Raw genomic sequence first — 57,274 nt, forward strand, 5'->3', positions numbered from 1 at the left:
GTGGCCCGCGGTGGGCGTCACTGCTTCGACTTGAAGACGTACCAGTGGTCGTTGATCGTCGGGACGTGGACGGTGAGGCTTTTCGGCCACTCGACGGGCAGGCCGAGGAGGTTGTACTCCTGCGGCTTCTGCGCGGACTCGGCGGAGGCGTCGGCGGCCGGCCGCTGCGCGTTCCCGGTGGCGGCGGGCGCCTGCGCGGTGCCGGCCGCGGGCGCCTGCTCCTTGCCGGCGGTGTTCGCCGAGCACAGGACCTTGCCGAGGTCCGGGCTGTTCGGCAGGAGCTTCAGTACCGACAGGACGCTGACGGCCTTGGCGCAGTCGCCGTTGTCCGCGGGCGTCGAGGTGGTCGTGTTGGCCGCGGGGTCGGGCGGCGGTGCCGCCTGGGCCGACGCGGGGGCCGCGACGGCCACGACCGAGGCCGCCGCCAGCGCGGTGGGCAGCAGCCTTCTTCCGGAGATCCGGCTTCGCATAGGTACAACCCTCATCTCGATCACATCGCCACTACGTGGCGTGTTCCCGCGTGATCGATGCGGCGAAGCGCGGCCCGGGGAAAGGTAGCCGCCGCCATGGCCAAGCCTTTGCGGAGGGGCGCCGACGCAGCGCCTCATTCCAAGAGAAGACCCCCTGGTGCCCGCATCCCTCCCAGCCATGGGTAGATCGCCGCGAACACCCCGCACTCCGGCATGTCAGGTCCAGCCGAGGCGGTCGCCGACCTCGTCCGGAGCGTAGCCGCGCTGTCCGGCCTCGCCGATCCAGACCATCCCGTCGGCCTCGGTCACGGCGCCGACGACGTGCTCCTGCGGCATCCGCGGCTGGATCGCCAGCCGCACCTCCAGCCGCGGATCGAACCGGCGCAGCTCGTCGATGAGGTCGGCCACGGTGACCTCGCGCTTCACTCCCCTGCGGTGTCTGCCCATACCCCGCATGAAACCACCCCCGCCCCACCACCCAGACCATTCGTCCCGCAATGTCCGTTTAACCTTTACCCCCCTCCGCAACCTCAAGGGGCAGGAGGCCGGAGCCGGCGGGGGGCAAGGGGCGAAGCCCCAAAAGGCGCGAAGCGCCGGGGGCGTGGGGGCGGAGCCCCCGCATCGGGGGTCCGGGGGTCGTCCCCCGGGGGAAATGACGAGGAGAGGCGGCCCCGCGCTTTCCGCGGGCACACCTCTCCCATCTCCGAGTGGAGCTATGGGGATTCGAACCCCAGACCTCCTCCATGCCATGGAGGCGCGCTACCAACTGCGCCATAGCCCCGTGCGACTGCGTGGACGTTCATCCCGCAGCGCTCCGCCAGTGTATAGGACGGCGGGGGTCGGTCTCGAATCGTTTGGGCGTCAGGCGCCGTTGTCGGTGCGGTCGTCGCCGAGGACGGGTTCGGGGAGGGTGCCGGCGTTGTGCTCGGCGAGGCGCCAGCCGCCGTCGCGCATCTCGGTGATGACGGACCAGCAGCAGTTGGACAGGCCGCCGAGGCGTTCCCAGACCTCTTCGGGGAGGCCGAGGAGGTGGGACATGCCGAGGCGGAGGGCGGCGCCGTGGGAGGCGACGACGAGCCTGCCGGTGGGGGCCAGTTCGTCGAGGGCGCGTTCGAGGGCGGCGCCGACGCGCTTGGCGACCTGGGCGCTGGTCTCGCCGCCGGGCGGCTGCCAGGCGGCGTGCTCGGCGGGGTAGCGCTCGCGGATCTCGCGGGCGGTGAGGCCCTCCCAGGCGCCGCCGTCGCGCTCGATCAGGTCCTTGTCGTACTGGACGGGGAGTCCGGTGATGTCGGCGAGGGCCTGGGCGGTGTCGGCGGCTCTGCGCAGCGGTGAGGCGAGCAGGGCGGTGGGGCGCAGCCCGGCGAGGAGCCGGGCCGCGCGCCGCGCCTGGGCCACGCCGGTGTCGTCCAGCGGGATGTCGGTCTTGCCCTGGAAGCGGCGTTCGACGTTCCAGGCGGTCTGCCCGTGCCGCCAGAGCAGGAGGGTGCGCTTGCCCGGCTCGCGGGCGGGGCGGGCGTCACTCACTCGTGCTCCCGACGACGCGGGCGCGCTGCCGCATGTGGGCGTTGACGCCGTCGGGCAGGGCGATGAGGGGGCAGTCCTTCCAGAGCCGCTCGAGGGCGTAGAAGAGCCGGTCCTCCTCGTGCTGGATGTGCACGATGACGTCGGCGTAGTCGAGCAGGACCCAGCGTCCCTCGCGCTCGCCCTCGCGGCGGACGGGCTTGGCGCCGGCCTCTTCGCGCAGGCGCTTTTCGACCTCGTCGACGATGGCGCGGACCTGCCGGTCGTTGGGCGCCGAGCAGAGCACGAACGCGTCGGTGATGACGAGCTGCTCGCTCACGTCGTAGGCAAGAATGTCGTCGGCCAGCTTGTCGCCCGCCGCCTCGGCGGCGATCCGGACGAGCTGCGCCGCCCTGTCGGATGCGGTCACGATGCGCTCGCGATCCTCCCTGTAGGGGTCGTCTCGGCTAACACCTTCTCACGGGTGGCGGCCGACGGCCCTGTTCGTCGGTGTGCGGGCTGGTACGGGCGTCCAGCCCCCTGTTCCAGGGTATGCGGCGCTCCAGGACGGTCCGTCCGGAGAAGGCGCCGGTCAGGCGGCGTCCGTCCGGTAGAGGTCGCGCTTGTTGATGTACTGGACGATGCCGTCCGGCACGAGGTACCAGATCGGTTCGCCGGAGTGGACGCGCTCGCGGCACTCGGTGGAGGAGATCGACAGGGCGGGGACCTCCATGAGGGAGACGCGCCCGTCGGGCAGGCCGGGGTCGGCGAGGCGGTGTCCGGGGCGGGTGACGCCGACGAAGTGCGCGAGCTCGAACAGCTCTTCGGTGTCGTGCCAGGTGAGCATCTTGTCCAGGGCGTCGGCGCCGGTGATGAAGAACAGCTCGGCGTCGGGGCCGTGGATCTCCCGCATGTCGCGGAGGGTGTCGACGGTGTAGGTGGGGCCGGGGCGGTCGACGTCGACGCGGCTGACCGAGAACCGCGGGTTGGACGCGGTGGCGATGACGGCCATGAGGTAGCGGTCCTCGGCGGCGGTGACCGTGCGGCCCTCCTTGTGGGAGGACAGGCCGGTCGGGACGAACACCACCTCGTCGAGGGAGTAGAAGTGGGCGACCTCGCTGGCGGCCACGAGGTGGCCGTGGTGGATCGGGTCGAACGTCCCGCCCATGATCCCCAACCGGCGCTTTTGCGTCATGGCGACGAGAATAGCCAGCCGGGCCGGGTCCGGAACGTCCGGCCCCCGCCCGGGTCTCAGGCCAGGCCGGGCAGCGGCGGGCGGCCGTCCTCCCAGGCCACCACGCGGACGGCCTTGCCGACCTCCACCCGGGGAACGGTGCCCTCGGGGAGGGTGAACACCTCGGCGCTGAGGCCGAGCGCCTCGCGCAGCCGGTGCGCGAGCCGCTCGCGGGGGTCGCCGGAGAGGGCCTCGCAGGCGACGAGGAGCCGGACGGCGGGACGGCGGCGGTCCACGACGAGCTGGTAGTGCGGGCGGACGAGCCCGGACCCGAGCAGCACCCGTTCGACCTCGCTCGGGTACACGTTGACGCCGCGGACCACGATCATGTCGTCGGCGCGCCCGATGACCTTGCTCATCCGGACGAGGGTCCGGCCGCAGGGGCACTCGCCGCGGGTGAGGGAGGCGATGTCGCCGGTCCGGTAGCGCAGCAGCGGCAGCGCCTGCTTGGTCGGGGTGGTGAAGACGAGCTCGCCCGGCGTGCCGTCCTCGACGGGGTCGCCGGTGGACGGGTCGACGGCCTCGACGACGAAGTGGTCCTCGTTGACGTGCAGGCCGTCCTGCTGGAGGCATTCGGTGGCGACGCCGGGGCCGATGACCTCGGAGAGCCCGTAGACGTCCATCGCCTTGATCGGCAGGACGGCCTCGATCGCGGCGCGCAGCTCCGCCGACCACGGTTCGGCGCCGAACAGCCCGGCCTTCAGCGCGGGCAGTTCGACACCGGCCTCGGCGACGGCCTCGCCGAGCCGCAGCGCGTAGGCGGGGGTGCAGGTCAGGACGTCGGGGCGGAGGTCGGCGAGCATCCGGACCTGCCGGTCGGTCATCCCGCCCGACATCGGCACGACGGTCGCGCCGAGCGCGACGGCGCCCTGGTGGATGCCGATTCCACCGGTGAACAGCCCGTACCCGTACGCGTTGTGCACGATGCTGCCCGGCACGGCGCCCGCGCACGCCAGCGACCGCGCGCACATCGCGGCCCACAGGTCGAGGTCGGCCCTGGTGTAGGCGACGAGGGTGGGCCGGCCGCGCGTCCCGCTGGACCCGTGCACGGCGGCGACCTGGTCGCGCGGCACGCTGAGCATCCCGAACGGGTAGTTGTCCCAGAGGTCCTGCTTGGTGGTGAACGGGAGCCGCCGGAGGTCGGCGAGCATGACGTCGGCCCCGCCGCCGACACCGGCCTCCTTCAGCCGCCGGCCCTGCACGCCGTCCGCCGCGATGAGCCGGTCGACCAGCCCCCACAACCGGTGCCGCTGCAGCGCGGCCCGCTCGTCGGTCGGCATCGCCTCGGCATGGGGATCGAACACGCGCGCCTCCCGGGCAGGCCACAGCCGGACGCGGGCTCCGCACCGGGGAACCCTGCGGCAAAGTGGTTCGTCGGAACTACCATGCCAGACTTGGCATCTCCCCCATCAGAAGGAGATTCCTGCTTCATCGCCGACCGCCCGCCCGGAAAGAATCTCCGTTGAGGTCTGACATCAGCTCCACAGGCGTTTCACCTCTCCGCCAGCCCGGCGGCGAGGACGTTGCGCGCTGCGTTGACGTCCCTGTCGTGGACCGTGCCGCACGAACACTCCCAGGTGCGCGCGCTCAACGGCAGGCTCTTTCGGACGACGCCGCAGGACGAGCACCGTTTGGACGAGGGGAACCAGCGGTCGATCACTACCAGCTCACGCCCGTACCAGGCACACTTGTACCGGAGCATCGATCGCAGCTCGTACCACGCCGCGTCCGATATCGCACGGGCGAGCCGGTGGTTGCGAGCCATGCCGCGGCAGTTGAGGTCCTCGATCACGACCGTTTGGTTATCGCGGACGAGACCGGTGGTGAGCTTGTGCAGAAAGTCGCGGCGCCGGTCGGCGATCCGGGTGTACAAGCGAGCCAGGCGCAGCCGTGCCTTCGCATGGTTGGCCGACCCCGGCCGCTTCCGCGACAACGCATGTTGGGCCGCCTTCAATCTGCGCCGGTCCACCGCCTCATGGCGGGGGTTGGAGACCTTCTCGCCGGTGGAGAGGGTGACGAGGGAAGCCAGCCCGGCGTCCAGGCCGACGGCCTTGCGCAACGGTGGCAAGGGTCGGCTCTCGGCTCGACACAGCAGGCACACGAACCACCTTCCGGCCGCATCACGGGTCAGCGTCACGGTGCTGGGGTGCGCTCCGTCCGGCAATGGCCGCGACCAGACGATGTTGAGCGGCTCATCCATCTTCGCAAGGGTGAGCGACCCCCCTGCGTATTTGAACGCCGAGCGGGTGTATTCAGCGCAGGCACGAGAACGTTTACGCGATTTGTATCGGGGATGCGCGGCGCGCTTGGCGAGGAAGTTGCCGAAGGCGGCGTCCAGATGGCGCAAGGCCTGCTGCAGCGGTACGCAGGAGACCTCGTTCAGAAACGTCAGATCAGCGGTGCGCTTCCATGCCGTCAAGGTGGCCGACGAGTCCTTGTAGGTCATCGACCGTCCATCCAGACGCGCCCGCGTGCGCTCCTCCAGTGCCTTGTTGTAGACGAGGCGGACGCATCCGAAGGTGCGGGTCAGGTGCTCAGCCTGCTTCCGGGTGGGATAGAAGCGATACTTGAACGATCGCTGCACACTCAGCGTCACGCCGAGAACACTAACCGAATGTGTGATCGAACGCCGGACAATCGTTCGCAACCATCTGTCCGAAGTCGCCGTGTCCCGTCCGGGAGCGCGGCGTCCCTTCGTCCCCTCACAGCTGCGGGGTCATGCATGCGCCAGGAGGTCTGACATGACGGAGAACACACCGGATCGGGCACGGACGCGCTTTCCCGGGATCAGTTCCCGGGCCTACGAACACCCGGCGGACCGTTCGGCGCTGGTCGCGCTGCGCTCGCTGTCCGGGTTCGACGTCGTCCTGCGCAAGCTGTCGGGGCTGGTCAACGAGCGGTCGCTGCGGCTGATGTTCCTCGGCGGGACGGTCCGCGTCGGCGACGACCAGTTCCACCACCTGAACGACATGGTGCGCGACGCCTGCTACATCCTGGACATGCCGGAGGTCCCGGAGGTCTACGTCCGGCAGGACCCGACGCCGAACGCGATGGCGCTCGGTTCCGACCACCCGTTCATCGTGGTGAACACCGGGCTGCTCGACCTGCTCGACGACGAGGAGCTGCGGTTCGTCATCGGGCACGAGGTCGGGCACATCCTGTCCGGGCACGCGGTGTACCAGACGATGATGCAGATCCTGCTGCAGCTCGGGTCGCGGCTGGCGTGGCTGCCGCTCGGCAACATCGGCATCGCGGCGATCATCATCGGGCTGCGCGAGTGGTTCCGGAAGGCGGAGCTGTCGTCGGACCGGGCGGGCCTGCTGGCGGGCCAGGACCTGGACGCGGCGAAGCGGGTCAACATGAAGCTGGCCGGCGGGACGCGGCTGCACGAGATGAGCAGCGAGGCGTTCCTGCAGCAGGCCCGCGAGTACGACGCGGCCGGCGACGTGCGGGACGGGCTGCTGAAGTTCCTGAACCTGCTCGGGCAGTCGCACCCGTTCGCCGTCATCCGGTTCGCGGAGATCGACCGGTGGGCGCGCAGCGGCGAGTACGAGCGGATCCTCGCGGGCGACTACCCGCGCCGCGACGACGACGGCGGCGCGTCGGTCACCGACGAGATGAAGAACGCCGCGAAGTCCTACCGCGAGTCGTGGGAGCGGACCGCGGACCCGTTCGTCGGCAAGGTCCGCGACATGGCGGACGCGGCGGCGAACGCGGCGGGCGGCCTGTTCGACCGGTTCAACCGCCGGGACAACTAGCCGTTCCCGGAAGAGCGGGGCCGCCGTGACACGGACACGGCGGCCCTTTTCCGTGCGTCAGAACGGCGCGGGGACGAGCAGTTCGACGTTGCGGTCGGCGGTCTCGCCGCGGCGGTTCTCGGCGCGGTCCTGCCAGTCGTTGCCCGCGAGCTCGCGCGACAGCGACGCCAGGTGGACGGGGTCGGCGAGGCGCCCGCCGTAGGAGGCGGGGCCGGCGGAGTCCAGGACGGTCGCGAAGACCGAGAGGGTGCCGTCGCGGTTGTCGGCGAGTTCGACGATGCGGCTCTGCTGCGGGAAGTCGATGTGCGCGGCCGTGTTGACCTCCCAGAACCCGCCGCCGGACGGGCGGGCGTGCGGGATCACCTGGTTGCGGTGCGTGTGCCCGTTCACCCACAGGACGACGTTCGGGTGGCGCAGCAGCAGGGCCTCCACGTCGTCGCCGAGGACGCGTCCGCCGCCGAGCGGGTTCGTCAGCGAGGCGATGGGGTGGTGGCTGAACAGGACGAACAGCCGGTCCTTCGCGGCGTGCCGGACGGTCGAGCCGTCCGCCGCCAGGTAGCGGCTGCTGCCCGCCTTGAGCTGGGCCTCCAGCCATGCGAACTGCGCCTTGTCCAGGGAGCCCTCGGAGTAGCCGTTCGGGTTGACGGTGTCGAGGACGAGCCCGCGGACGATGCCCCGGTCGAAGGCGTAGTAGGCGGTCCCGTCCCGGAGGTTGGCCTGGGTGAAGCCGTGGCCGCGCAGGGACGCCGACGTGCGGAAGTGCTCGGCGACGACCTCGGCGCGCGACAGCATCCGCCGGTTCGGGTCGGGGGTGACCTGGCGGAACAGGCCGCCCGCTCCCCCTTGCTCGCGGCTGAGCCGGACGAGTTCGGCGGCGTCGGCCCTCTCCATCATGCGGGCGAGGCGCTGCGCCTGCGCGCCGTCCGCCGGGGCGCCGATCTTGATGCCGCCGGTGGCGAGGCCGGAGACGATCGGGTTGACCGGCAGGTTGCCCTGGACGAGGCCGTCGTGGTTGCCGAACGCGGCGAGCCACGGCATGGTCAGACCGGTCGCGGCGAAGGGCCGGCGCGCGGCGTCGATCAGGCCCTTGACGTGCGGGAAGCCGTACCTGGCCATGGGGATGTCGGGCTGCCCGCCGGCGGGCGGGCCGTCCGGGTGCCAGAACGCGCGGTCGTAGGACGCGTGGTCCATGACGCCCTCGTACCGGTTCGGGTCGCCGGAGTCGGGGCGGATCCGGCCGCCGTCGAGCAGGTCGATGATCCAGCGCAGCTCGTTGTACTGGACGTTGTCGGCGGCGTCGCCGGTGTTGATGGTGAACGACAGGCCGAGCCCGGTGGCCGGGCCGCGCCCGACCGTGTTGACGGCGCGGACCATCGCCTCGGCGACCTGGGTGGTGAGGATCTCCTGCGGCCGGTAGGCGCCCTCGACGGGCAGCATGCCGACGGAGTCCTTGAGCCGGTCGGCGAACTCGACCCGCGCCGGGGACTGCGCGTCGACGATGTGCACGTCGGTGAGCTGCCCGAACGCCAGGACGCCGCGCCGCGTGGCGGCCCGCTTCGGGGAGGCGGTGCCGCCGAGGTCGCGGCGGAGCAGGTGCGGCTCGCCCGGCCCGACGGTCACGGGCCGGTAGCCGCCGGCGCCCGGCTTCCCGAGCACGTAGGTGCGGTCGAGGGTGGTGCCGGCGGCGGGGCCGCGCAGCGGGGGCGCCGCGGCGGCGGCCGGGCGCGCGGGGAACGCGGCGAGTCCGGTGGTGGCGATCCCCGCGCCGAGGGCGGCGCCCTTCAGGACGCGGCGCCGGCTGATCTCAGGATTCACACGCCGAATCAGACCATGCCCATGAACGTGACATCAAGGGTCACAGTGTCACAATCCGGCGCCCGTCCGGTCAGCCGCGGGTGTGGCCCTCGCCCGTGACGACGTACTTGGTCGAGGTCAGCTCCGGCAGCCCCATCGGGCCGCGCGCGTGCAGCTTCTGCGTCGAGATGCCGATCTCCGCGCCGAACCCGAACTCCTCGCCGTCGGTGAACCGCGTCGAGGCGTTCACCATCACCGCGGCCGAGTCGACCAGCGCGACGAACCGCTTCGCGGCCGGCTGCGACGCGGTCACGATCGCCTCGGTGTGGCCGGAACCGTACGTGCGGATGTGCGCGACGGCGTCCTCCAGGGAGTCGACGACGCGGCCCGCGATGTCCAGCGACAGGTACTCGGCGAACCAGTCGTCCTCGGTCGCCTCCACCACGTCGTCGCCGTACGAGCGGATCCGCTCGTCGCCGTGCACGGTGACACCGGCCTTCTTCAGTGCTTCAAGCGCGCGCGGGACGAACGTGTCGGCGATGTCGGCGTGCACCAGGAACGTCTCGGCGGCGTTGCACACCGACGGGCGCTGCGTCTTGGCGTTCAGCAGGATGTCGACCGCCATGTCCACGTCGGCGGCGGCGTCCACGTAGACGGCGCAGTTCCCGACGCCCGTCTCGATCACCGGGACGGTCGACTCCTCCACCACCGAGTTGATGAGCGACGCGCCGCCGCGCGGGATCAGCACGTCCACCAGCCCGCGCGCGCGCATCAGGTGCTTCACCGACTCGCGGGACGTGCCCGGAACGAGCTGCACCGCGTCCGACGGCACCTCGGTCCCGGCCAGCGCCCCCTGCATCACCTGGACCAGCACCGTGTTGGAGTCGTGCGCCGACGACGAGCCGCGCAGCATCGCCACGTTCCCGCTCTTCAGGCAGAGCGCGGCGGCGTCCACCGTCACGTTCGGGCGGCCCTCGTAGATGATCCCGACCACGCCGAGCGGCACCCGGATCTGCCGCAGCTCCAGCCCGTTCGGCAGCACGCCCCCGCGCACCGACTCCCCCACCGGGTCGGGCAGCACCGCCACCTTGCGCACCGCGTCGGCGATCTTTCCGATGCGGCCCTCGTCCAGGCTCAGCCGGTCGATCATGTACTCGGACGTGCCGTTCTCGCGGGCCCGCGCGACGTCCGCCTCGTTCGCCTTGACGATCTCGGGGACCGCCGCGACCAGCGCGTCCGCGATCGCGTGCAGCGCCGCGTCCTTGGCCGCCCGCGGCAGCGGCGCCAGCCCGGACGCCGCCTCCCGGGCGCGCCGCGCCACCATCAGGAACTGCTCGCGCTCGCTCATCGCGAACTCCTCACTGCTCGGTCAGGACCACCAGGTGGTCGCGGTGGATGATCTCCCGCTCGTACTCGGCGCCCAGCTCGCGCGCCAGCCAGCGGGTCGAGCGCCCCATCAGCTCGGGGATCTCGGACGCGTCGTAGTGCACCAGGCCGCGCGCGACGACCCGGCCGCCGGGGTCGCACAGGTCGACGGGGTCGCCCGCCGCGAAGTCGCCCTCGACGCCCGTCACGCCGGCGGGCAGCAGCGACTTGCGGCGCCGCACCACCGCGTCCACGGCGCCCGCGTCCAGCGTGAGGCGGCCCTGGCCGGTGGTGGCGTGCGCGAGCCACAGGTCGCGGGTGGACATCCGGCGGCCGTCCGCCGGGTGGAACAGCGTGCCGACCTCGTCGCCCGTCAGCGCGTGCGCGGCGGACGCGGCGTTCGTCAGCACGACCGGGATCCCCGCGATCCGGGCCGCCTCGACCTTGGTGACCATCCCCCCGGTGCCGACCCGCCCGGACCCGCCCAGCTCGACCTCCGCGAGGTCGTCCGGGCCGTGCACGTCGGTGATGCGGCGCACGCCGGGACGGCGCGGGTCGCCGGTGTAGAGCGCGTCCACGTCCGAGAGCAGGACGAGCGCGTCCGCGCGGATCAGGTGCGCGACCAGCGCGGCGAGCCGGTCGTTGTCGCCGAACCGGATCTCGTCGGTCGCGACGGTGTCGTTCTCGTTCACGATCGGCAGGATCCCGAGCGTGATCAGCTGCTCCAGCGTGCGCTGCGCGTTGCGGTGGTGGGTCCGGCGGATCATGTCGTCGGCGGTGAGCAGCACCTGCCCGACCGTCGCCCCGTACCGGGCGAACGAGGAGGTGTAGCGGGCGAACAGCAGCCCCTGCCCGACGCTCGCCGCGGCCTGCTGCGTCGCGAGGTCGCGGGGCCGGCGGGTCAGCCCGAGCGGGCCGAGGCCCGCCGCGATCGCGCCGGACGACACGAACACGATCTCCGCGCCCTCGGCGCGGCGCGCGGCGAGCACGTCCACCAGCGCGTCGATGCGGTTCGCGTCGATCGCGCCCTGCGGGGTGGTCAGCGACGACGACCCGGCCTTCACCACGACCCGGCGGGCCTTCGCGATCGCCTCGCGCGCGCTCATGGGCGCCTCCCTCCTTGGGGAATTCCGCGGTGCAGTGCTTCTCGAGGGGGGACGACCCCCCACTCCCCCCGGGCCGACTCCGTCGGCATCAGTAGTGGCCGTCCAAGCGGCGGTCGGTGCCGCGCGGGCCGAGCCCGGCCGCGCCGGCGGGGATCTCCGGCTCCCAGTCGAACACGATCGAGTCGTCGGGCGTGCCGATCAGCACGGTCGCGCCGGCGCTCGCCCCGGCCTCGGTCAGCGCGTCCTCCACGCCGAGCCGCGCCAGCCGGTCGGCGAGGTACCCGACGGCCTCCTCGTTGGCGAAGTCGGTCTGCCGCAGCCACCGCACCGGCTTCGCCCCGGTGATCAGGAAGGTGTTCTCGCCGAGGTCCTGCACCTCGAAGTCGACGTCCCCGCGGACCGGCTCCGGCCGGATCACGATCCGGGTCGGCTCCGCCGGCGGCAGCGACGCGCGGAACTCGGTGACCATCGCCGCCATCGCGAACGACAGCTCCCGCAGCCCCTCGTGCGAGGCCGCGGACACCTCGAACACCTTCAGCCCGCGCGCCTCGAACTCGGGACGGATCATCTCGGCGAGGTCGCGGGCGTCCGGCACGTCCACCTTGTTCAGCACCACGATGCGCGGGCGGTCCGACAGCGGCCGGTCGCCGAGGACCCGGTCGTAGGCCTGGAGCTCGCGCTCGATGACCTCGAAGTCGCTGACCGGGTCGCGCCCGGGCTCGGGCGTCGCGCAGTCCAGCACGTGCGCGAGCGTCGAGGACCGCTCGATGTGGCGGAGGAACTCCAGGCCCAGGCCGCGGCCCTCGCTGGCGCCCTCGATCAGCCCCGGCACGTCCGCGACGGTGAACGTGGTGTCCCCCGCCGAGACCACGCCGAGGTTCGGGACCAGGGTGGTGAACGGGTAGTCGGCGATCTTCGGCTTGGCCGCCGACAGCGCCGCGATCAGCGACGACTTGCCGGCGCTCGGGAAACCGACGAGCGCGACGTCCGCGACGCTCTTCAGCTCCAGCACCACGTCGCGCTCCTCGCCCGGCTCGCCGAGCAGCGCGAACCCGGGCGCCTTGCGCTTGGCCGAGGCCAGCGCCGCGTTGCCGAGGCCGCCCTGCCCGCCGCGCGCGATGACGAAGCGGGTGCCCTCGCCGACCAGGTCGGCGAGGATCGCGTCGCCCTCCTTCACCACGGTGCCGTCGGGGACGGGCAGCACCACGTCCGCGCCGTCCGCGCCCGTCCGGTGCCCGCCCTGGCCGGGACGCCCGTTCGCCGCCTTGCGGTGCGGCCGCCGGTGGTACTCCAGCAGGCTCGCCGCGTTGGAGTCGACGACCAGCACGACGCTGCCGCCGCGCCCCCCGTTCGCGCCGTCGGGGCCGCCCAGCGGCTTGAACTTCTCCCGGTGGATCGACGCGCAGCCGTTGCCGCCCGCGCCCGCGGCGACGTGCAGCACCACCCGGTCGACGAACTGCGCGCCCGAACCCGCTCCTGCGGCCACGGTGGATCCTCCTCGCTGTCGGCCCATGAACAGGGCATCGGCCCATGAACAGGGCAAAGGGGCGGACCACACCGGTCCGCCCCTCTGGAAAACGTCTACCGCAGGCGGACTACTCCGCCGGCGGGACGATGCTCACGGCGTTGCGGCCGCGGTACCGGCCGAACTGCACCGCGCCCGCGACCAGCGCGAACAGCGTGTCGTCGCCGCCGCGGCCGACGCCCGGGCCGGGGTGGAAGTGGGTGCCGCGCTGGCGGACGATGATCTCGCCGGCGTTGACGACCTGGCCGCCGAACCGCTTGACGCCGAGCCGCTGGGCGTTGGAGTCGCGACCGTTACGGCTGGACGATGCGCCCTTCTTGTGTGCCATCTGTCCGCTCTCCCTTACTTCCCGGAGCCGATGCCGGTGATCTTGACCTCGGTGTACGGCTGACGGTGCCCCATCCGCCGCTTGTACCCGGTCTTGTTCCGGTAGTGCATGATGTTGATCTTCGGGCCCTTGACCGCGCCGAGGATCTCGGCGGTCACCTCGTACCCGGCGAGGTCGGCCGCCTTGCTGACGACGTTGTCGCCGTCGACGACCAGCAGGGCCTGGAGCGTGACGGTCGAACCGACCTCGCCGGCCAGCTTGTCGACGGTCAGCACGTCGTCGACGGCGACCTTCTCCTGCCTGCCGCCTGCGCGGACAATCGCGTACACCGCGGAAACCTCTCGTCTGCGCGCGCTTCCGGACTGAACCGGTCCCGCACGTGGCTTACACCAGCCCCCGGATGAGGGCCTACCCCCGGCACCGGGCCGAGGGCGGCGCGCCGGGGCGGACCCCTGACGCTCTCTGCTCGACCTCACCGGATCGGCGAGGTGCGCACCGGACGGGCCCCGGACGGGGCTCGCGGCACTTGTATCGGGCGACGCGCCGCTAGGCGCGCCGACCTCCGAGTGTACTGGACTCCTCGACCCCAACGCGAACCTGCGCCGGCCCGGGGCCTCCCCCGGGCCGGCGCGGGATCACTCGCTGTCGGCCTGCGCCGCCGCGCGGCGGCGGGTGCGGCGCCGGCGCGGGGCCTCGTCGTCGGCGGACGCCGCCTCGGGACCGGCCCCGTCGGCCTCCGCGGCCACCGGGGCGGCGCCGTTCGACTCGGCCGGGACGTCGACGGGCTCGTCGTCGAGGATGCCGGGCGAGGTGCCGGCGACCTCCTCGGCGGCGTCGGCCGCCTCCACGGCGGCCTGCGCGGGCGGCTCCTCGCCGTCGACCTCGGGCGGCGGGCCGGCGGGACGCTTGGCGGGACGGGACCTCTTCGGCCGCGTCCGGGCCGGCTCGGGGCGCGCGGCCTCCGGCTCCGCGGCCGGGACCGGCTCGGCCTCCCCCTTCGGCTCGGCCGGCTCCCGCCGCGTCTCGCGCTGGGCCAGCTTCTCCTCGACGGCCTTCTCGACCTCGCCCTTGCGCTTGCGGCGGCGGGCGGGCTCCTTGCCGGCGGCCTTCTCGGGCTTCAGCTCGACCGGGTTGAGGTGGACGTGGATGCCGCGGCCGTTGCAGCACTCGCAGGTCTCGGAGAACGCGTCCAGCAGGCCCTGGCCGACCCGCTTGCGGGTCATCTGCACCAGGCCCAGCGAGGTGACCTCGGCGACCTGGTGCTTGGTACGGTCCCGCGACAGGCACTCGACGAGCCGGCGCAGCACCAGGTCCCGGTTGCTCTCCAGCACCATGTCGATGAAGTCGATCACGACGATGCCGCCGATGTCGCGCAGCCGGAGCTGGCGGACGATCTCCTCCGCCGCCTCCAGGTTGTTGCGGGTGACGGTCTCCTCGAGGTTGCCGCCCTGCCCGGTGAACTTGCCGGTGTTGACGTCGACGACCGTCATCGCCTCGGTCTTGTCGATCACCAGCGAGCCGCCGGACGGCAGCCACACCTTGCGGTCCAGGGCCTTGGCGATCTGCTCGTCGATCCGGAACGCGCCCAGCACGTCCTGGTCGCCCGTCCAGCGCTCGACGCGGTCGGCGAGGTGCGGCGCGACGTACTCGACGTACTCCGAGACGGTGTCCCAGGCCTCGTCGCCGGAGACGACGAGCTTGGCGAAGTCCTCGTTGAAGATGTCGCGGACCACCCGGATCGTCAGATCCGGCTCGCCGTACAGCAGCGACGGCGCCGAGGCGGTCTTGACCTTCTTCTGGATGCTCTCCCACTGGGCGGCCAGCCGCGAGACGTCGCGGCCGAGCTCCTCCTCGGTGGCGCCCTCGGCGGCGGTGCGGACGATCACGCCCGCGTGCTCCGGCATGACCTTCTTCAGGATCGACTTCAGCCGGCTGCGCTCCTTGTCGGGCAGCTTGCGGCTGATGCCGGTCATCGACCCGTCCGGCACGTACACCAGGTAGCGGCCGGGCAGGGAGACCTGGCTGGTCAGCCGGGCGCCCTTGTGGCCGAGCGGGTCCTTGGTGACCTGCACCAGCACCGACTGGCCGGACTTCAGCGCCGACTCGATGCGGCGCGGCTGGCCCACCAGGCCGGCGACGTCCCAGTTGACCTCGCCCGCGTACAGGACCGCGTTGCGGCCCTTGCCGATGTCGACGAACGCCGCCTCCATCGACGGCAGCACGTTCTGCACCTTGCCGAGGTAGACGTTGCCGACGTACGACTGGTGCGTCGCGCGGTTGACGTAGTGCTCGACGAGGACGTCGTCCTCCAGCACGGCGATCTGCGTGCGGTCGCCCTCCTGCCGCACCACCATGACCCGGTCGACGGCCTCGCGGCGCGCCAGGAACTCCGCCTCGGTGATCACCGGTGGGCGGCGGCGGCCCTGCTCGCGGCCCTCCCGGCGGCGCTGCTTCTTGGCCTCCAGCCGGGTGGAGCCGCGGACGGACTGGACCTCGTCCTCGGCGGCGGCGCGCTCCTCGCGGGCGGTGCGCACGTGCACGACGGTGTTCGGCGGGTCGTCGGGGCCGTTGCCGTCGGTCTCGACGCCCGACCGGCGCCGGCGGCGCCGCCGCCGGCGGCTGCCGGCCTGGCCGCCCTCGTCGTCGCCCTCGTCGTCGTGGTCGTCCTCGTGCTCGGCCTCGGCGGCCTGCTCGTCCTTCTCCTTGTCCTTGCCCTTGGCCTTGGCGGACCTGGACCTGGACTTGGCGGGCTTGGCGGGCTCCTCGTCCTTCTTGCCCTCGTCCTTTTTGCCCTTGTCCTTCTCCTTGGCCTCCGCGGGCTCGGGCTCCTCGGCCTCGTCGGCCTCGTCCTCGCCGCCCTCCTTGCCGCCGCGGCCGCGGCCGCGGCCGCCCCTGCGGCGGCGCCGGCGCGACGGCCGGTCCTCGGAGTCGTCCTCGTCGGACGGGCCGTGGTCGCCCTCGTCCTCGCCGGTGTCGCGGTCCTCGTCCTGGTCCTCGTCCTGGTCCTGGTGCCGGTCCCGGTCGGCGGGCTCGGGCTTCGGCTCGTCCTTCTCCCGCGCGGGCGTCTCCGCCTTCGGCTGCGGGGGCTGGAACACGACCATGGGCGGCTGGAACGTCACGCCCGGGACGCCGACGCCGCTGGCGGGCTCGGTCTCCGACACCTGGCCGGCGTCCGGCTCGGCCCCGGCGACGGGCACGGAGGGCACCTCCGGCACGGACGGCACCGGCGGGACCCTCGGCGCCGCGGGAGGCGCGGAGGCCTCGGCGGCGGCGTCGTCCGCGGTGGTCTTCTCGGCCGCCGGACGGCGGCGGGTGCGGGTGCGGCGCGCCGGCTCGGCGGGGGCCTCGGCGGCCGGCTCCCCGGCGACGGGCCCGGCGGCCCGAGCGGGCTCGGCGGCGATCTCCGGGGACGTCTCGGCCCCCGTCGGAGGCACGGGCTCGGCGGTCTCGGCGGCCTTGGCCGCGCGGGTCCGGGTGCGGGCCCGGGTGGTCTTCTTCGCGGGCGGCTCGGCCGCCGGCTCCGGCTCGGGCGCCTGCTCCGGCGCGGCGGCCGCGGGGGCCTCGGCCGCGGGCGCGTCCTCCACGTCGGGCGGCGGGCCGGCCGGGCGGCTCGCGCGGCGCCGCGGGCGCGACGTCACGCCCGAGGCCGCCTCGTTCTGCGGGCCGCTCTCCGGCCCGCTCTCGGGGGCCGCGCTCCCAGTCGCGGCGCCATCGGTCTGTTCGTCGGTGCCTTCGGCGCTGGCCGCATCGGCTTCGTTATCAAGCATCCGGGCAATCTCCCGTCAGGCTCCCGGGCGCGACCGCTCGTTCCGCCAGGGGGCGGGCCGTGCGGTGCGCCGCGCGGGAGCGCTCCGTCAGTCATCGGCGTCGTCACCGCCGGACGGTGGTCCGGTCGTGACGACGAAGTCGTCGGGGGTGCGCCCGCCGTCCCCTGCGGGGCCGGTTCCGTGTCGCCACGGCTTCGGCCTCACGATCAGGCGCTGACGGCATCCGCGCTCGCGGCGTCCCCGGGACGCGGCCGTGCGCCGCCGTCCGCCCCGGCTCCGTCGCCGGAGGGCGGACCGGTCTCCCGGTCGGGATCCAGGGGATCCGCGAGTCCACCGGTGGCCGCGTCCAGGGGCCCCTGCGCCAGCCTGGTCACCAGTGGCGGTGACGGCGGCGCGAGGTCGGCGACCTGGCGCAGTCCGGTGAGGATGTCGTCGGGTCGTACGGCGGGTGTGGAATGCCGAACAACCATTCGAAGTATCGCACAAGGGGCATCCGCCGCCTCCGCGGCGCGCCGGTCCAGCTCGCAGGAGGACACGGCAGCGCGCACGTCGAACCGGCGCCGCCCCTTCTTGGTGAGGCGCTCGACCTCGATCTCGCCGGCGGCCGTGAAGGCGGCCACGGCAGCGGCGGCGGTGTCGTGCGACACCCCGTCCAGCCGGATCCGCCACTCGGACGCCTCGAGCCGATCGGCGAACGCGGCGGGCTTCGCCGCCGCCTCGCCGGCGCGTCCCGTCCCGGCCGGTACGACATCCAGGATGTCGAGGCCGGGGGGCAGGGCCGCGTCGAGCTCGTCCCGTACCCGCGCAGGGTCGCGGGTCTCGGTGAGCCCGATCTCGAGGTACTCGGCCTCGCTGGCCACCCCTGTCGCCGCCGCACCCGCGTACGAGATCTTCGGGTGCGGGGTGAATCCGGCGCTGAACGCGACCGGGATCCCGGCGCGCCTGACGGCGCGTTCCACGGCCCGGGAAATGTCGCGATGGCTCGTGAACCGCAGCCTGCCGCGCTTGGCGTACCGCACGCGCAGGCGCTGGATCACGGGGGCCGGTGCCGGACCCTCCGGCATGGGTGCCAGGGTTCTGGTCCTTCCTACTCGTGCCGAGTCGAAATCAACGTCTCTCTATAGAGTACGGGTCGGCGGGCATCGTTGCGCCGGGCCCCGTCCCCGGACCGGCCGCGCCCGCGCAGGCCACCGGCCCGAAAAGCCCGGTTTCATCGGGGGTTCGCGGCTCGCCGGGCGCCGTCAGACGACCGAAAGCGGCAACAGTTTCTTTCCCGTGGGACCGATCTGGATCTCCGTGCCCATGGTGGGGCAGACGCCGCAGTCGTAGCAGGGGGTCCAGCGGCAGTCCTCGACCTCGGTCTCGTCGACGGCGTCCTGCCAGTCCTGCCAGAGCCATTCGCGGTCCAGGCCGGCGTCGAGGTGGTCCCAGGGCAGCACCTCGACCTCGTCGCGCTCCCGGACGGTGTACCAGTCCAGGTCGACGGGCTCGCCGGCGAAGGCCTTCGCGGCGCAGGCCGTCCAGCGCTCGTAGGAGAAGTGCTCGCTCCAGCCGTCGAACCGGCCGCCGTCCTCCCAGACGGCCCGGATGACCTTGCCGACGCGGCGGTCGCCGCGCGACAGCAGGCCCTCGACGATGGACGGCTGTCCGTCGTGGTAGCGCAGCCCGATCGCGCGGCCGTACTCTTTGTCGCCGCGCAGCTCCTCCTTGAGCGCCTTGAGGCGGCGGTCGACGGTCTCGTGGTCGCACTGCGCGGCCCATTGGAACGGGGTGTGCGGCTTCGGCACGAACCCGCCGATCGACACGGTGCAGCGGATGTCCCTGCGGCCGGTCGCCTCGCGGCCCGCCTGGATGACCCGCTTGGCCATCCCGGCGATCGCCAGGACGTCCTCGTCCTCCTCGGTGGGCAGCCCGCACATGAAGTAGAGCTTGACCTGCCGCCACCCGTTCTCGTAGGCGGTCGTGACGGTGCGGATCAGGTCGTCCTCGGTGACCATCTTGTTGATCACCTTGCGCATCCGCTCGGAGCCGCCCTCCGGCGCGAACGTCAGGCCGGAGCGCCGGCCGCCGCGGGAGAACTCGTTGGCGAGCGTGATGTTGAAGGCGTCCACGCGGGTGGACGGCAGCGACAGCGAGGTGTTGGTGCCCTCGTAGCGGTCGGCGAGGCCCTTGGCGACGTCGCCGATCTCGCTGTGGTCGGCGCTGGACAGGCTGAGCAGCCCGACCTCCTGGAAGCCCGACTCCTTCAGCCCCTGGTCGACCATCGCGCCGATCGTGGTGATCGACCGCTCCCGCACCGGACGGGTGATCATCCCGGCCTGGCAGAACCGGCAGCCGCGGGTGCAGCCGCGGAAGATCTCCACGCTGAACCGCTCGTGCACCGTCTCGGCCAGCGGCACCAGCGGCTTCTTCGGGTACGGCCACTGGTCGAGGTCCATGACGGTGTGCTTCTCGATCCGCCACGGGACGCCCGGGCGGTTCGGCGCGACCCGCTGGATCCGGCCGTCGGGCAGGTACGTCACGTCGTAGAAGCGCGGCACGTACACGCCGCCGGACGCCGCGAGCCGCAGCAGCAGCTCGTCGCGGCCACCGGGCGACCCCTCGCCCTTCCACTCCCGGATCACCTCGGTGATCGCCAGCGCGATCTCCTCGCCGTCGCCGAGCACGGCGGCGTCGACGAAGTCGGCGATCGGCTCGGGGTTGAACGCCGCGTGCCCGCCCGCGACCACGATCGGGTGCTCGTCGCCGCGGTCCGCCGCCTCCAGCGGGATGCCCGCGAGGTCCAGCGCCGTCAGCAGGTTGGTGTAGCCGAGCTCGGTGGAGAACGACACGCCGAACACGTCGAACGCGGCGACCGGGCGGTGCGCGTCCACGGTGAACTGCGGGATGCCGTGCTCGCGCATGACGGCCTCCATGTCGGGCCAGACCGAGTAGGTCCGCTCCGCCAGCACGCCCTCGCGCTCGTTCAGGATCTCGTAGAGGATCTGGACGCCCTGGTTCGGCAGCCCCACCTCGTAGGCGTCGGGGTACATCAGCGCCCACCGGACGTCGGTGCCGTCCCAGTCCTTGATCTGCGAGTTCAGCTCGCCGCCGACGTACTGAATCGGCTTCTGCACGCTCGGGAGCAGCGGCTCCAGGCGCGGGAAGAGCGACTCGACAGGCATGGCGATGTCCTCCGTGCTGCAGGCATGGGATGAACGCCCAGCCTACCGCCGCACGCTAATCGAACGGGCGGCGGCGGATGTGCACGGCCTGGAGCAGGCCGAAGGCGATCATGTTCGCGAAGGTCGCGGAGCCGCCGTAGGACACGAACGGCAGCGGCAGCCCGGTGATCGGCATGATGCCGAGCGTCATGCCGATGTTCTCGAACGACTGGAACGCCAGCCAGCACACCACCCCGGTCGCCACCAGGGTGCCGAACAGGTCGGCGGCCTGGCCGGCGATGCGCAGCCCGCGCCACAGGACGACGCCGAGCAGCACGACGATCAGGGCGGCGCCGACGAACCCCAGCTCCTCCCCCGCGACCGTGAAGATGAAGTCGGTCTGCTGCTCCGGCACGAAGTGCCCGCCGGTCTGCTGGCCGTTGAACAGGCCCTTGCCGAACGGCCCGCCCGACCCGATCGCGATCCGGGCCTGCTGGGCGTTGTAGCCGGCGCCGCGCGGGTCCGCGGACGGGTCCAGGAACGCCGTGAACCGGTCGATCTGGTACTTCTTCAGCAGCCCGAAGAAGAACACCGCGGCCCCGGCGACCGCGCCGCCCCCGACGAGCCCCGCCAGCCAGCGCTTCTGCGCCCCGGAGATCGCCAGCATTCCCAGCACGACGGCGATGAACACCAGCGTGGTGCCGAGGTCGGGCTGCAGCATGATCAGCAGCCCGGGCACCCCGGCGAGCGCCAGCGCGAGCAGCACGTCGCGGCGGCCGGGGCCGATCTCCCCGTCCCGCGGCTCGCCCAGGATCATCGCCAGCAGCACCACCAGGCCGACCTTCGCGAACTCCGACGGCTGGATCTGGAACCCGCCGCCGAGGACGATCCACGAGTGCGAGCCGTTGATCGTGGAGCCCAGCGGGGTCAGCACCGCCAGCAGGCCGACGCAGGCCAGCGCGTACAGGATCGGGACGTAGGCGCGCAGCAGCCGGTAGTCCAGCACCGTGACGACGCCGCCCAGCACGAACCCGATGATCAGGTTGAGGACGTGCCGCTTCAGGAAGCCCTCGGGGTCGTCGCCGTGCTCGACCGCCAGCTGGAACGTCGCCGAGCGCACCAGCAGCGCGCCGACCACCGACAGCACCAGCACGGTGACCGTCAGCGGCCAGTCCAGCTTGCGCAGCCCCGCGAGCCGGCCCTGCCACAGGCTCCGGTCCCCGTACCCGCCGACCGATCCGACTCCGGTGCTGTTCAGCATCGTCCCGCTCCGTCCGCCGGCGCAGGGCCCCGCGCGCCCGCGGCGCTCACGGCGCCGCTCCCTCGACGGGGGCCTTCGGCAGCTCCGACGGGAGCCTGCCGTCCTTGAGCAGCGGCTTCTGCTTCTTCGTCCCGTACATGGCCTCCCAGATCTCCCGGACTGCCGGGGCCGCAGTCACGGCGCCCTGCCCGCCCTGGGCGACCATGACGATCACCGCGTAGCGCGGGTGCTTCACCGGGCCGAACGAGGCGAACCACGAGTTGTCGTCCTTGCCGTAGACCTCCGCGGTACCGGTCTTGCCGGCCACGTCGACCTTCTTGAAGTCGAAGCCGTTGAACGCCCCGGCGGCGGTACCGCTCTTGGTGACCCCGGCCAGGCCGCTCCGGATGTAGGCCAGCACCTTCGGGTCGACCGGCAGCCTCCCCGGCGGCGGCGCGCTGACCCGGCGCTCGACGGAGCCGTCCGGGCGCAGCACCGCCACGCCCAGCCGCGGCGTGACCAGCTTGCCGCCGTTGGCCACCGCCGCGTACGCCCGGACGAGCTGCAGCGGCGTGACCAGCACGTCGCCCTGCCCGACCGAGAAGTTCGCCGCGTCACCGGCGCGCCACACGTAGCCGTCGACGCAGTTCTCCGCCGCGACCGACTTCAGGTACGCGGCGCGCGCCGGGTCGGTCTTCTGCACGTCGGGGTAGCCGCTCTTGGCCGCCTTGCAGTCGGCCTTCCTGGTGGCGTCCCAGTAGTCCTTCTTCCACCCGCGGTCCGGGATGCGGCCGGTCGACTCGTTCGGCAGGTCGATGCCGGTGGCCTTCCCGAACCCGTAGTTGCGGGCCATCTTCACCATCGGGTCCGACGGGCTCCGCTTCGGGTGCATGCCGCCGTCGCGGAGCCACTCCTCGTACGCGAACTTGTAGAAGACCGTGTCGCACGACTTCACCAGCGCGGTGTGCAGGTTCATCGAGCCGAGGGCCTCGCCCTCGAAGTTGTGGAACGCGCGGCTGCCGACGTCGAACGAGCCCGGGCACTGGTAGGTGCCGTTCAGCGGGTAGCCGTCCTTCACCGCCGCCGACACCGACGAGATCTTGAAGGTGGAGCCGGGGGCGAACTGGCCCTGGGTGACCCGCGAGATCAGCGGCTCGCCCTTCTTCTTGCCGAGCAGCGCCTCGTACTGGTCCTGCGAGATGCCGCCGGTCCAGATGCTCGGGTCGTAGGTCGGGTAGCTCGCCATCGCGACCGTCCGGCCGGTCTGCACGTCCATCACCACCGCGGCGCCCGCGTCGGACGGGTGGCCGGCCTTGCGGCCGTTCTCGATGGCGTGCTTGAGCGCCTTCTCCGCCGCCCCCTGGACGCCCGCGTCGATGCTGGTGACGAGGTTGCCGCCCGGCTCGGCCGCCTTCTCCTCGGCGGTGCCGGTGACGCGGCCCTGGCTGTCGACCAGCACCCGGCGGAACCCGGGCTCGCCGCGCAGCGCCGCGTCGTACTGGGCCTCCAGCCCGTCCCGGCCGATCAGGTCGACGCCGCTGTAGCCGGTGACCTTCAGGCCCTTGCGCTTGTCGAGCTCCTCCTGGGTGATCGGCTGCAGGTAGCCGAGCGCCTGCGCGGCGGTCGCGCCGTCCGGCCGCGGGTACTCGCGGACGGCCTGGACCTGCGCGGTCACCCCGGGGAAGTCCTCCTGCCGCTCCATGATCTGCAGGGCGCGCTTCGGGTCGACGTGGTCCTCGACGGGGATCGGCTGGTACGGCGAGCCGGGCCAGCACGGGCGCTTGACGTTCGGGCCGCACAGCCGGATCCGGTCCGCCACGTCCTGGTAGGTGGTGCCGAGGACGCCGGCGAGGCGCTGCAGCACGGCCTTGCCGCCGTCCTTCTGCCGGGAGAGCGTCGTCCGGTCGACCGACACCACGAGCGCGCTGCGGTTGCGGACCAGCGGGACGCCCCGGTCGTCCAGGATCATGCCGCGGACGGCGGGGACGACGATGTCACGGGTCCGGTTCTGGTCGGCGAGCTGCTGGTAGTGCGAGCCGTCGAGGATCTGCATGCTCCACAGCCGGCCCATCAGCACCAGCAGCAGGAGCCCGACGAGCACGTACAGGACGACGATGCGGAAGTGCGTCCTGGGGTTCACAGGCCGCCGCCCCGCCCCGACATCGCGCGGTAGCGGGCGGCGGGCACCGACAGGCGGTCCCCGCGGGAGCGCTCGCCGCGCTCGTACCTGCGGGTCACGCGCAGCACCGCCCACACGACGAAGGGGCTGGCGACCACGTCGTAGCCGACCTGGAGCGGCACCATGCTCGACACGGTGTCCCACTGGGCGCGCGGGTCGCCGAGGATCATGCCGGTCACCGCGTACAGCACGGTGCCCGCGAGGGCGCCGGCGGCGACCGCGAAGAACGGCACGGCCGTCTGCCGGTCCATCTCGGCGGACGCGATGCCGCACAGGTACCCGATCAGGCAGTAGACGAGCGCGTACCGGCCGATGGTGTGGTCGGCGGGCGGGACGATGTCGGCGGCGAGGCCCGCCAGGAACCCGGTGACCATCCCGGTCATCGAGCCGGACACCAGCGCCAGCGCCACCACCGCCAGCAGCACCAGGTCGGGCTGGACGCCGCCGGGCAGCGGCAGCCGGTTGGCGACCGACACCTGCAGGATCAGCGCCACCACGATCACCACCACGGTGGTGAGGGCGCGGCCGGTCTGTGACGCCTCCGGTGGGTTCAGCACGTCATCCCCCCGAGCTCGGGTTCGCGGACGGGGTGGCGGTGCCGTCCGCTTCGGTCTTGGGCCCCTTCTTGCCCTTCTTCTTCTTGCTCTTGTCGCCGGGCGAACCGCTGGGGGACGGCGTCGGGCTCGGCGACGGCGGCGGCGCGGGCTTGGCCGGCAGCACCGCGTCGCGCGGGTCGGTCTTCGGCGGGGCCACCACGACGGCGACCACGTCCAGGCTGGTGAAGTGGACGAAGGGCTTGACGTAGGCGGTGCGGGTCAGCCCGCCGGTGGCGGCGTCGATGCGCTCCACGGTGCCGATCGGGACGCCCGGCACGTACGGCCGCTCGCCCTGCGAGCCGAGCGTGACGAGCCGCTGCCCGACCCGCACCGGCGCGCTGGCGTCCAGCAGCTGGAACCGCAGCGGGGTGCCGCCGCCGCCGAGGCCGCGCCGGCCGGCGCCCTGCACGATGCCGATCTCCTTGGAGTCCTCCAGGCGGGACCCGACGGAGGAGGTCTGGTCGGTGGCCAGCAGCACGGTCGCGGTCGCGGGGCCGACCCGGGTGACCCGGCCGACCAGCCCGTCCGCGCTCATCACGGTCATGTCGGGCCGGACGCCGCTGCCGCTGCCGGCGTCGATGGTGACGGTGTCCTCGAAGCCCTGGCCGGCGGAGATCACCTGCGCGGCGAGGATCTTGTAGCCGCCCATCCCGGCGGAGCCGAGCAGCCGCTGCAGCTGCGCGGCGCGGTCCTGGTCCAGCCGGGTGGAGCGCAGCTGCTCGCGCAGCCGCTGGTTGTCGCGGGCGAGGCGGTCGGCGCGGCGCTTCTCGCCCGGCGCGTCGGTGATCGCGCCGAAGGTGTTGCCGACCGGCCGCACCACCGACGCCGACGCCCGCTCGACCGGCCCGAACACGGCCGCGCCGAGGCTCCTCATCCCGCTCAGCGGCGAGTGGTCCCCGCCGCGGTAGTCCACGGTGATCATCGCGAGGGCCGCGACGAGCAGCACGCCGAGGACCATGCGGGTGCGCCGGGTGTCCTTCACCCACCGACCTCCGGATTCTGTGGTCGCCGCCGGTTGTTCAGTGCCGCGACTCCGGCACGAGGACCTGCCGGAGCGACTCGAAGTCCTCGACGCACTTGCCGGTGCCGAGCACCACCGAGTCGAGCGGGTTGTCGACCAGGTGGATCGGCATCCCGGTCTCCTCGCGGAGCCGCTCGTCCAGGTTCTTCAGCAGCGCACCGCCGCCCGTCAGGGCGATCCCGCGGTCCATGATGTCGCCGGAGAGCTCCGGCGGGCACTTGTCGAGCGTGGTCTTCACGGCGTCCACGACCGCGTTGACCGGCTCCTCGATCGCCCGCCTGACCTCCTCGGCGGAGATCACGACGGTCTTCGGCAGGCCGCTGACCAGGTCGCGGCCGCGGATCTCGGCGTGCGGCTCCTCGTCGGCGCCGGGATAGGCCGACCCGATCGCCATCTTGATCTCCTCGGCGGTCCTTTCCCCGAGCATCAGCGAGTACTCCTTCTTGGAGAAGGAGATGACCGCCTGGTCCAGCTCGTCGCCGCCGACCCGCACCGACTGACTCGTCACGATGCCGCCGAGCGAGATGATCGCGACCTCGGTGGTGCCGCCGCCGATGTCGACCACCATGTTGCCGGTCGGCTCGTAGACGGGCAGCCCGGCGCCGATCGCGGCGGCCATGGGCTCCTCGATGATGTAGACGCGCCGGGCGCCGGCCTGGTAGCCGGCGTCCTTGACGGCGCGCTGCTCCACCCCGGTGATGCCGCTCGGCACCGCCACCACGATGCGCGGCTTGGCGAAGTGCCGCCGTTTGTGGACCTTCTGGATGAAGTAGCGGAGCATCCGCTCGGTGACGTCGAAGTCGGCGATGACACCGTCCTTGAGCGGGCGGACGGCCACGATGTTGCCGGGCGTGCGGCCGATCATCCGCTTCGCCTCGATGCCCACCGCGACGATCTTGCCGGTGTTGGTGTTGATCGCCACGACCGAGGGCTCGTTGAGGACGATGCCGCGTCCCCGGACGTACACGAGCGTGTTCGCGGTGCCAAGGTCGACCGCCATGTCACGGCCGAGAAACGACAGCTTGTTACCCATGAAGAAAGGGAGCCCTTCATGATTGTCGGGCGTGTAGAGCGGCGTGTCCATCGTAACGTGCGGGCCCGCTCGCGGGCAGTGGCCCCCGCGCCGCGCGTCGCCCAAAAAACGAGTCCTGACCAGGCCGCTTTTAGCTAAAGCAACGCGGGCCGGAGTGATCCGGCCCGCGTGTCGGCCGACGGCGGTTCCCGGGGGTGCCCCCTGGAATGCTCAGACCTCGGGGAAGAAGAGCTTGATCTCGCGCTCGGCGGAGTCGGGCGCGTCCGAGCCGTGCACGATGTTCTCGCCGATCTCCAGGGCGAGGTCGCCGCGGATGGTGCCGGGCGTGGCGGCGACCGGGTCGGTGGCGCCGGCCAGGGCGCGGAACGCCTCGATGGCGCGCGGGCCCTCGACGACCATCGCGACCAGCGGGCCGCCGGTGATGAACTCGACCAGCTCGCCGAAGAAGGGCTTGCTCGAGTGCTCGGCGTAGTGCGCCTCGGCGGTCTCCCGGGTCAGGGTGCGCAGTTCCAGCGCGACGAGCGTCAGGCCCTTGCGCTCGATCCGGGAGATGACCTCGCCGACGACCCCGCGGCGGACGCCGTCGGGCTTGACCAGGACGAGAGTGCGCTCGGACACGTGTGTTTCTCCTTGCGGAATTCAGATTGGGTGAGCGCGCGAATCCTACCCGTCTTCGGGCACCGGAGCGGATTCGGCGGCGCGGCCGTGTCGGGCGATGAGGCGCAGGGTGAGGACGGCGAGCAGCACGGCCGCCGTTCCGGCGATGAGGAGCCAGGCGCGGTAGCCGCCGGCGAGCGCGTCCAGCCGCTGCTCCCCGGAGTGCGCCGAGTGCAGCCGGGACGCCTGCAGGGAGAGCACGAGGAGCTGGCCGGTGAGGACGGCGGGGAAGCACAGCGCGAGGGCGAACAGGGCCGCGCCGACGTGCGCGTCCCGCAGCGAGGCGGCGAGGGCGAGCCCGGCGCCCATGCCGAGTGGGACGAGCGGAAGCAGGGGCGTCCAGGGTTCGGTGGAGCCGGTGGCGAGCCCGAGGCCGACGCCGGCGATCATCAGGGCGTATCCGGCTCCCACGGCGGCGCGGGGACGGGCGCGGGCCGCGGCGAGCGCACCGGCCACGGCGGCCAGTGCGGCGGCGGCGAAGGGCGGCAGCCGGCCTCCGGCCGCGTCGGCGGCGGCGAGGCCGGACAGCGGCGCCGCGAGCGGGTAGGTGAGCAGGCCGGCGGCGACCATGACGACCGCGCAGCCGTACGGGCCGCCGTCCGCGCCGCCGGCCAGCGCGAGGCCGGCGAGCGCGGCGAGCGCCGACCCGGCGACCACCAGGCGGGCGCCCGGCGACCAGCCGTCCGCCGCGACGACGGCGAGGAACGCGAACGCCGCCACCGGCGCGAACGGCAGCGCGAGGCGTCCCCGTTCGGCGAGGCGCGGCGGCGGCAGCGTCCACGGCACGCGCCCGCGCAGCAGGACGCCGAGGACGGCGGCGGCCGCGGCGACCCCGGCGAGCCAGGGCAGGGGGGCGAGCGCCGCGTGCCAGTCGCGCGCCGCGGCACCCGGACGCGGCGCCGGGACGGCGTGCATCGCCAGCGGCATGGCGAGCAGCAGCGACCCGGCGAGCACGCCCGCCCAGAGCGCGGCGAGCGCCGCGTTCCGCCGCTCCCACACGAGGACGAGGGAGGCAGGCAGCGCGGTCCCGGCGCCGGCGCCCTGCGCGACGCGGATCGCGCCGATCTGGGGCACCGAGCCGGCGAACCGGACGGCGACGAGCCCGCCGAGCAGGACGACGAGGCCGGTGGCCAGCACCGTCCACGCGGGGAGGCGGCGCGCGGCGACGGCGGCGAGCGGGACGGTGAGCGCCAGGGCGGGCAGGGCCAGGCCGGTGGCGCGCAGCAGAGCCGGGACCTCGCGGTCGCCGAGGCCGAGCGCGCGTGCGGCGGCGGGCATCACGCCGGCGGTGGTGTCCGGCACGACCAGGACGACGGCGGGGAGGACGGTGACCGCCGTCAGCAGCGCGCCCAGCGTCGCGTTCCACCGCCGCGCGCCGGCGCGGCGGGCGGGTGCGGCGCCGATGGCGGTGCCGTCCGGCGCCGCGAGCGGGGCGCCCGGGTCGTGCGCGTGGGAGGGCTGGGCGTAGGAGGACACGGTGCGCTCCTTCGGAGGTCACCCCCCGCCGAACGCACTATTTCCCAATAAAGAAGAATGTCGGAATTAAGTGATTCACCGGCACGCGAGATCGGCGGAGGAAATGGTGCCGTCCCGCGAATTTAGCGCGCCGGGAGCCGCTCCACCTTGCGTCCCATCCAAAAGGCCGTCCCCCACAACGCCCCGAACAGGACGCCGAGGAAGAACATGGCCGGCACCATGAACCCGGTCGCGATGATCGCGACCTGCAGCACGGTGCCCGCCGCGAACGACCACGGGAACCGCAGCAGCCCGGCCATGAGCAGGCACAGCACCGCCAGCCCGCCGCACACCAGGCCGGCCGTCGCCCCGGACACGTCCATCACCGAGATCGCCACCGGGATAGCCAGCGCGATCACGATCGCCTCGCAGGCCAGCACGGTGGCGTACAGCCGCCGCACCGGGTTCGGGGCCTTGCGCCCCGCCGGCTGCGGCGCGCCCTCCGTGGCGTCCCCGGTCATGGCGGTCACCTGCCCTCCCCCACGCGCAGCAGCGTCCTGGCGTCGCCGGCGGTGACCACCGAACCGGTGATCAGCACGCCGGCGCCCTGGTACTCGCCGGTCTCCTCGGCCAGCCCGATGGCGATGTCGATCGCGTCGTCCAGCCGGTACGCGACGTGCACCCGCTCCGGCCCGAAGATCCCCTGGGCGATCTCCGCCAGCTCCTCGGGCGGCAGCGAGCGCGCCGAGGAGTTGCGCGTCACGACCAGCTCGGCCAGCACCGGTTCGAGCTGGTCCAGGAGCCCGGCGATGTCCTTGTCCGCAGCGACGGCGAGCACGCCGACCAGCCGGGTGAAGGAGAACGAGTCGTTGACCGTGGCAACGGTCGCGGCCATCCCGGCCGGGTTGTGCGCCGCGTCCAGCAGTACGGTCGGGCCCGTCCGGGCGACCTCCAGCCGGCCCGGCGACGCCGACTTGGCGAACCCGCTGCGCACCAGCGCCGGGTCGAGCTGGCCCTCGCCGCCCCCGAGGAACGGCTCACCGGGCGCGATCCGGGTCGCGGCCTCCAGGTCGACCTCGCCCCTGGACGGCGCGCCGCTGGCGAACGCCTCGACGGCCGCCAGCGCGGTCGCGGCGTTGCTCGCCTGGTGCTCGCCGAACAGCGGCAGGAAGATCTCGTCGTAGCCGCCGTACAGGCCGCGCAGGCCGATCATCTGGCCGCCGACCGCGACGTCCCGGCTCAGCACTCCGTACTCGATGCCCTCGCGCGCCACGGCGGCGCCGGTCTCGACGACCCGCCGCAGCAGCACCTCGGCCGCCTCGACGGGCTGCTGGGACAGCACCGCGACGGCGCCCGGCTTGATGATCCCGGCCTTCTCGCCGGCGATCTCCTCGAGCGTGTCGCCGAGGTAGCGGGTGTGGTCCAGGCCGATCGGGGTGACGACGGCGACCGTGCCGTCGGCGACGTTCGTGGCGTCCCACGTCCCGCCCATGCCGACCTCGACCACGGCCACGTCGACCGGCGCGTCCGCGAACGCGGCGAACGCCATCGCGGTCAGCACCTCGAAGAACGACAGCCGCGTCTCGTGCTTGCCGTCGATCAGCTGCACGTACGGCAGCACGTCCTGGAACGCCTCGGCGAACCGCTCCTCGCCGATCGGCTCCCCGTCGATCGCGATCCGCTCGCGCAGCGTGGTCATCTCGGGGCTGGTGTACAGCCCGGTGCGCAGGCCGCGCTCGCGCAGCAGCGACTCGATCAGCCGCGCGGTGCTGGACTTGCCGTTCGTGCCCGCGACATGAATCACGGGGTATGCGCGCTGCGGCTCGCCCAGGACGTCCACGAGGTCGCGGATCCGGTCGAGGGTCGGGTCGATGTCCCACTCGACGCCCCGGCTCATGATCGCGCTCACGGCGCCGCGGTAGTCGAGCGGCTCGGTTGCCTGGCTCACGCTGAGAGCCTACTCGGCGCGGCAGGCGCCCCCGCCCGGCCCCGGGCCGCCGGGCCGCGGACGGTGGAAGCATGGGGGTATGCGGGCTGACGAGGTTTTCTTCCGGGAATGGGAGCGGCGCCGGCCGGGCGAGACGCGCAGCCTGGCCCGCGCGCGCGAGCTGGCCGGGGCGCTGGACGTCCTGTCCCCCGGCGTACCCGTGCTGACCGTGGTCGGGTCCAAGGGGAAGGGGACGGCGGCGACGTACGCGTCGGCGGCCCTCGTCGCCTCGGGCCTGCGCGTGTGCACCGTCACCAGCCCCGGCCTGCGCACCAACCGGGACCGGATCAGGATCGACGGCCAGGCGGTCACCGAGGCGGAACTGGCGTCGCTCGGCGCCCGGCTCGGCGGCGCGATGGCGGAGCTCGGCCCGCCGGCGGACGGCTACCTGTCGCCCTCCGGGCTGTTCACGCTCGCGGGCGCGCTGCACGCGCGGCGGGCGGGCGCCGAGGCGCTCGTCCTGGAGGCGGGGATGGGCGGGCGGTCCGACGAGGTCGCGCTCTTCCCGCCGGACGTGGCCGCGATCACGCCGATCTTCCTGGAGCACGCCGGGGTCCTCGGCGACACTCCGGCGGAGATCGCCGAGGAGAAGCGCGGCGTGGCGGGCCCCGGTACCCGGATCGTGTCGGCGCCCCAGACCCCGGAGGTGGCGGAGGTGCTCGGGCCGGTGGAGTACGTCCGCGACGGCGGCGTCCCCGCCGGCCTGCTGCCCGCCGGGCTCGGGCGCGCCGCCGCCGCGACCGGCGTCGCCGCGGCCCGGCGCCTCGCCGGGGCCGGTCTCCCCGAGGACCGGCTGCGCGAGGTGCTGTCCACGGTCGTCCTGCCCGGCCGCATGTCCTGGCACGCGGTGCCCGGGACGGCCACGACGCTGCTCATCGACTCCGCCATCGACGGGACGGGCGTCGCCGCGGCGCTCGCCGCCGCCCGCGACCGCTGGGGCGAGGTCGACCACGCCGTCGTGTGCCTGCCCGACCACAAGGACCTCGACGGCGCTGTCCGGGCGCTCGGCGACCTGCCCGTCACCTACGTCCGGCTGCCGCAGCCGCACCTTCGCTTCACCCGCCCGCTGCCGCCGGCCTGGGACGCCGTCGGCTCCGGCGCCGTCACCCCGGAGGCGCTGGCCACGCTCGGGCACCGCGTCGCCGTCCTCGGCACCGTCTACTTCACCGGACTGGTCCTCGACCGCGTCGGCGCCTCCACCGAGCGGCTGTTCCGCCCGCCGGCTACCGTGCCGGCTTCTCGACGTCCTTCCGGATCCGGCGCATGACGTCGTCCATCAGGGAGAAGTCGGGGTTCCTGGTCGGGACGTCGGACGCGACGACGCCGTAGGAGTCGCGGGTCGCCCAGGCGCAGTAGGTGTGCGTCCCGGCGAGCACCGCGAACGTCCCGCACTCCGCCTTGCCGCCGTTCTGCCCGGGATTGCCCTCCTCGCCGGAGAGGAACGTGCTGGGCCGCAGCCTGCGCAGGAACGGGGCCGGGTCGCCGGCCGGGCGCGTCCCGCCGACGAACAGCACGCTCACCCGCCCGACGGGTTTCTCGGCGTAGACGGCCATGCCGTTCCCGGTCGCCGTGACCCCGGCCGCCTTCACCGCCGCCATGACGAACGGGTAGGCCGCGCCGGCCGCGGGGGCGGTGGCCTCCCGGACCATCCCGCCGGCGCGCGGCACAGCGGTGATCCTGTGGGTGGACGCGGCGGCCGCGGCGGCCCCGGGGCCCTTCCGGGCGGCGGGCTCGTCCGGCTTGAACGCCAGGACGCCGACCATCAGCACCGCGACCAGCGCCGCGCCGATCCCGGCGCCGAGCAGCAGCCCGGACACCTGCCGGCGCTCCCGCTCCGGCGACGTCCCGCCGGGCACGGCCGCGCCCAGCGGCGCCCGCATGCCCTGCGGGCCGTTCTCGCCGGGCAGGACGAGCGGGCCGGTCCCGTTCGGCAGCGGGTGCCCGCCCGTGCCGCCGGGCAGGGCATGCCCGCCGGTGCCGCCGGGGATCGGATGCCCGCCCGTGCCGTTCGCCGGGACGGGGAGGCGGTGACCGCCCGTCCCGCCCGCGAGCGGCTGCGGACCGGTGCCGTGCGCGAGCAACTGCGGTCCCGTCCCGTCCCTGGAGTCCGCCGACCACCACGGCGGCGAGGTGCCCCAGGGCGCCGGGGCGGCGGTGAACCCCCCGGGCGGCCCGCCGTCCTCGACGACCTGCTGGCGGCCCGGCTCGTCGTCCGGCACCGCCCCGGGCGCGTCGGGGCGAGGAGGTGATTCGGCCATTGCACTCCCGAGGATTCCCTACCGCCTGAAAGTCCGCGGATCATCCGGATCGTAACCGGGCGGCCGGGCCGCCGCCGACCGTTCGCCCCAGGCCGGGCTCCCCCGGCCCCGGCGGGCGCCGCCGGCCCGCCGCGCTCAGGCCGGCGGCAGCGCGGCGAGCTGCGCCTCCAGCCGCGCGATGGCGGCCTCCGCCTGCGCGAGCCGGTCGCGGTTCTTGGCGACGACCGCTTCGGGCGCCTTCGCCATGAACGCCTCGTTGCCGAGCTTGCGCCGCGCCTGGTCGGCCTCCTTGCGCGCCGCCGCGAGGTCCTTGTCGAGCCGCTTGCGCTCGGCGGCGACGTCGATGACGCCGGCGGTGTCGAGCCGGACCGTGACGCCCTCGACCGGCAGCGACGCGGTGGCCGCGAAGCCGCCGTCCGGTGCGGTCAGCCGCAGCAGGGCGCGGACGCCCTCCTCGTGCGCGGCGAGCGGCGAACCGCCCCACTCCAGCGCGGCGGCGACCTTCTGGCCGGGCTTGAGCCCCTGGTCGGCGCGGAACCGGCGGACCTCGGTGACGAGCCGCTGCAGCGACTCCACCAGCGACTCGGCGTCCCGGTCGGCGCGCCCGGCGTCGGCGGACGGCCAGGACGCGGTCACGATCGTCCCGGCACCGGTCAGGGAGGTCCACAGCTCCTCGGTGACGAACGGGATCACCGGGTGCAGCAGCCGCAGCAGGTTGTCGAGCACCTCGCCGAGCACGCGGCGCGTCGCGTCGGCGCGGTCGTCGGCGAGCTGGACCTTCGCCAGCTCCACGTACCAGTCGCAGACCTCGTCCCACGCGAAGTGGTAGAGCGTCTCGCACGCCTTGGCGAAGTCGTAGGACTCCAGTTGCGCGTCGACCTCGGCGATGACCGCGTGCAGCCGCGACAGGATCCACGCGTCCACCGTCGTCAGCTCGGACGGGACGTCGCCGCGGACGTGCGCACCGTTGATCATCGCGAACCGCGTGGCGTTCCACAGCTTGTTGCAGAAGTTGCGCGACCCCTGCGCCCACTCCTCCGCCACCGGGACGTCGCCGCCCGGGTTCGCGCCGCGCAGCAGCGTGAACCGCGTCGCGTCGGCGCCGTACCGGTCGATCCAGTCGAGCGGGTCGACGACGTTGCCGAACGACTTCGACATCTTCTTGCCGTGCTGGTCGCGGACCATCCCGTGCAGCGCGATCGTCTTGAACGGCTCGGCGCCGTCCATCGCGTACAGCCCGAACATCATCATCCGGGCGACCCAGAAGAACAGGATGTCGTACCCGGTGACCAGCACCGACGTGGGATAGAACCGCTCCAGCTCGGGGGTCTTGTCGGGCCACCCGAGCGTCGAGAACGGCCACAGCGCCGAGGAGAACCAGGTGTCGAGGACGTCGCCGTCCTGCGTCCAGCCGGCGGGCGGCTCCTCGTCCGGGCCGGGGCAGGCGGTCTCGCCGTCCGGGCCGTACCAGACCGGGATGCGGTGCCCCCACCACAGCTGCCGGCTGATGCACCAGTCGTGCATGTTGTCGACCCACTCGAAGTAGCGGGACGCCATCTCCGGCGGGTGGATCGCCACCCGGCCGTCGCGGACCGCGTCGCCCGCCGCCTTCGCCAGCGGCCCGGCCTTGACGAACCACTGCAGCGACACGCGCGGCTCCACCACCGTGGAGCAGCGCTGGCAGTGCCCGACCGAGTGCTCGTACGGCCGGACCTCCTTGACGATCCGGCCCTGCTCGCGCAGCGCCGCGACGACCGCCGGGCGCGCCTCGAACCGGTCCAGGCCCTCGAACGGACCGGACGCGGTGACCACACCCCGCTCGTCCATCACCGACATCGACGGCAGCGAGTGCCGGCGGCCGATCTCGAAGTCGTTCGGGTCGTGCGCCGGGGTCACCTTGACCGCGCCGGTGCCGAACGCCGGGTCGACGTGCTCGTCCGCCACGACCGGGATGCGGCGGCCGGTCAGCGGCAGCTCGATCTCGCGGCCGACCATGTGCGCGTACCGCTCGTCGTCGGGGTGGACGGCGACGGCGGTGTCGCCGAGCATCGTCTCCGCCCGCGTCGTCGCCACGACGATCTCGTCGCCGCCCGACCCGTACCGGATCGACACCAGCTCGCCGTCGACGTCCTCGTGCTCGACCTCGATGTCCGACAGGGCCGTCAGGCAGCGCGGGCACCAGTTGATGATGCGCTCGGCGCGGTAGATCAGGCCGTCGTCGAACAGCCGCTTGAAGATCGTGCGGACGGCGCGGGCGCGCCGGTCGTCCATCGTGAACGCCTCGCGCGTCCAGTCGACCGAGTCGCCGAGGCGGCGCATCTGGCCGAGGATCCGGCCGCCGGACTCGGCCTTCCACTTCCACACCCGGTCGACGAACGCCTCGCGGCCGAGGTCGTGCCGGGACAGGCCCTCCTTGGCCAGCTCCCGCTCCACGACGTTCTGCGTGGCGATGCCCGCGTGGTCCATGCCGGGGATCCACGCCGTCTCGTACCCCTGCATGCGGCGGCGCCGGATCAGGGTGTCCTGGATCGAGTGGTCCAGGGCGTGCCCCATGTGCAGCGAACCGGTCACGTTCGGCGGCGGGATCACGATCGAGTACGCGGGACGGGACGGGTCGCGCGCCGGATCGGCGGTGAACAGCCCCGCCGATACCCACCGCTCGTAGAGCCGGCCCTCGACATCGGCCGGGCGGTACTGGGTGGGCAGGTCGACGTCCGCGGCGGCCCCCTGGCCGCGCTCACTGCTGGGCTGTGTCACGGCCAACGATTCTACGGGGATCGCGGCGGTACCACGGCCCGTCCCACGAGGTCCGACGCGCCGGGCGGCGGGCCAGAGAGCGTTTTCCCGCCGCGGACGGGACACAGGTCACCTGACACCGGGTCGTCCCCGCGGAAAGGGTGGTGCCGAACGCCCGCGACGACGGCGCGAAGGGAGTGGGACGGAATGCGAGCGGTACTGGCGCGGACCGCCGTGCTGGCCGGCGCGTTCGCGGCGGGGGCCGTGGCCGCGCACGCCACCGCGATCCCGCACCTCCAGCGCCTCACCCGCGACCTGCAGCGCTCCCGCGAGCGCATCCTCGCCAGCCGCGAGGAGGAGCGCCGCCGGCTCCGGCACGACCTGCACGACGGGCTCGGCCCCACCCTCGCCAGCCTCGCCATGTCGCTGGACGCGGCGCGCATCACCCTCGCCGGCCAGCCCGAGCGGATGGACCCGCTGCTCGCCGACGTCCGGGACCGGCTCGCCACCGCCGTCGGCGAGATCCGCGACCTCGCGCACGGCCTCCGCCCGCCCGCGCTGGACGACCTCGGCCTCGTCGCGGCCATCGAGTCGTTCGCCGAGGGCTGCGCCGAACGGGTGGACGTGCGGTTCGACGGCGGGCCCGGCGACCTGCCCGCCGCCGTCGAGGTCGCCGCCTACCGGATCGCCCAGGAGGCGCTGACGAACGTCCGGCTGCACGCGCCCGGCAGCACCGCGATGGTGCTGCTGCGCCGCGACGCCGACCTGCACCTCATGGTGGCCGACACCGGCCCCGGCATGCCGGACTCCGCGCGCAACGGCGACCGGCCGAAGCCGCGCCGCGGCCTCGCCGCGATGAAGGAGTGGGCGGCGGAGATCGGCGGCGGCTGCACCGTCACCTCGCGGCCCGGCGGCGGCACCGTGGTGTCGGCCCGGCTTCCGCTGCCCGCCCCCGGCATCGCCAGGTACCATCATGCTCCGCCCGGTCGGAACGGGCGCCCCTGAGCGCGTGAGCGGAGGCCGCCGATGACGGACGCGATCCGGGTCCTCATCACCGACGACCACCCGGTGTTCCGGCAGGGGCTGAAGGGCCTGCTGCAGGCGCTGGGTGTCGAGGTCGTCGGGGAGGCCGAGTGCGGCCCCGACGCGGTCCGGATGGCGGCCGAACTGCAGCCCGACGTCGTCGTGATGGACCTGCACATGCCGGGCGGCAACGGCATCGAGGCCACCCGCACCATCACCCGCACGAGCCCGCGCATCGGCGTGCTGGTGCTGACGATGTTCCGCGACGACGACTCGGTGTTCAACGCGATGCGCGCCGGCGCCCGCGGCTACCTGCTGAAGGAGTCCGGCGCCGAGGAGATCGCACGGGCCGTGCGGGCCGTCGCGGCAGGCGAGGCCATCTACGGGCCGGAGATCGCCCGCCGCGTCCTCACCTACTTCACCGACATGCCCGACCCCCGGCGCGCCGCGTTCCCGGAACTGACCGACCGGGAGCGGGAGGTCCTCGAACTGATCGCGCAGGGCCGCAGCAACGGCGAGATCGCCGGCACGCTGTTCCTCAGCCAGAAGACCGTCCGCAACCACGTGTCGAACATCTTCATGAAGCTGCACGTCGCCGACCGCGCTCAGGCGATCGTCCTGGCCCGCGAGGCCGGCCTCGGCGAGTCCCGGAGTTGATTCACCCCCGGCCCAAGAACCTCGCCTAGCGGCTGTGTGTCCACAACCCCGGCCCAAGAACCTCGCCTAGCGGCTGTGTGTCCACAACCCCGGCCCAAGAGCCTCGCCTAGCGGCTGTGTGTCCACAACCCCGGCCCAAGAGCCTCGCCTAGCGGCTGTGTGTCCACAACCCCGGCCCAAGAGCCTCGCCTAGCGGCTCGGCCCTTGACCGTGCTTGGGCGAGCGCGGCCTCGCTTCGCGAGCTTCCCGGTGGGGCTCGCCTCCGGCTTCGCCCCACCGGTCAGGTAACGCGCTCGCGTGACGGCTCAGGCGCGTTGAGACGAGCGGTAACGCGCGAACGCCCCGGACCTGGCGGTCCGGGGCGTTCGCGTTCGGGTCGCGCTCAGGCGCTCTTCTCGCGCGGTTCGCGCTTGGGGCGGTCGCGCGGGACGAGGGTCGGGTTGACGTGCTCCAGGACGGCCTCGCGCGTGATCACGACGCGCGCGACGTCCTGCCGGCTCGGCACCTCGTACATCACCGACAGCAGGACCTCCTCCATGATCGCGCGGAGGCCGCGGGCGCCGGTGCCGCGCAGGATGGCCTGGTCGGCGATCGCCTCGAGGGCGTCACCGGTGAACTCCAGGTCGACCCCGTCCAGCTCGAAGAGGCGGTGGTACTGGCGGACCAGCGCGTTCTTCGGCTCGGTCAGGATGTTGATCAGCGCTTCCCGGTCCAGGTTGTGCACCGAGGTGATCACCGGGAGCCGGCCGACGAACTCGGGGATCATGCCGAACTTCAGCAGGTCCTCGGGCATCACGTCGCCCAGCACCGCCGAGGACTCCCCGAAGTCGGACTTGGAGCGGATCTGGGCGCCGAAGCCCATCCCCTGCTTGCCCACCCGCGACTCGACGATCTTCTCCAGGCCGGCGAACGCGCCGCCGCAGATGAACAGCACGTTCGTGGTGTCGATCTGGATGAACTCCTGGTGCGGGTGCTTGCGGCCGCCCTGCGGCGGGACGCTCGCGGTGGTGCCCTCCAGGATCTTCAGCAGCGCCTGCTGGACGCCCTCCCCAGAGACGTCCCTGGTGATCGACGGGTTCTCGCTCTTGCGGGCGACCTTGTCGACCTCGTCGATGTAGATGATCCCGGTCTCGGCCTTCTTGACGTCGTAGTCGGCCGCCTGAATCAGTTTGAGGAGGATGTTCTCGACATCCTCGCCCACGTATCCGGCCTCCGTCAGCGCCGTGGCGTCCGCGATGGCGAACGGGACGTTGAGGAGTTTGGCGAGCGTCTGCGCGAGCAGCGTCTTGCCGGATCCGGTCGGGCCGAGCAGCAGGATGTTGGACTTGCCCAGTTCCACCTGGTCGTCCCGGCCCACGTCGGTCGACTGGATCCGCTTGTAGTGGTTGTAGACGGCGACCGAGAGGGCCTTCTTCGCCGTGTCCTGCCCGATGACGTAGGAGTCCAGGAACTCGTAGATCTCCCGCGGCTTGGGCAGGTTGTCCCACTTCAGGTCGGAGGTCTCGGAGAGCTCCTCCTCGATGATCTCGTTGCAGAGATCGATGCACTCGTCGCAGATGTACACGCCCGGACCCGCGATGAGCTTCTTGACCTGCTTCTGGCTCTTCCCGCAGAACGAGCACTTGAGCAGATCACCACCGTCGCCGATGCGTGCCACCCAACTGTCTCCTTTTCGTGGGGCCGCCCGTCTGAGAAGGTGCGGCGCGGCCGGCTGGCGTCCCGAGGGCTCTCGACGTTGGACTCGACGTTACCGCCTCCAACGGGCTTGGTAAGCCCCTCGCCCGGAACTGTGGCGGCCGGGCTCGGGACTCCCGCGTCCTGCCGTCCTCAGGACGACACTACCTCGGCCTTGCGCTTCCTGCTGCCGAAGACATCGTCGATGAGGCCGTAGGTCTTGGCCTCGTCGGCGGTGAGGATCTTGTCGCGCTCGATGTCGTGCTGGACCTCTTCGATGCTCTTGCCGCTGTGCTCGGCCAGGATCGACTCGAGCAGCTCGCGGATCCGCATGATCTCGCGCGCCTGGATCTCGATGTCGCTGGACTGGCCGTAGGTGCCCTCGGTCGCGGGCTGGTGGATCAGGATCCGCGAGTTCGGCAGCGCCGCCCGCTTGCCCTTCGTGCCCGCCGCGAGCAGCACGGCCGCGGCCGAGGCCGCCTGCCCGATGCAGACCGTCTGGACGTCCGGCTTGACGAACTGCATCGTGTCGTAGATCGCCGTCATGGCGGTGAACGAGCCGCCGGGCGAGTTGATGTAGATGCTGATGTCGCGGTCGGGGTCGATCGACTCGAGCGTGATCAGCTGGGCCATCACGTCGTTGGCGGACGCGTCGTCGATCTGCACGCCGAGGAAGATGATCCGCTCCTCGAAGAGCTTGTTGTACGGGTTCATCTCCTTGACCCCGTACGTGGTGCGCTCGACGAAGGACGGGATGATGTACCGGCTCTCGGCCGGCGCCGGGGCTCCGCCCGCCTGGACGCCGGGCCGGGCCAGATCGCTGAAACCGGGTCGGATGAGGTCGCTCACTGTGTGCCTCCGATAGGTGATTCGGGTCGTCAGGAGACCGTGCCCTCGGAGGGCACCTGGGTCGCGCTGAGCACCACGTGGTCGACGAACCCGTAGTCCTTGGCCTCGTCGGCGGTGAACCAGCGGTCCCGGTCGGAGTCGCGCTCGATCTGGTCGAGGGACTGGCCGGTGTGTTCGGCGATCTTCTCGGCGAGCGTCTTCTTGACGTACAGCATCTGCTCGGCCTGGATCTTGATGTCGGAGGCGGTGCCGCCGATGCCGCCGGACGGCTGGTGCATCATGATCCGGGCGTGCGGCAGGGCGTAGCGCTTGCCGGTGGTGCCGGCGCACAGCAGGAACTGGCCCATCGAGGCGGCCAGCCCCATCCCGACCGTCACGATGTCGTTCGGGACGTACTGCATGATGTCGTAGATCGCCATGCCGGCGGTGACGGAGCCACCTGGCGAGTTGATGTAGAGCGTGATGTCGCGGCGGCCGTCCTCGGCCGACAGCAGCAGGAGCTCGGCGCAGATGCGGTTGGCGATGTCGTCGTCGACCTGCTGGCCGAGGAAGACGATCCGCTCGCGCAGCAGCCGCTGGAACAGCTGGTCGCCCAGGGGCAGCAGGGGCGCCTCGGCCACCCGCGCCTGGATCCGCGACGACTCGTCGAAAGTCGGAGGCATGCTCACCGGGTGTTCCTCCGGTCCTTTTAATCGGTTCGGATGATTGGACAGTAACGCGCTCACGACCCCGGTTAAGCCCGGGGGGCCGCCTTTTCGCCAGGGGCGTACCCACGCCTCCGCGAGGTATGGACGATCTCCGCGAACGCGACACGCCCCGCACCCGGGGCGCGGGTGCGGGGCGTGTCGGGAACGCCCAGAACGTCCTGGAACGCGGTGGGGCTACTTGGCGTCGTCGCCCTTCGCCTCGGCGGTCGGGGCCTCCTCAGCGGCGGCCTCAGCCGCCTGCGCGGGGGTCTCCTCGGCGGCCTCGTCGCCGGCGGCCTCCGCGGCCTCCGCGGCCTCGGTGTCGCCGGCTTCGGCGTCGGGGGTCTCGGCCTCGGCCTCGGCGGTCTCGCCGTTCAGCTCGCGCTGGACGGCGTCGACGTCGATCACGTTGCCGGACTCGTCCTTGACCACGACGTGCTCGACCACGAGGTTCAGCGCCTTGCTGCGCAGCACCTCCGACACGATCGCCGGGAGCTGGTTGTTCTGCGTCAGGTACTCGGCGAGCTGCTGCGGCGCCACGCCCATCTGCATGGCCTGCGTGACGACGTACTCGCTGAGCTCCTCGTTCTCGACGCCGAGCTCCTCCTGGACGGCGAGCTGGTCGAGGACGAAGCCGCCCTTGACGGCGAGCCGGGCCGCGTCGGCGACCTCGGTGTCGAACTCCTCCGCCGACTTCTCCTCGTCGGCGAGGTAGTCCTCCTTGGTCATGCCCGCCATCTGGAGCTGCTGCTCCAGCTGCTGGTTGCGGCGGCCGATCTCCTCCTCCACCACCTTCTCCGGCAGCGGGATCTCGACCTTCTCCAGCAGCGCCTCGAGGGCCTTGTCGCGGGCCTCGGACAGCTGCTGCAGCCTGACCTGCCGGCCGAGCCGGGTGCGGACGTCCTCGCGCAGCTCGTCGATGGTGTCGAACTCGCTGGCCAGCTGGGCGAACTCGTCGTCCAGCTCGGGGAGGTTCTTCACCTTGACGCTCTGCACCGTGACGGTGATCTCGGCCTCCTCGCCGGCGTGCTCGCCGCCGACCAGGGTGCCGGTGAAGGTCTTGTCCTCGCCGGCCGACAGCCCGACGAGCGCCTCGTCCAGCCCCTCGATGGCCGACTTGCTGCCGACCTCGTAGGAGTAGCCGGTGGTGGAGGCGTCCTCCACCTCCGCACCGTCGATCTTGGCGACCAGGTCGACGGTGGCGAAGTCGCCCTCCTCGACCGCGCGCTCGGCGGTGGTCAGCGACGCGAACCGCTCGCGCAGGTTGCCGACGGTCTCCTCGACCTGCTCGTCGGTGACCTCGGCGTCGTCCACGACGACCTCGATGCCGTCGTAGTCGGGCACCTCGAACTTCGGCCGGATGTCGACCTCGGCGGTGAAGGCGAACTGGGTGCCGTCCTCCAGCTCGGTCACCTCCACCTCGGGCTGGCCGAGCACGAAGATCTCGGTCTCCTCGACGGCGCGGCCGTACAGCTCGGGAAGCGCGTCGTTGACCGCCTCCTGAAGGACCGCACCCCGGCCGACGTACTTGTCGATCAGCGGGGCGGGGACCTTGCCGGGCCGGAAGCCCTTGATCCGCACCTGCTGCGAGATCTCCTTGTACGCCTTGTCGAGGTTCGGCTTGAGCTCGTCGAACGGAACCTCGACGGTGAGCTTGACCCGGGTGGGGGTCAGCTCCTCGACATCGGTCTTCACTGGGGTAGGTCTCCTTGATCGGGCGCTGTCTCGGCCGCGGCGTTCGACGCGTGCTTGTTCTGCCTGCGAGCGCCCGGCCTCGACGCACACGGCCCTCGTGCCGCTGCCCGTCTGCGTCTTCTCAGCCGGTCGGTCTTCGCGGGCGCGGGCATGCCGAGATGCGGCTCCGCGCCCTCGCGCGCCAAGTCTATGGGGTAGCGGCGGCGTCTGCGGACATCGCGGTGGGCTTGGACCGGCGAAACGCTGTCAACAATCCCGTACAGGCAGTGACATTTGGCACCCGCACCCCCCATACTCGTCCGGGATGAACGGGATAGCCGCGGCCTTCAGCGCGACCGGTCTGTACTACCTGGGGTTCGCCGTCTTCAAACTGGCGGCGGACCGGATGGCCCCTGTCCGGGGCAACCGCATCCTGCACATGATCTGGACGATCGTGAGCAACTGGATATTCCTCATCGCCCTCGCCATCGTGCTCGGCGGCCTCAGCCTGCAGATCGTGGCGCTCGGGAAGCTCCCGCTGTCCACCGCGGTGCCGATCTTCATGTCCGGGGTCGTCCCGCTGCTGCTGATCGCGATGGTGTTCTTCGGCGAGCGGCTCACCGCCCGCGAGTGGCTCAGCCTGCTGCTGATCGCCACCGCGATCCTGCTGCTCACCGCGTCCGTCAGCGGCCACGAGCCGATCGGGTCGGCGGACGTGCCGCTGTGGAAGATCGCGGCCGTGGTGGCGCCGGCGGTGCTGCTGCCGATCCTGATCCTCGTGCTCGGCGACTACCGGCCGGACGGCCGGCACGCCCGCCCCGTCACCGGCATCGCCTACGGGCTGAGCTCCGGCTTCCCCGTCGGCACCGCCGAGCTGGCGATCAAGGGGTGGAGCGACGACGCGCACGCCACCAGCCTGAAGATCGTCGCGACGCCGTGGCCGTACCTCACGGTCCTCGCGGCGGCGATCGGCTTCGGGATCATGGTGATGGCGTTCCAGCGCTGCCGGGTGTCGATCGTGTCGACGGTGATGACGGTCAGCGCGAAGTCCTACCTGCTGACCATGGGCACCTTCATGTACGCGGAGCCGTGGCCCAAGGACATGGGGCACTCCGCGATGCGGTTCGGCGCGCTGCTGCTCGGCGCGGTCGCCGTCCTGCAGTTCCCCCGGCACCGGCCGGTCGAGGAGGACGAGCGCCCGCGCGAGGATCTCTCCGCCGCGCAGGACCCGTTCGGCGGTCCCGCTGTGGGCGGGCCGGTGCTCGGCGGCCCGCAGTTCGGGCAGCAGGCGGCCCACCCGCCGGTACCGCAGCAGCCCGGACCGCAGCAGCCGTCCGTGCCGCCGCAGCGCAGCCCGTACGCCCACGATCCGCTGGGCACGGGCCCCTATAACCGGCCGGGCATGCCGCCGTCCGATCCGCAGGGCGATCCTTCGCAGGATCCGCGCTCCTCTTCCGCGCCCGAGCCGCGCACCGAGACGGGCTCGGACGGGCGCTGGCGCGGATTCGGCCGCTGACCGGAACGGGCCACTCACCGCCGGACGGCGCCGGCCCCGGCGTACCGCCCCCGTGAAGACGTCCTCGGGGGCGGCACGCGCGCGTTGCCGGGCGTCCGGAACCTAGCGGGACTTGCGGTCGCCGCCGGGCAGGCCCTTGTCGAGACCGGCGCGGCGGAGCGCCTCCGCCATGGCGCCGCCGCCGGAGGAGCCGCCCTGACCGGGCCGGCCGCGCCCGCCGCCCTGCCCCTGCCCCTGGCCCTGACCCTGGCCCTGGCCCTGGCCGCGTCCGCCGCCGCCCTGGCCGCGTCCGCCTTGTCCGCGGCCGCCGCCCTGATTGCGTCCGCCGCCCTGGCCGCCGCGCCCGCCTTGGCCGCCGCGTGCCGGCCGGCGCTGGTCGCGGTCGCCGGCGTCGCCGCCACGGGCGTCGCCGCCGCGGCCGCCCCGCTGGTCGCGGCCCGGCTCGTCGTCCAGCCGCAGCGTCAGCGAGATCCGCTTGCGGGGCAGGTCGACGTCCAGCACCTTCACCCGGACGATGTCACCGGGCTTGACGACCTCGCGCGGGTCCTCGACGTACTTGTCCGACATCGCGGAGATGTGGACGAGCCCGTCCTGGTGGACGCCGACGTCCACGAACGCGCCGAACGCGGCGACGTTGGTGACGACGCCCTCCAGCAGCATCCCGGCCTCGAGGTCGGAGAGCTTGTCGACGCCCTCCTTGAACGTCGCCGTCTTGAAGGCCGGGCGCGGGTCGCGGCCGGGCTTCTCCAGTTCGGCGAGGATGTCGGTGACGGTCGGCAGCCCGAAGGTGTCGTCGACGAACGCGGCGGGCTTCAGCGAGCGCAGCACGGCGGTGTTGCCGACGAGGCCCTTGATGTCGCTGCCGGCCGCGTCCAGGATGCGGCGGACGACCGGGTACGACTCGGGGTGCACGCTGGAGGCGTCGAGGGGGTCGTCGCCGCCGGGGATGCGCAGGAAGCCCGCGCACTGCTCGAACGCCTTCGGGCCGAGCCGCGGGACCTCCTTGAGGCCGGTGCGGCTGCGGAACGGGCCGTTGGCGTCGCGGTGGGCGACGATGTTCTCCGCGAGCCCCTCGCCGATGCCGGACACCCGGGTGAGCAGCGGCGCGGACGCGGTGTTGACGTCGACCCCGACCGCGTTCACGCAGTCCTCGACGACGGCGTCGAGGGAGCGCGACAGCTTCACCTCGGACACGTCGTGCTGGTACTGGCCGACGCCGATCGACTTGGGGTCGATCTTGACCAGCTCGGCCAGCGGGTCCTGGAGGCGGCGGGCGATGGACACCGCGCCGCGCAGCGAGACGTCCATGCCGGGCAGCTCGCGGCTCGCGTACTCCGAGGCGGAGTACACCGACGCGCCCGCCTCCGACACCATGATCTTGGTGAGCTTCAGGTCGGGGTGCCGGGCGATCAGGTCGGCGGCGAGCTTGTCGGTCTCGCGGGACGCGGTTCCGTTGCCGATGGAGACGAGGTCGACCCGGTGCTCGCGAGCGAGCTTGGCGAGCGTCTCGATCGACTCGTCCCACTTCCGCCGGGGCTCGTGCGGGTAGATCGTGTCAGTGGCGACGACCTTGCCGGTGGCGTCCACGATGGCGACCTTCACACCGGTGCGCAGGCCCGGGTCGAGCCCCATGGTGGCGCGGGTGCCGGCGGGCGCGGCGAGCAGCAGGTCGCGCAGGTTGGCGGCGAACACCCGGACGGCCTCGTCCTCGGCCTCCTGCCGCAGCCGGGTGCGCATGTCGATGCCGAGGTGCACGAGGATGCGGGTGCGCCAGGCCCAGCGGACGGCGTCGGCCAGCCACTTGTCGGCCTGGCGGCCCTGGTCGGTGATGCCGAACCGGCGCGCGATCTCCGCCTCGTAGGAGCTGCGGACGGCCGGGTCGTCGGGTTCGTCCTCCGGCTCCAGGTCGAGGTCGAGGACCTCCTCCTTCTCGCCGCGGAACAGCGCGAGGACGCGATGCGAGGGCAGCTTGGCGAACGGCTCGGCGAACTCGAAGTAGTCGGCGAACTTGGCGCCCGCCTCCTGCTTGCCGTCGCGGACCCGGGAGACCACCCGGCCCCGGTTCCACATGCGCTCGCGCAGGGAGCCGATGAGGTCGGCGTCCTCGGCGAACCGCTCGACGAGGATGGACCGCGCGCCCTCCAGCGCCGCGGCCGCGTCGGCGACGCCCTTCTCGGCGTCCACGTAGCCGGCGGCCTCGGCCTGCGGGTCGCGGGACGGGTCGTCCAGCAGCAGCTCGGCGAGCGGTTCGAGGCCGGCCTCGCGGGCGATCTGCGCCTTGGTGCGCCGCTTCGGCTTGTACGGGAGGTAGACGTCCTCCAGCCGGGCCTTGGAGTCGGCCGCCATGATCTGGGCCCGCAGCTCGCCGGTGAGCTTGCCCTGCGACTCGATCGACTCCAGGATCGCGGTCCGGCGCTCGTCCAGTTCGCGCAGGTAGCGCAGCCGCTCCTCCAGCGCGCGCAGCTGCGCGTCGTCGAGCGTGCCGGTCGCCTCCTTGCGGTAGCGGGCGATGAACGGGACGGTCGCCCCGCCGTCGAGCAGGTCCACCGCGACCCGCACCTGGCCCTCGCGGACGCCGATCTCCTCGGCGATGCGCTCGGTGATGGGCCGGATCGAGGGCTCGGCGCCCTCCGGCCCGGCGGACGTCTGGCTGATGGTCGCTGTCACAGCTTGGATTCGCTTTCTCCCCTGGGTGTCGCCTGTGCATTGTCCAGGGAACGGGGCCGCTTGTCTTCTCACCGCTCGAATGACGGTAGGTCCAGCTCTACCGGCTCGGCCGCGAAGAGGGGACCTAGCACCACCGAGCCGTAGAGCGTGACCGCCCACAATGGTGGAGATCCAGCGCGATGGCGATTCCTAGGAGGAACCGGTGAGCGAGCTACTGCGCGAATACGGGCGGCGCGCCCTGTCCGGCCTGCTGCGCGGCGTCGTCCAGATCGTCATGGCGTTCGCGGTGAACCTGCCGCTGTTCATCCTGGCCGTGCTGTCGATCGCGGCGATCCCGCTGGGCGCCGGGGTCGTCCTGGTGCCGGTGCTCTTCCAGGCGATCCGGACGGTCGCCAACCAGCAGCGCGTGTGGGCGGCCGAGTGGTCCGGCGTGCGGATCCCCGTCCCGTACCGGGCGGAGCCGGCGGGCGGGCTCGGGCCGTTCCGGCGGCTGCGGTGGCTGCTGGCCGATCCGGCGTCCTGGCGGGATCTGCTGTGGACGATCCTGAACGTGCCGGTCGCGCTCGTCCTCGGGGTCCTCGCGGGCGGCCTGGTGGTCTACGGCCTGGAGGGGGTCCTCGTGGCGCCGTGGCTGTCGCTGTTCACCGACTACGGGTGGGGCCCGTTCTGGCCGCTGGACGACTGGGGCGCGGTCGGGTTCATCGGGACCCTCGTGCTGGGCGCGGCGCTGGTCGCGGTGTCCGGCAAGGTGGGGCCGGCGTCCCTGAAGGCGCACGCGCTGTTCGGCCGGTCGCTGCTGGCGCCGACGCGCGCCGCGCTGGCCGAGCGGGTCGAGCGGCTCATCGAGACGCGGTCGGAGACGGTGGACGCCTCCGCCGCGGAGCTGCGCCGCATCGAGCGCGATCTGCACGACGGGGCGCAGGCCCGGCTGGTCGCGCTGAGCATGAACATCGGGCTGGCCGAGGAGATGATGAAGCACGACCCGGAGATGGCGCAGCGGCTGCTCGCCGAGGCGCGCGAGTCCAGCGGGGCGGCGCTGACGGAGCTGCGCGACCTGGTCCGGGGCATCCATCCGCCGGTGCTGGCCGAGCGCGGCCTCGACGGCGCGGTGCGGGCGCTGGCGCTGAGCCTGCCGCTGCCCGTCGACGTCCACACCGACCTGGCGGGCCGTCCCGAGGCGCCGGTGGAGTCGGCGGCGTACTTCGCGGTGGCGGAGATGCTCGCGAACGTGGTGAAGCACTCCGCGGCGCAGCGGGCGTGGGTGCAGGTCGAGCACTCCGGCGGCCGGCTGCTCATGCTCGTCGGGGACGACGGGACGGGCGGCGCCGACCCCGCGGCGGGCGGCGGGATGCGCGGGATCGAGCGCAGGCTCGCCGCGTTCGATGGGACGATGGCGGTGACGAGCCCGCCCGGCGGGCCGACCGTCGTGACCATGGAGCTGCCGTGCGCGTTGTCATCGCCGAAGACCTCGCCCTCCTCAGGGATGGGCTGATCAGGCTGCTCGGGGCCTTCGGGTTCGAGGTCGTGGAGGCGGTGGACAACGGGCCGTCGCTGCTGCGGGCCCTGACGACGCACCGCCCCGACGTCGCGGTCGTGGACGTCCGGCTGCCGCCGACGTTCACCGACGAGGGGCTGCGGGCGGCGCTGGACGCGCGCAAGCAGGTGCCGGGGCTGCCGGTGCTGGTGCTGTCGCAGCACGTGGAGCAGCTGTACGCGCGGGAGCTGCTGTCCGACAGCTCGGGCGGCATCGGCTACCTGCTGAAGGACCGGGTGTCGGACGTCAAGCAGTTCGTGGAGGCGGTGCGGCGGGTCGCGGGCGGCGGCACCGCGCTGGATCCGGACGTGGTCGCGCAGCTGCTCACCCGGCACGCCCGCGAGGAGCCGCTGCAGCAGCTGACCCCCCGCGAGCGCGAGGTGCTCGGGCTGATGGCCGAGGGACGCTCGAACGCGGCGATCGCCGCGCAGCTGTTCGTGACCGAGAAGGCGATCAGCAAGCACACGAACAACATCTTCGGCAAGCTCGGGCTGCCGCCGTCGGAGGACGACAACCGCCGCGTTCTCGCGGTCCTGGCCTATCTGGGCGCCTGAGCGCCGGTCACCGGGCCCAGGGCGGGACGAGCCGCTCGTCGCCCTGCGGCGCCAGCTCGCACTTGTCCTCGCTGACCACGGCGTCCGGGTCGAAGGCGAGGCAGCCGGCGTGGGCGGCGACGACGGCGGTGAAGCCGGCGTCGGAGGCGGTGACCTGGCGGGGCAGGCCGGCGGGCAGCACGACGGTGTCGCCGGGCGCGACCTCCAACTTGCGTCCGTCCAGGTCGATGGTCGCGGCGCCCGCCAGGAAGGTCCAGACCTGCTCGGTGTCGAAGGCGTGCAGCGGACCGGTGCGGTTCGGCACCGCCTCGACGCGCCAGACGGCGATGCCCTCGGTGCCGCCCTGGGTGGGCGTCGCCAGGGTGGTCATCACGCCGTTCGGCGTCTCGGTGCGGCGGTTGCCGGCGTTGCGCAGGAGCGTCATGGGGGTCCCCGTCCCGTAAGTTGGTCAATGTGGTTGTCCATATAGTCAACGAGGTTGTCTTTTATGTCAAGCGCTCCCCCGGACCCGCCCGGCTTCGAGCTGCCGCTGCGGCTGCTGCTCGCCTTCCAGGTGATCATCGATGAGCTGCACGCCGAGCTGGCCCGCGAGGGCCATGCCGCGATGCGGCCCATGCACGGCTTCGTGTTCCAGGCGATCGGCCCGGACGGCACCACGGCCGTCGAGCTGGGCCGCCGGCTCGGGGTGTCCAAGCAGGCGGCGGGCAAGTTGGTCGAGTCCCTGGAGCGCGCCGGGTACGTCGAGCGCACCGCCGATCCGGCGGACGCCCGGCGCAAGATCGTCCGGCTGACCGCGCACGGCGTCGACGCGCTCGCCCGGTCCGCGCGGATCTTCGACCGGATCCGCGCCGACTGGGTCCGGCGGCTCGGCGCCGAGCGGGTGCGGGGGCTGGAGGACACCCTCCGCGCGATGACGCCGGAGGACCTGTGGCGGCTGGACGTGCCGGGCTGGTTCGGGACGCCCTGAACCGCCTTTCCGGTCTTTCTCCGCGCGGCCGTCCCGTACGTCCCCAGGCAGGCGCTTAGACCACCGCCGCCCGGCCGCCGGGACCGCCCGAAGGGCCTTGAACGGCCCTGTCCGCGCGGTTACCATCACCCCAATTTCTTAGGAAACTTTCCTAAGAGAAGAGCGGGGATTCCTGTTGGTTCGGGGGACACCGGCGAACGGAGAATCATGACCGGACAGAGCGGAAGGCGGGCCGCCGCGCTCGCCGCCGCGGCCACCCTCGCACTCGCGACGTCCCTGCTCACGGCGCCACCGGCGCCGGCCGCCGGGACCGTCACGGCGACGTGCGCCAAGACCTCCGACTGGGGCACCGGCTTCGAGGGCGGCTGCACGATCAGCAACGGGACGGGCGCCGCGATCAGCGCCTGGAAGGTCGAGGCCGACCTTCCGTCGGGCACGTCGATCACCTCGGTGTGGAACGCGACGAAGACCGTCTCCGGCAACCACTACACCTTCGCCAACTCGAGCTGGAACGGGACGGTCGCCGCCGGGGCGACCACGAGTTTCGGCTTCGACGGCACCGGCTCCGGCTGGCTCACCGGCTGCCAGGTCAACGGCGCCGCCTGCGACGGCTCCGGCACGCCGCAGAAGGACACCGAGGCTCCCACGGCTCCCTCGAACCTGCGCTCGACGTCCAAGACCGCCAGCAGTGTGTCGCTGGCGTGGAATGCGTCGACCGACAACGTCGGCGTCACCGGCTACGACGTCTACAACGGCACCGCCAAGGCGGCCACGGTCACCGGCACCAGCGCGACCGTTTCCGGCCTGTCCGCCAAGACCGCCTACAGCTTCACCGTCAAGGCGCACGACGCGGCGGGCAATGCCTCCGCGGCGTCCGGCGCGGTGTCGGTCACCACCGACGAGAGCGGAGGCGGGAACCCTGGCGGCGGCGGTAACAAGGTCGTCGGCTACTTCACCGACTGGGGCGTCTACCAGCGGGCCTACTACGTCAAGAACGTCGACACCAGCGGGTCCGCCGCCAAGCTCACCCACCTCAACTACGCGTTCGGCAACGTCACCAACGGCCAGTGCGCCATCGGCGACGCCTACGCCGACTACCAGCAGACCTACACCGCCGCCAACAGCGTGGACGGCGTCGCAGACACCTGGGACCAGCCCGTGGCCGGGAGCTTCAACCAGCTGCGCAAGCTGAAGAAGAAGTACCCGAACCTGAAGATCCTCTGGTCGTTCGGCGGCTGGACCTGGTCCGGCGGGTTCGGGCAGGCCGCCGCGAACCCCGCCGCGTTCGCCGACTCCTGCTACAACCTGGTCAAGGACCCGCGCTGGGCCGACGTGTTCGACGGCATCGACATCGACTGGGAGTACCCGAACGCGTGCGGGCTCTCCTGCGACACCAGCGGCCCCGACGCGTTCAAGAAGCTGATGGGAGCGCTGCGCGCCAAGTTCGGGTCGAGCAGCCTCGTGACCGCGGCGATCACCGCCGACGCCAGCGACGGCGGCAAGATGGACGTCACGGACTACGCGGGCGCCGCCCAGTACGTCGACTGGTTCAACCCGATGACCTACGACTACTTCGGCGCCTGGGACGCCCAGGGCCCGACGGCACCGCACTCGCCGCTGACGTCCTACCCCGGCATCCCGCACGCCGGCTTCAACACCTCCGACACCATCGCCAAGCTGAAGGCCAAGGGCGTGCCGGCGGGCAAGCTGCTGATCGGCATCGGCTTCTACGGGCGGGGCTGGACGGGCGTCACCCAGTCCGAACCGGGCGGCACCGCGACCGGCGCCGCACCGGGCACCTACGAGGCCGGTATCGAGGACTACAAGGTCCTCAAGGGCAAGTGCCCCGCCACCGGCACCGTCGCCGGCACCGCCTACGCCAAGTGCGGCAGCGAATGGTGGAGCTACGACACCCCGTCGACCATCGGCGGGAAGATGGCCTACGCCAAGGGCCAGGGCCTCGGCGGCGCCTTCTTCTGGGAGCTGAGCGGCGACACCACGGGCGGCGAGCTGATCGCCGCCATCAGGAACGGCCTCGGCTGACGCGGCTCCCCGGGGCGCGCCCTCCCAGCGTCCCGTGAAGCGCGGCCGAGCCCGATGGGGCCCCTGACCGAAACCGGACGCCGGTCAGGGGCCCCGCCGCGCGCTCACTCCGCGGCCGGCCGGGGCGCCTCCGGCGAGCCGAACGCCGGCCGGAGCAGCTCGTCCAGGACGGCCGTCGCGTAGTCCTCCGCCGAACCTCGCACCATCGGGTACTCCGCACGGAACTCGTCCCAGCCGACCTTGCCGGCCGAGACCCACGACGCGCAGAGCAGCGCGCCCATGCCGTCGATGCCGGACGTCTGGTCCAGCAGCCGTGGGGACGGTTTCGCGTTCCTGAGCAGCCACGCGTCGTACAGGTCCTTGCCCTGCGGGCGCGACTCGGTCCACAGCCAGTAGAGCTTCCAGCAGAGCGCCTGTTCCGGCAGGACGGCCTTCACGAACAGCGGCGCCTCTCCGGAAGGGCGCGGGACGGCGGTACGGCGCGGCGGGACGTGCAGGCGCTCGTCGAACGCGAAGTCGACCTGGACCTCCCCGCTCGCGCCGCCGCAGTGCCAGGGCAGCGTCAGCCGGTACCCCCAGTGGCCGTCCTCCCGGTCGCGGACCATCGTCTCCCACGGGCCGTAGGCGGCGATCCTCTCGCTCCGGCTGGGGACGAACCGCAGGCCGTCCATCAGGCCGGTCCGGGGGATGGCGTCGACGGTGAGGAAGAGGTCCTCGAAGACGTCGTCGGTCTGGTTCTCGTCGTCTCTCCACTTCTGCGAGTCGACGATGAAGTCGAGGTCGTGCGGGCGGCGCGCGTCGTCGCCGTACCAGGCTCGCATCAGCGCGCTGCCGCGCAGCACGAGGTGCTCGCCCCACCTGGATCCGGAGATCGCCGAAAGGACGTGGTCGAGCGCGCCCTCGTGCGCCAACTGCTCGAACGTCGGCTCGTGCGGCTCCATGCCCAGGAGCGGCGGTCGCGCCGTCATCGCGTCTCCTCCTCGATCCAGCCGTCGTCCAGGGACGGGGCGCCGTCGTGCACGACGAACTCCCGCTCCACCGAGAGGATCTCGTGTCCGCGCCGCCGCAGGTCGCCGGCCAGCACGTCCAGGCGGCGTTCCGCGGTGCGGGAGCCCACGCACCGGCAGCGCTGGGTGACGAACCGCTCCTGCCGTCCGTCGGCGCGGACGCGACGGGCGTTGCGCGACAGGTGCGCGGCGTGCGGGCGGGCGGCCTCGGCCAGCGCGCCCGCGTCGAACCCGGGCTCCAGCAGCAGCTTGAGGTGGTGCTCGAAGTAGTAGGCGGGGCCCAGCGCACCGGCGTCGCCGGCGGGGACGCCGGCGTTCCACGGTGCCGCCTCGACCTTCGCCCGCACCACCTCCAACCCGTCCGCGCGCAGGTCGGCGGTGGTGCGGGCGGCGTCGGCGAGGGCGTCGTCCAGCGTGCCGCGGGTGTGCAGCGTCAGCATCGGCTGGGAGGCCACCCGGCCGCGCGCCAGGACGATGTGGGTGAACTTCAGGCCGCGCGCCGCCGCCCACCCCGCGAGCCGCTCGGCGGCCGCGGGGCGGGCGGTCAGGTGCGTCTCGAAATCTCCGGAGAAGTCCACACCTGGATGGTCGCAAAACCGCTTCGGTGCGGCATCCGGATTCGCCGGGAGCCGGTTCTCAGAGGGTCTGGCCGCCGTCCAGGGTGAGGATCTCCCCCGTCATGTACGAGTTGGCCATGAGGAAGAGCGCGGCGGACGCGGCCTCGTCGGCGGTCCCGAGGCGGCCGAGCGGCGTCTGGAGCCCGGCCGCCGCGACGGCCCGGTCGCCGGCCTCGTCGGCGCCGGCACCGATGCCCCCGCGGGCCAGCGGCGTGTCGACCATCCCGTAGCGGACGGTGTTCACGCGCAGCCGGCGCGGCGCCAGTTCGACGGCCAGGGCCTTGGTGAGCGTCTCGATCCCGCCGACCACCCCGACCGGCACCGCCAGGCCGGGACGCGGCCGGGTCACCAGGCCGCCGGAGGTCAGGGTGAACGATCCGCCCGGCGCCATCGCGGGCACCGCCGTCCGCACGGTGGACAGCACCGACCACAGCCGCGCCTCGAACGCGCCGCGCGCGGCGTCCCGGGTGACCTCGGTGATCGGCCCGGCGCCGCCGAGGCCGCCGGCGGTCACCAGGACGTGGTCGGCGGCGCCGGCGCGCTCGAAGACCTCCTCGATCGCGTCGTCGTCGGCGACGTCGCCCGCGACGCCCCGGACGTCGCCGCCCGGTCCCGCGGCGCGGGCGTGCTCGACGGCGGCGTCCAGCCGGGCCTTGTCGCGGCCGGTCAGCACGACCCGGGCGCCGAGCGAGGCCAGCATGGCGCCGGCGGCCAGGCCGATGCCGGAGCTGCCGCCGAGGATGACGGCGGTCTGCCCGGCGAGGCCCTGCGGCAGCGGCGAGCGGACCGGAATGGGCGCCTCGGTGGTGGTCATCGCGTTCTCCTCAAATAAAACATCTGGTTGGTTTACCCTGGCCCACCGGCGGCGGCGATGTCAACCGGATGGTTTAATTCGGGCATGACGTACGACGCGGAGGCCACCCGGCGGCGGATCTTCGACGCCGCCGTCGCCGAGTTCACCGCGCACGGGCTGGCCGGCGCCCGCATCGACCGCATCGCGCGGCAGGCCCGCGCCAACAAGCAGGCGATCTACCTGTACTTCGGCGGCAAGGAGAAGCTGTTCGGCGAGGTCGTGCGGTGCAAGGTCGACGAGATCTGCCGCGGCTCCGACATCTCCCCCCTCGACTTCGCCGACGGGGTGGGCCTGCTGTTCGACTGGTACGGGCAGAACCCCGAGCAGATCCGCCTGCTGCTGTGGGAGGCGCTGGAGACGCGCGGCGAGGTGCAGGGCGAACCCGAGCGCCGCGCGTCCTACCGGGAGCGGGTCCGCGAGTTCCGGGCCGCCGGGGTCGGCGCGGGGCTCCCCGACGACGAGGCCGTCCGGGCGGCGCAGGACCGGATGTTCACCATCCTCGGCCTGGTCGCGTGGAACTTCGCCGTCCCGCAGCTGTGCCGGCTCGTCCTGGACGAGGACGACGAGGCCGCGGCCCTGGCGCGGCGCCGGGAGTCCGTCGTGCGGACCGCCCGCGTCCTCGCCGAGGCGGGGCGCTTCTCTTGATCCGCGGCGCCCCCGAGGCGGTCCTGTTCGACCTGGACGGGACGCTGCTCGACCATGCCGGTGCGGCGGCCGAGGCGATCTCCGCCTCGTTCCCGGACGAGGATCCGGAGACGCTCGTGCGGCGCTGGCTGGAACTGATCGACGCGTCGGTCGACCGGTACCTGGCCGGCGAGCTGACGTTCGCCGAGCAGCGGCGCGCCCGGATCGTCCCGCTCGCCCGGGAGCTCGGGCTCGGCGACTGGGACGACGAGCGCGCCGACGCGTGGATCACCGGCTACCTGGCGCGGTACGAGGCCGCGTGGCGCCCGTATCCCGACGCGCCCGGCCCGGTGGCGGCGCTGGCGGAGCGCGGCCTGCGGCTCGGCGTGATCACCAACGGGGACGCGGCGCAGCAGCGCGCCAAGATCGAGCGGATCGGGCTGGCGGACCGGCTGCCGTACCTGGTGACCTCCGGCGAGACCGGCACCGCCAAACCGGACCCGGAGATCTTCCGGCTCGCCTGCACCGGGCTCGGCCTTGCGCCCGGCGAGGTCGTCTACGTCGGCGACCGGCTGGACGTCGACGCGCGGGGCGCGTCCTCCGCCGGGCTGACCGGCGTGTGGCTGGACCGCTCCGGCGGGCCCGCCCCGGACGGCCTGGACGTGCCCCGCATCACCACGCTGGACGAGCTGCCCGGCCTGCTCAGGCCGTGATGCCGGCGAGCGCCGACCGGGTGGGCTCGATCGCGATGATCTCGTAGCGGACCCGGCCGGTGCGCAGGAACGGGTCCTCGGCGGTGATCTCCTCGATCCGGGCGCGGTCGGTCCCGTCCGCGAGGACCACCCCGCCGACGCGCGGATCGCGGCGGGCCGTGAGCAGGAAGGTCCCGGCCTCCATGTGCCGGTCGACGTACTCGTAGTGCTCGGGGATCAGCGCGTCCAGCTCGCCGAGGACGCCGTCGTCGTAGTGCAGCAGCAGCAAGAACATGCGGGCAGTGAACGCCGCGCCGCGCGGGCCCGTCCACGAGGCGCCGCCTATGGCGGGTGAGGACGCGCCTAACGCCGCAGGCGGCGGGCGATCGCCTCGGCGGCCGGGTGCCCGGGATCACGGTGCCAGGCGAGCGCGAACCCCAGGCGGGGCGCGGCCCCCGCGATCGGCCGCCACACCAGCCCCGGCTCCGCCGCCCACGCGGGGCGCAGCGCGACGACCGGCTCCCCGGACGCCAGCTCGGCGCGGGCGACCGCGCGCCGCGCCGTCGAGACGCGGATCTCCGGTTCCCAGCCCCCGGCGCGGCAGGCGTCCAGCACCGCGTCGTGGTACCCGGAGGCGAGGGCGCGGTCGAACCACAGCAGCCGCTCGCCGTCCAGGTCGCGCCACGCGATCGCGTCCCGGCGCGCGAGCCGGTGCCCGTCCGCCATCAGGACGCCGAGCGGCTCGTCGTGGACGGTCTCCGCCGCCAGCCCGGAGAGGTCGGCGGGCAGCGTCACCACGGCGAGGTCCAGCGCGCGGCGGCGGAGCGCGGCGAGCTGGAGGTCGGTCGCGGCGTCCTCGAACACCGGGCGGACGCGGGCGTCCCGCGCCGCCGCGCCGATCCGTCCGGGCAGGTCGGGTGGTACGCCGGGCGGCACGCCGACGGCCAGGACGACCGTCGCCGCCGACGCGGCCGCCACGGCCCGCGCGCCCCGGCCGGCGGCCTCCAGCGCCGCCCGCGCCTCCGGCAGCAGCGCCGCGCCCGCCGGCGTCAGCTCCATGCCGGCGGCGGTGCGGTCGAACAGCGCGGCGCCCAGCTCCCGTTCGAGCCCGCGGATCTGCTGGCTGAGCGACGGCGAGCGCAGCCCGAGCCGCTCGGCCGCGCGGGTGAGGTTCGCCTCCTCCGCGACCGCGACGAAATACCTGAGCTGCCGCAACTCCACGGCCCCAGTCTCCCGGACGTCCCGCGCTAGTCCCCCGGCGGCTCGGTGCGGCCGAGGACGGCGCGGGCCCGGCTCTCCCCCGCCGCGTTGCCCAAGCTGCGGTACAGGTCGAGGGCCTCGCGGGCGGGCCGCCGCGCCGCCTCGCGGTCCCCCGCGTCCAGCAGGATCTCGGCGAGCGTGCGGCGCCCGCGCGCCTGCCACCAGCGGTCGCCGAGCCCGTCGAACTCCGCGACCGCCAGCCGGACGGTGTCGGCGGCCTCCCGGTGCCGGCCGAGCCGCGCGAGCGCGTTCGCCTCCGAGACGCGGGTGCGCGCGACGCCCCAGACGTCGCCGAGGTCGGCCAGCATGCGGCCCGCGGTCCGGACGAACGTCAGCTCGCGCAGCCCGTTGCGGGGATCGCCGACCTCCCCGGCGGCGCGCAGGCACCGGGCCTCCTCCCACTGCTCGCCGCGCAGCCGGAACGCCTCCGCCGCGCGCTCCAGCGCGGGCGCGGCCAGGCTGTACTTGACCTCGGCGGCCTGGCCGTCGCCGGCCGCGCGCAACGCGCGGGCCTCGGACGCCAGCACCTCGCCGAGCGCGCGCAGCGTCTGCGCCTCCGAGTAGCGGTTGCCATTGCGCTGGAACACCTCCAGCGCGGTCTCCAGCAGGTGGCGGGCCTCCTCGTAGCGGCGCTGCGCGAGCCGCAGCTCGGCGAGGTTGCGGCGGGTGCGCGCCTGCCACCACGCGTCGCCCTCCGCCTCGAACGCGTCGACGGCCTCGATGAGATAGCGCTGGCCCTCGTCCAGGTTGCCCGCTTCCCTGAGGCACATGCCGGTGGACCTCAGCGCGCGCGCCCGCCACCACATCTCCCGGTTGCCGGTGAAGATGCGGAGCGCCTCGGAGGCGTCCTCGTAGGCCAGGTCCACCCGGCCCTGGTTCCCGCGCACCGCCGAACGCTCCAGCAGCGCGATGCCGAGCGAGCGGTCGTCCAGGTGTCCGGCGGCGGTGTGGGTGAGCTCGGCCGCCGCCTTCCACTCCGGCCAGAACACGCGCAGCGAATGGAACAGCGAGCACGCCGCCCGGCCCAGCCGCCACACCAGCGTCCACATCTCGCGCTCGGCGCCCTGCCCGAGCAGCGCGAGCAGCGCCGGACGCTCGCTGGTCAGCCAGCCGACCGCCGAGAACTCCAGATCGGGCACCTGCCCCGAGCCGCGGTGCCAGTCCTGCGGCCACCGGTTCGCCGCCACCCGCTCCGCGCGCTCCCGGTAGCCGTCCAGGACCCGCT

General features: G+C 73.0%; 49 protein-coding genes, 1 tRNA gene and 1 pseudogene (1 of these 51 cut by a window edge). 11 read left to right on the forward strand and 40 right to left on the reverse strand.

What is annotated here, in order from left to right:
- Positions 1 to 17: 17 nt before the first annotated feature.
- The 8 genes and pseudogenes from ACA514_RS33830 to ACA514_RS33865 form a co-directional block, all read right to left on the reverse strand.
- On the reverse strand, positions 18 to 470 hold the full coding sequence (locus ACA514_RS33830; RefSeq protein ID WP_375045333.1) for a hypothetical protein: 453 nt from the start codon (positions 468 to 470) through the stop codon (positions 18 to 20).
- Positions 471 to 686: 216 nt separating this feature from the next.
- Complete coding sequence (locus ACA514_RS33835) at positions 687 to 917, reverse strand: hypothetical protein (protein ID WP_375045334.1); 231 nt, start codon at positions 915 to 917, stop codon at positions 687 to 689.
- A gap of 261 nt (positions 918 to 1,178) precedes the next feature.
- Positions 1,179 to 1,251: transfer RNA gene (locus ACA514_RS33840), tRNA-Ala, on the reverse strand.
- A gap of 80 nt (positions 1,252 to 1,331) precedes the next feature.
- Positions 1,332 to 1,994: a histidine phosphatase family protein gene (locus tag ACA514_RS33845; RefSeq protein WP_375045335.1), complete on the reverse strand. Its 663-nt coding sequence runs from the start codon at positions 1,992 to 1,994 to the stop codon at positions 1,332 to 1,334.
- Complete coding sequence (rsfS, locus tag ACA514_RS33850; protein ID WP_375045336.1) at positions 1,987 to 2,400, reverse strand: ribosome silencing factor; 414 nt, start codon at positions 2,398 to 2,400, stop codon at positions 1,987 to 1,989. Before rsfS ends, ACA514_RS33845 begins: the two co-directional genes overlap by 8 nt.
- Positions 2,401 to 2,562: 162 nt before the next feature.
- Positions 2,563 to 3,165 carry a nicotinate-nucleotide adenylyltransferase gene (nadD, locus tag ACA514_RS33855; RefSeq protein WP_375045337.1) on the reverse strand — a complete coding sequence of 201 codons (603 nt, stop codon included), beginning with the start codon at positions 3,163 to 3,165 and terminating at the stop codon, positions 2,563 to 2,565.
- A gap of 56 nt (positions 3,166 to 3,221) precedes the next feature.
- Positions 3,222 to 4,508: a phenylacetate--CoA ligase family protein gene (locus tag ACA514_RS33860; protein WP_375045338.1), complete on the reverse strand. Its 1,287-nt coding sequence runs from the start codon at positions 4,506 to 4,508 to the stop codon at positions 3,222 to 3,224.
- A 116-nt stretch (positions 4,509 to 4,624) separates the two neighbouring features.
- Positions 4,625 to 5,788: pseudogene (locus ACA514_RS33865) on the reverse strand (RNA-guided endonuclease InsQ/TnpB family protein); the annotation flags it as partial.
- Between the two features lie 157 nt (positions 5,789 to 5,945).
- Between ACA514_RS33865 and ACA514_RS33870 the strand changes: the two are divergent.
- Positions 5,946 to 6,962, forward strand: coding sequence for a M48 family metallopeptidase (locus ACA514_RS33870; RefSeq protein WP_375045339.1), 1,017 nt, complete (start codon positions 5,946 to 5,948; stop codon positions 6,960 to 6,962).
- A 57-nt stretch (positions 6,963 to 7,019) separates the two neighbouring features.
- Here the strand turns inward: ACA514_RS33870 and ACA514_RS33875 are convergent, their stop codons facing one another.
- The 18 genes from ACA514_RS33875 to ACA514_RS33960 all read right to left on the reverse strand — a co-directional run bounded on the left by ACA514_RS33875 (position 7,020) and on the right by ACA514_RS33960 (position 30,068).
- Positions 7,020 to 8,777: a TIGR03767 family metallophosphoesterase gene (locus ACA514_RS33875; protein ID WP_375045340.1), complete on the reverse strand. Its 1,758-nt coding sequence runs from the start codon at positions 8,775 to 8,777 to the stop codon at positions 7,020 to 7,022.
- Between the two features lie 70 nt (positions 8,778 to 8,847).
- Positions 8,848 to 10,104 carry a glutamate-5-semialdehyde dehydrogenase gene (locus tag ACA514_RS33880; RefSeq protein WP_375045341.1) on the reverse strand — a complete coding sequence of 419 codons (1,257 nt, stop codon included), beginning with the start codon at positions 10,102 to 10,104 and terminating at the stop codon, positions 8,848 to 8,850.
- Positions 10,105 to 10,114: 10 nt separating this feature from the next.
- A complete protein-coding gene (proB, locus tag ACA514_RS33885) occupies positions 10,115 to 11,227 on the reverse strand; it encodes a glutamate 5-kinase (RefSeq protein ID WP_375045342.1) in 1,113 nt (370 codons plus the stop codon).
- Between the two features lie 88 nt (positions 11,228 to 11,315).
- Positions 11,316 to 12,713 (reverse strand): GTPase ObgE, encoded by a 1,398-nt coding sequence (obgE, locus tag ACA514_RS33890; protein WP_375045343.1) that lies wholly within the window; start codon positions 12,711 to 12,713, stop codon positions 11,316 to 11,318.
- Positions 12,714 to 12,822: 109 nt separating this feature from the next.
- Positions 12,823 to 13,080 (reverse strand): 50S ribosomal protein L27, encoded by a 258-nt coding sequence (gene rpmA, locus ACA514_RS33895; protein ID WP_151544591.1) that lies wholly within the window; start codon positions 13,078 to 13,080, stop codon positions 12,823 to 12,825.
- Between the two features lie 14 nt (positions 13,081 to 13,094).
- Positions 13,095 to 13,409, reverse strand: a complete 315-nt coding sequence (rplU, locus tag ACA514_RS33900) for a 50S ribosomal protein L21 (RefSeq protein ID WP_375045344.1) — start codon at positions 13,407 to 13,409, stop codon at positions 13,095 to 13,097.
- A 306-nt stretch (positions 13,410 to 13,715) separates the two neighbouring features.
- A complete protein-coding gene (locus ACA514_RS33905) occupies positions 13,716 to 16,847 on the reverse strand; it encodes an Rne/Rng family ribonuclease (RefSeq protein WP_375045345.1) in 3,132 nt (1,043 codons plus the stop codon).
- A gap of 206 nt (positions 16,848 to 17,053) precedes the next feature.
- Positions 17,054 to 17,911 (reverse strand): TIGR03936 family radical SAM-associated protein, encoded by an 858-nt coding sequence (locus ACA514_RS33910; RefSeq protein ID WP_375045346.1) that lies wholly within the window; start codon positions 17,909 to 17,911, stop codon positions 17,054 to 17,056.
- 177 nt (positions 17,912 to 18,088) lie between these two features.
- Complete coding sequence (locus tag ACA514_RS33915) at positions 18,089 to 20,011, reverse strand: TIGR03960 family B12-binding radical SAM protein (protein WP_375045347.1); 1,923 nt, start codon at positions 20,009 to 20,011, stop codon at positions 18,089 to 18,091.
- A 55-nt stretch (positions 20,012 to 20,066) separates the two neighbouring features.
- Positions 20,067 to 21,251 carry a rod shape-determining protein RodA gene (gene rodA, locus ACA514_RS33920; RefSeq protein ID WP_375045348.1) on the reverse strand — a complete coding sequence of 395 codons (1,185 nt, stop codon included), beginning with the start codon at positions 21,249 to 21,251 and terminating at the stop codon, positions 20,067 to 20,069.
- Between the two features lie 46 nt (positions 21,252 to 21,297).
- A complete protein-coding gene (gene mrdA / locus ACA514_RS33925; protein WP_375045349.1) occupies positions 21,298 to 23,370 on the reverse strand; it encodes a penicillin-binding protein 2 in 2,073 nt (690 codons plus the stop codon).
- Complete coding sequence (mreD, locus tag ACA514_RS33930) at positions 23,367 to 23,966, reverse strand: rod shape-determining protein MreD (protein WP_375045350.1); 600 nt, start codon at positions 23,964 to 23,966, stop codon at positions 23,367 to 23,369. The genes mrdA and mreD overlap by 4 nt, the downstream gene beginning before the upstream one ends.
- Before the next feature lies 1 nt (position 23,967).
- Positions 23,968 to 24,987: a rod shape-determining protein MreC gene (mreC, locus tag ACA514_RS33935; protein ID WP_375045351.1), complete on the reverse strand. Its 1,020-nt coding sequence runs from the start codon at positions 24,985 to 24,987 to the stop codon at positions 23,968 to 23,970.
- 37 nt (positions 24,988 to 25,024) lie between these two features.
- Positions 25,025 to 26,059: a rod shape-determining protein gene (locus ACA514_RS33940; protein WP_375045352.1), complete on the reverse strand. Its 1,035-nt coding sequence runs from the start codon at positions 26,057 to 26,059 to the stop codon at positions 25,025 to 25,027.
- Between the two features lie 210 nt (positions 26,060 to 26,269).
- The gene (gene ndk / locus ACA514_RS33945; RefSeq protein WP_344265384.1) at positions 26,270 to 26,677 is read right to left on the reverse strand and encodes a nucleoside-diphosphate kinase; all 408 of its coding nucleotides are present in this window, start codon (positions 26,675 to 26,677) and stop codon (positions 26,270 to 26,272) included.
- A gap of 45 nt (positions 26,678 to 26,722) precedes the next feature.
- Entirely contained in the window at positions 26,723 to 28,192 is a 1,470-nt protein-coding gene (locus ACA514_RS33950) for a hypothetical protein (RefSeq protein WP_375045353.1), read from the reverse strand.
- Positions 28,193 to 28,314: 122 nt separating this feature from the next.
- Positions 28,315 to 28,692 (reverse strand): DUF4233 domain-containing protein, encoded by a 378-nt coding sequence (locus ACA514_RS33955; protein ID WP_375045449.1) that lies wholly within the window; start codon positions 28,690 to 28,692, stop codon positions 28,315 to 28,317.
- A 5-nt stretch (positions 28,693 to 28,697) separates the two neighbouring features.
- Positions 28,698 to 30,068: a bifunctional folylpolyglutamate synthase/dihydrofolate synthase gene (locus ACA514_RS33960; RefSeq protein WP_375045450.1), complete on the reverse strand. Its 1,371-nt coding sequence runs from the start codon at positions 30,066 to 30,068 to the stop codon at positions 28,698 to 28,700.
- Positions 30,069 to 30,198: 130 nt separating this feature from the next.
- Here ACA514_RS33960 and ACA514_RS33965 point away from each other — a divergent pair, with 130 nt between their 5' ends.
- Entirely contained in the window at positions 30,199 to 31,425 is a 1,227-nt protein-coding gene (locus tag ACA514_RS33965; protein WP_375045354.1) for a hypothetical protein, read from the forward strand.
- Here ACA514_RS33965 and ACA514_RS33970 read toward each other — a convergent pair.
- Together ACA514_RS33970 and ACA514_RS33975 are read right to left on the reverse strand one after the other, a co-directional pair.
- Positions 31,382 to 32,416, reverse strand: a complete 1,035-nt coding sequence (locus ACA514_RS33970) for a hypothetical protein (protein WP_375045355.1) — start codon at positions 32,414 to 32,416, stop codon at positions 31,382 to 31,384. The genes ACA514_RS33965 and ACA514_RS33970 overlap by 44 nt on opposite strands.
- Positions 32,417 to 32,551: 135 nt before the next feature.
- Complete coding sequence (locus ACA514_RS33975) at positions 32,552 to 35,173, reverse strand: valine--tRNA ligase (protein WP_375045356.1); 2,622 nt, start codon at positions 35,171 to 35,173, stop codon at positions 32,552 to 32,554.
- Positions 35,174 to 35,359: 186 nt separating this feature from the next.
- Here ACA514_RS33975 and ACA514_RS33980 point away from each other — a divergent pair, with 186 nt between their 5' ends.
- Together ACA514_RS33980 and ACA514_RS33985 are read left to right on the forward strand one after the other, a co-directional pair.
- Entirely contained in the window at positions 35,360 to 36,157 is a 798-nt protein-coding gene (locus ACA514_RS33980; protein WP_375045357.1) for a sensor histidine kinase, read from the forward strand.
- Between the two features lie 21 nt (positions 36,158 to 36,178).
- A complete protein-coding gene (locus ACA514_RS33985) occupies positions 36,179 to 36,832 on the forward strand; it encodes a response regulator (protein ID WP_375045358.1) in 654 nt (217 codons plus the stop codon).
- A gap of 382 nt (positions 36,833 to 37,214) precedes the next feature.
- On the opposite strand, the gene clpX is transcribed toward ACA514_RS33985, so the two are convergent.
- The 4 genes from clpX to tig form a co-directional block, all read right to left on the reverse strand.
- On the reverse strand, positions 37,215 to 38,489 hold the full coding sequence (gene clpX / locus ACA514_RS33990; RefSeq protein WP_375045359.1) for an ATP-dependent Clp protease ATP-binding subunit ClpX: 1,275 nt from the start codon (positions 38,487 to 38,489) through the stop codon (positions 37,215 to 37,217).
- 170 nt (positions 38,490 to 38,659) lie between these two features.
- Complete coding sequence (locus ACA514_RS33995; protein WP_375045451.1) at positions 38,660 to 39,322, reverse strand: ATP-dependent Clp protease proteolytic subunit; 663 nt, start codon at positions 39,320 to 39,322, stop codon at positions 38,660 to 38,662.
- Between the two features lie 62 nt (positions 39,323 to 39,384).
- Positions 39,385 to 40,017, reverse strand: a complete 633-nt coding sequence (locus ACA514_RS34000; protein WP_375045452.1) for a ClpP family protease — start codon at positions 40,015 to 40,017, stop codon at positions 39,385 to 39,387.
- A gap of 219 nt (positions 40,018 to 40,236) precedes the next feature.
- Complete coding sequence (gene tig / locus ACA514_RS34005; protein WP_375045360.1) at positions 40,237 to 41,736, reverse strand: trigger factor; 1,500 nt, start codon at positions 41,734 to 41,736, stop codon at positions 40,237 to 40,239.
- A gap of 304 nt (positions 41,737 to 42,040) precedes the next feature.
- On the opposite strand from tig, the gene ACA514_RS34010 reads away from it, so the two are divergent.
- The gene (locus ACA514_RS34010; protein WP_375045361.1) at positions 42,041 to 43,231 is read left to right on the forward strand and encodes a hypothetical protein; all 1,191 of its coding nucleotides are present in this window, start codon (positions 42,041 to 42,043) and stop codon (positions 43,229 to 43,231) included.
- A 102-nt stretch (positions 43,232 to 43,333) separates the two neighbouring features.
- On the opposite strand, the gene ACA514_RS34015 is transcribed toward ACA514_RS34010, so the two are convergent.
- The gene (locus ACA514_RS34015) at positions 43,334 to 45,886 is read right to left on the reverse strand and encodes a Tex family protein (RefSeq protein ID WP_375045453.1); all 2,553 of its coding nucleotides are present in this window, start codon (positions 45,884 to 45,886) and stop codon (positions 43,334 to 43,336) included.
- 214 nt (positions 45,887 to 46,100) lie between these two features.
- Between ACA514_RS34015 and ACA514_RS34020 the strand changes: the two genes are divergently transcribed.
- Positions 46,101 to 47,390 carry a sensor histidine kinase gene (locus tag ACA514_RS34020; protein ID WP_375045362.1) on the forward strand — a complete coding sequence of 430 codons (1,290 nt, stop codon included), beginning with the start codon at positions 46,101 to 46,103 and terminating at the stop codon, positions 47,388 to 47,390.
- Positions 47,342 to 47,986, forward strand: coding sequence for a response regulator transcription factor (locus ACA514_RS34025; RefSeq protein WP_285917273.1), 645 nt, complete (start codon positions 47,342 to 47,344; stop codon positions 47,984 to 47,986). Before ACA514_RS34020 ends, ACA514_RS34025 begins: the two co-directional genes overlap by 49 nt.
- A gap of 7 nt (positions 47,987 to 47,993) precedes the next feature.
- Here ACA514_RS34025 and ACA514_RS34030 read toward each other — a convergent pair whose 3' ends face one another.
- Positions 47,994 to 48,410 (reverse strand): cupin domain-containing protein, encoded by a 417-nt coding sequence (locus tag ACA514_RS34030; RefSeq protein WP_375045363.1) that lies wholly within the window; start codon positions 48,408 to 48,410, stop codon positions 47,994 to 47,996.
- Between the two features lie 63 nt (positions 48,411 to 48,473).
- On the opposite strand from ACA514_RS34030, the gene ACA514_RS34035 reads away from it, so the two are divergent.
- Positions 48,474 to 48,953, forward strand: a complete 480-nt coding sequence (locus ACA514_RS34035; protein ID WP_375045364.1) for a MarR family winged helix-turn-helix transcriptional regulator — start codon at positions 48,474 to 48,476, stop codon at positions 48,951 to 48,953.
- A 207-nt stretch (positions 48,954 to 49,160) separates the two neighbouring features.
- Entirely contained in the window at positions 49,161 to 50,996 is a 1,836-nt protein-coding gene (locus ACA514_RS34040; RefSeq protein ID WP_375045365.1) for a glycosyl hydrolase family 18 protein, read from the forward strand.
- A gap of 104 nt (positions 50,997 to 51,100) precedes the next feature.
- Here the strand turns inward: ACA514_RS34040 and ACA514_RS34045 are convergent, their stop codons facing one another.
- Genes ACA514_RS34045 through ACA514_RS34055 form a run of 3 tightly spaced genes read right to left on the reverse strand, consistent with a single transcriptional unit; the run spans position 51,101 to position 53,434 of the window.
- Positions 51,101 to 51,964, reverse strand: coding sequence for a nucleotidyl transferase AbiEii/AbiGii toxin family protein (locus ACA514_RS34045; RefSeq protein ID WP_375045366.1), 864 nt, complete (start codon positions 51,962 to 51,964; stop codon positions 51,101 to 51,103).
- On the reverse strand, positions 51,961 to 52,581 hold the full coding sequence (locus ACA514_RS34050) for a hypothetical protein (protein WP_375045367.1): 621 nt from the start codon (positions 52,579 to 52,581) through the stop codon (positions 51,961 to 51,963). The genes ACA514_RS34045 and ACA514_RS34050 overlap by 4 nt, the downstream gene beginning before the upstream one ends.
- 58 nt (positions 52,582 to 52,639) lie before the next feature.
- Positions 52,640 to 53,434 carry an SDR family NAD(P)-dependent oxidoreductase gene (locus ACA514_RS34055; RefSeq protein WP_375045368.1) on the reverse strand — a complete coding sequence of 265 codons (795 nt, stop codon included), beginning with the start codon at positions 53,432 to 53,434 and terminating at the stop codon, positions 52,640 to 52,642.
- A gap of 84 nt (positions 53,435 to 53,518) precedes the next feature.
- Here ACA514_RS34055 and ACA514_RS34060 point away from each other — a divergent pair, with 84 nt between their 5' ends.
- Both ACA514_RS34060 and ACA514_RS34065 read left to right on the forward strand, forming a co-directional pair.
- Entirely contained in the window at positions 53,519 to 54,118 is a 600-nt protein-coding gene (locus ACA514_RS34060; protein WP_375045369.1) for a TetR/AcrR family transcriptional regulator, read from the forward strand.
- A complete protein-coding gene (locus ACA514_RS34065; RefSeq protein ID WP_375045370.1) occupies positions 54,115 to 54,810 on the forward strand; it encodes an HAD family hydrolase in 696 nt (231 codons plus the stop codon). The genes ACA514_RS34060 and ACA514_RS34065 overlap by 4 nt, the downstream gene beginning before the upstream one ends.
- Here ACA514_RS34065 and ACA514_RS34070 read toward each other — a convergent pair.
- The 3 genes from ACA514_RS34070 to ACA514_RS34080 form a co-directional block, all read right to left on the reverse strand.
- Positions 54,800 to 55,084, reverse strand: a complete 285-nt coding sequence (locus ACA514_RS34070; RefSeq protein ID WP_375045371.1) for a YciI family protein — start codon at positions 55,082 to 55,084, stop codon at positions 54,800 to 54,802. The two genes, ACA514_RS34065 and ACA514_RS34070, sit on opposite strands and share 11 nt — an antisense overlap.
- Positions 55,085 to 55,152: 68 nt before the next feature.
- Positions 55,153 to 56,010 carry a LysR family transcriptional regulator gene (locus ACA514_RS34075; RefSeq protein ID WP_375045372.1) on the reverse strand — a complete coding sequence of 286 codons (858 nt, stop codon included), beginning with the start codon at positions 56,008 to 56,010 and terminating at the stop codon, positions 55,153 to 55,155.
- 26 nt (positions 56,011 to 56,036) lie between these two features.
- A protein-coding gene (locus ACA514_RS34080; RefSeq protein ID WP_375045373.1) for a tetratricopeptide repeat protein crosses the window boundary here: on the reverse strand, positions 56,037 to 57,274 show its final stretch. It continues 1,321 nt past the right edge of the window; only the last 1,238 of its 2,559 coding nucleotides appear in the window; its start codon lies beyond the right edge, outside the window — the gene reads right to left on this strand; it ends in the stop codon at positions 56,037 to 56,039.

Source organism: Actinomadura sp. NTSP31 (genome assembly GCF_041951385.1).
In the GTDB taxonomy this organism is placed as follows: Bacteria; Actinomycetota; Actinomycetes; order Streptosporangiales; family Streptosporangiaceae; genus Spirillospora; species Spirillospora napierensis.

Excerpts from the sequence above, each read along its gene's own strand:
- ACA514_RS33830 (WP_375045333.1), bottom strand. The coding sequence starts at position 470 with ATGCGAAGCCGGATCTCCGGAAGAAGGCTGCTGCCCACCGCGCTGGCG.
- ACA514_RS33835 (WP_375045334.1), bottom strand. The coding sequence starts at position 917 with ATGGGCAGACACCGCAGGGGAGTGAAGCGCGAGGTCACCGTGGCCGAC.
- nadD (WP_375045337.1), bottom strand. The coding sequence starts at position 3,165 with ATGACGCAAAAGCGCCGGTTGGGGATCATGGGCGGGACGTTCGACCCG.
- ACA514_RS33870 (WP_375045339.1), top strand. The coding sequence starts at position 5,946 with ATGACGGAGAACACACCGGATCGGGCACGGACGCGCTTTCCCGGGATC.
- ACA514_RS33880 (WP_375045341.1), bottom strand. The coding sequence starts at position 10,104 with ATGAGCGAGCGCGAGCAGTTCCTGATGGTGGCGCGGCGCGCCCGGGAG.
- proB (WP_375045342.1), bottom strand. The coding sequence starts at position 11,227 with ATGAGCGCGCGCGAGGCGATCGCGAAGGCCCGCCGGGTCGTGGTGAAG.
- rpmA (WP_151544591.1), bottom strand. The coding sequence starts at position 13,080 with ATGGCACACAAGAAGGGCGCATCGTCCAGCCGTAACGGTCGCGACTCC.
- ACA514_RS33905 (WP_375045345.1), bottom strand. The coding sequence starts at position 16,847 with ATGCTTGATAACGAAGCCGATGCGGCCAGCGCCGAAGGCACCGACGAA.
- ACA514_RS33910 (WP_375045346.1), bottom strand. The coding sequence starts at position 17,911 with ATGCCGGAGGGTCCGGCACCGGCCCCCGTGATCCAGCGCCTGCGCGTG.
- ACA514_RS33915 (WP_375045347.1), bottom strand. The coding sequence starts at position 20,011 with ATGCCTGTCGAGTCGCTCTTCCCGCGCCTGGAGCCGCTGCTCCCGAGC.
- rodA (WP_375045348.1), bottom strand. The coding sequence starts at position 21,251 with ATGCTGAACAGCACCGGAGTCGGATCGGTCGGCGGGTACGGGGACCGG.
- ACA514_RS33940 (WP_375045352.1), bottom strand. The coding sequence starts at position 26,059 with ATGGGTAACAAGCTGTCGTTTCTCGGCCGTGACATGGCGGTCGACCTT.
- ACA514_RS33955 (WP_375045449.1), bottom strand. The coding sequence starts at position 28,692 with ATGACCGGGGACGCCACGGAGGGCGCGCCGCAGCCGGCGGGGCGCAAG.
- ACA514_RS33960 (WP_375045450.1), bottom strand. The coding sequence starts at position 30,068 with ATGAGCCGGGGCGTCGAGTGGGACATCGACCCGACCCTCGACCGGATC.
- ACA514_RS33965 (WP_375045354.1), top strand. The coding sequence starts at position 30,199 with ATGCGGGCTGACGAGGTTTTCTTCCGGGAATGGGAGCGGCGCCGGCCG.
- ACA514_RS33970 (WP_375045355.1), bottom strand. The coding sequence starts at position 32,416 with ATGGCCGAATCACCTCCTCGCCCCGACGCGCCCGGGGCGGTGCCGGAC.
- ACA514_RS33980 (WP_375045357.1), top strand. The coding sequence starts at position 35,360 with ATGCGAGCGGTACTGGCGCGGACCGCCGTGCTGGCCGGCGCGTTCGCG.
- ACA514_RS33985 (WP_375045358.1), top strand. The coding sequence starts at position 36,179 with ATGACGGACGCGATCCGGGTCCTCATCACCGACGACCACCCGGTGTTC.
- ACA514_RS34000 (WP_375045452.1), bottom strand. The coding sequence starts at position 40,017 with ATGCCTCCGACTTTCGACGAGTCGTCGCGGATCCAGGCGCGGGTGGCC.
- ACA514_RS34010 (WP_375045361.1), top strand. The coding sequence starts at position 42,041 with ATGAACGGGATAGCCGCGGCCTTCAGCGCGACCGGTCTGTACTACCTG.
- ACA514_RS34030 (WP_375045363.1), bottom strand. The coding sequence starts at position 48,410 with ATGACGCTCCTGCGCAACGCCGGCAACCGCCGCACCGAGACGCCGAAC.
- ACA514_RS34035 (WP_375045364.1), top strand. The coding sequence starts at position 48,474 with ATGTCAAGCGCTCCCCCGGACCCGCCCGGCTTCGAGCTGCCGCTGCGG.
- ACA514_RS34040 (WP_375045365.1), top strand. The coding sequence starts at position 49,161 with ATGACCGGACAGAGCGGAAGGCGGGCCGCCGCGCTCGCCGCCGCGGCC.
- ACA514_RS34045 (WP_375045366.1), bottom strand. The coding sequence starts at position 51,964 with ATGACGGCGCGACCGCCGCTCCTGGGCATGGAGCCGCACGAGCCGACG.
- ACA514_RS34055 (WP_375045368.1), bottom strand. The coding sequence starts at position 53,434 with ATGACCACCACCGAGGCGCCCATTCCGGTCCGCTCGCCGCTGCCGCAG.
- ACA514_RS34060 (WP_375045369.1), top strand. The coding sequence starts at position 53,519 with ATGACGTACGACGCGGAGGCCACCCGGCGGCGGATCTTCGACGCCGCC.
- ACA514_RS34070 (WP_375045371.1), bottom strand. The coding sequence starts at position 55,084 with ATGTTCTTGCTGCTGCTGCACTACGACGACGGCGTCCTCGGCGAGCTG.